The following is a 42,445-nucleotide window of genomic DNA, read 5'->3' as shown; positions in this document are numbered from 1 at the left end:
ATATAAACATAGTCGTCAGATACAATCATTGGATCTGATGTTTCGTTGAGACATACGTCCTTGACCACTAATACGTCATTAGGCTTTAAGAAGCCAAACTCTATAGCAGCGCTGTAAAAACCACCCCGAGTACCACCCCCAACGTAAAAAAACGAGTTAGCATACCCAGCGCCCATAAAGTAATCTTGTCCCTCTATGAGCTTTATCCCATTTTTATAAAATTCGTAGCAATTTCTGTCAGTGGACAACATTTGTCTCACTACGATACTTCGGTCCGTAAATTTCTTTAAATCCAAGACTGGTTTGTTTACTTGAGACAAACCAGTCTTTACTAATGTTAAACCAAACATTAATAGGAGTAGTAATTTTTTCATTGATATAATAGCAAGATATTATTAGGAAATTATTCGATTGTTAACACAAATCGTGTATTAATACTGTAGAGAATCGCACTCTCATTACTTAGTATTAGGTTTATATGATATATTCCCTTTGTTTTTGGTATTTCAAAACTCAAACGCTTATTTACAGCATTGTAAAGAGCATTTTGTACGATAGTTTCCGTTTCATTTTGAAGTTGAATTTGATAAAATCTTGACTGAACTTTTTCGAAGTTCAAGGCTGTAAATACCAAAGTATTACCTTGTTTGACCTTGGTTTCTGAATACTTTTCTGTATCAACTAAATAGGGCATATCGTTGCGATATACGACAAGAGAATATTTAGTTAAATTACTCTCTTTTATCAGTGTCATATTGGTAATTTTCACTCTATATTCTCCCTCCTTTACAGAATTCGGAATCCAACACTCAATAGTCTGACCATCAGAATTTGCAGGAAGAGAATATTCTTTTCCATCTTTTCCAACTAAGATTACTTTATAGGTATAATTTTTAGAAAAGTATTTTCCGTATATTCTAATACTTTCTTCCTGAATCACATTCCAATAATCAATTGAATCGATATGAGGTGTAGGATATTGTACTATTACTGGTTTATTGTATTCTGTAATTTTGTTCTTTACCTTAAGCGCTAATGTATAACTGCCGGGCAACAAATCGTCTTGAGAAAAAACTTGTATATGCAAAGAATCCAATAGTTCAGTTTTTAAATGAGTAGTATTACCTGCACTGCTAACTGAAGCTTGAACTTCGGTAGGATTAAGTCCAAAATTACGACCTAGTATTTGAAAACTCATTCCAGCCTCTAATGTATCACCAATCACCCTATTAATCAATGGCATGGGTTGCTCTTGAGCCTTCACTTGAATTTCATAAATAACTTTCTGACCAGATTCTGAGACTAAGGTGTAATATACCGGAGACGAAAAATTTTGTGCCACATTACTTGAAGGAATAATCGAAATGGCATTTTTGGTTACAATTGTTGGTACTATAGATATTACGTTCGTTTGATAAGGAACCCAAATAGTAACTCTTCTATCGATATCTGATATTTCTGTTTGGAGGATACTCATACCAGCTAGAGAAATAGAATTGATGGTTGGTATTTCCCAAACATTATTTTCTGCTGATTTACAAGAGTACAAAAATCCAATTATTATAAATAAGTATAGATTATTCTTCATAATAGCAAGCTAAACATAATAAATAAAGTATAAAACTCAATAAACAAAAATAAATATTTCTTTTTGTCACTTATACATTTTAGAGACTGAATTTTTGTGAATAAGTATCGAGAGCACCCAGAAATTGAGTAAACGGTCATAGTGACCTATCCTATCAGTAGATAATCGAGAAGATTTGATAACTAAGAAGTATTTTACAGGACTAGGCTTATTAAGTTTAGAATTGAAGCATGTTATGAAATTTCTCGATTCAAGATAAAGGGAGCACATACACGTTTCCTTTATACTTGGTGATAAATATTAGTTTAATTGTTATCAGCTATTGAGATTATTGCATCACTAGCCTACCAATATTTTAAGCAGATTGTCATGAAACGCTAACACTCTTGGTACATTCCTAAGAGTTTTCTATCCGCATACCCCCACCCCCTATTCAATATTTGAATAAATTATTGTTAACGCTGTTAACCAAGCGTTTACACGCGTTAACAGTGGCGTTAACGCCGTTAACGTTAAGCATTCTTTAGATTCAGAGGGTACGAACAACCATGCAATTGTGTCGTAAAATTTGAGAGAATACCTACAATTATATCATCGAACTGTGACAATAGATGTTTAGGAGGAGTGAGTTTCATGCAAGATGAATACCCTACTATTAAAGTTTTTAAATTTGGGATAAGGGATAAGATACTCTTCCATTTTCTTACTACAGGTTCTGACTTTTGAGGAAACTTTGGTTGTTAAAAGCGTAACATAACTATTAACGCCTGTAAACGACAGGTTAGCTGCATTTACACTATTTTCAACTATTTGAGTAAGGGGTATGATTCCAGTGGAGCCAGAAACTCTTGAAGGTAGGATTATTCACTCGTCTATTGCACAGATACAAAAGAAAATAAGAGCTATATAGCGTCCATGTAAGATTCAACAACTATTTTCATAAATTGTATTCGGACTTTCAAGCTTTATTTTCCACTAGGAGCTGGTATTGTAAATCTAGTTGTTACAGCAAGGTGTTCATCTTAGCTGGGATGAAATAGAATTTGTAAAATAATAATTACCAAAGCAAAGACACAAAGTAATATCAATAAAACAGTTTGCATTTGGAATTTAAAGATAAAGGACTGAACACATATCTTTAAATTGATTTTATGTTGTCAGAATGGTACTTCCACAAAGACAGCGATTAAAGTAGTTTAAATGTGTGCCAAGAGTTAGTTTTTCTCCTCTGAATGCTCAAGAGTATTAACCTGTAAAAAATAATCTTACTCTCTGACCCTTACAACAAAGAAAATTTGACCTTCACAACAAAATGTCATGCTGTTTTAATGGCAAACTTTGCATTGTTAATTTAAAACAATCAGCATGAACAATCAAACAGTATTAGTAACTGGAGGCACTGGTTTTGTGGATATCCACTGCATTTTACAATTATTGCAGAAAGGCTTTTCTGTCAATACCACCATTCGCTCATTAACCAAAAAAGAAAGTATTATTGCAGCCTTGAAAGACGGCGGAATCGATGATTTTAGCCGTTTGTCTTTTTATGAAGCAGACCTCACAAACGATACAGGATGGACAGAAGCAATGAAAGATGTAACCTACGTATTGCATGTAGCGTCGCCTTTTCCAGCCCAAAATCCTATCGATGAGAATGAACTTATTATACCAGCCCGAGACGGAGCTTTACGGGTGCTGAGGGCTGCCAAAAATGCTGGGGTAAAACGCGTGGTGCTTACGTCGTCTTTCGCTGCTGTTGGTTATAGTATCAATCCTAAAGACCATATTTTTACGGAAGATGATTGGACAGATGCCAACGTTCAGCTTCCTGCCTATATCAAATCTAAAACTCTATCAGAAAAAGCAGCTTGGGATTTTATAGAAAACGAAGGAAAAGGCTTAGAACTAACCGTTATTAATCCAGTAGGTATTTTTGGCCCTGTAATTGGCGATATTAGTTCTGCTACACTAGATATTGCTGTTACGGGCATATTGAATGGAACAACAACCGAAAGTCCTAATTTTACAATGGGAGTTGTTGATGTACGAGATGTAGCAACAATACACATTTTGGCAATGGAGCATCCGAAAGCAGCAGCGAACCGTTCTCTAATATGCTAGTAAATTCTTCAAACGTCTACTCAATATTAAATAAATAGTTATAATTACCTACAACTGGCGTTGGCATAGATAACACAAGTCATTGTTTATCAGTCAAGTAAAGTATATTGGTGGTTTTTCTCTTCTTTGTGCCTTGATAAGCAAATTCTTTACCACCTCGAATACATGACAAATGACTTCCATCTAAATTTACTAATGAAAGGCCGAAAGAAGACTTGTATTTTTTTAAAGCTCTATCCAACACTTTTTCCAAAAACCTTTCTTATACCAACGGTGATAATCTCCGAAAACAGTTTTGTAGTGAAGATCACGAGTGCCAAATAAGCTTTCGACAGGGAATAAATGCCATCGAATACCCCAATGCGGTTGCCAGTCTTTAATTTATAAATAATAATACAATTAACAATCTCATTAAAAGGAGCTTGTGGCTTAAAACATCGTTTTCTTTCAGGTAAGTAACCAATTATTTCTAATTCTATTATATCTTTGATCAGTACGTAGTATATAAAAAGGTTGCTTGGTATAGTTCGCAAAACAAGTATCAGCAACCTTTTTTATTTTTTCATAACTCCACATAAATCAAGATGACTTCAGTTATAACTTCCTACCTCTTCTAAATATAAGTGCTTGAATTTTGTGATAATTTGCTGCTAACAGGAACTCTGCACAATTCTTCGCCCTGCTGTGCTCAGAAACATGTTTTAACGCAATATGTGTATTTATTATCAAATTTATTGTTAATTTTATCCTTGTAAATCTAAAATACAATTTTGTAATTACAAGGATGATAAAGAGACGGAATCAATTGAATATTATAGAATTGTTAAAGGAGTTTCCTGCTGTGAGTATTCTTGGTCCTCGTCAAGTGGGTAAAACAACCCTAGCAGAAGAAATCGCAAGTACGCTTATGCCTGAAGCAATTTATATGGATTTAGAAAGTACGGCAGATTTGGCCAAACTTTCTGATCCAGAAGCGTATTTTGAATTACATCAAGGAAAACTAATCATCCTTGATGAAATACAACGAACGCCTGAATTATTTGCTGTGTTACGTGGGGTAATCGACCGTAGACGTAGAGCTGGATTTAGAACTTGTCAGTTTTTAATTCTAGGGTCTGCTTCTTTGGAGTTACTAAAACAATCTTCTGAATCTTTAGCTGGTAGAATCGCCTATCAGCAACTTTCAGGTTTGAATGTGCTCGAAATAGAAGACTCAAACTATTCGGATATAGAGGCACTTTGGCTTAGAGGTGGATTTCCTGATAGTTTTTTGGCTAAAAGCGATGCAGGTAGCTTTAGATGGAGACAAAATTTTATTCTTACTTATCTAGAACGAGATGTACCACAATTTGGAAGTCGAATACCTGCCATATCCTTGAGAAGATTATGGACTATGCTTGCTCATACACAAGGAAGTCAATTAAATACGGCCCAATTAGGTGCAAGTTTGGGAATTACAATTCCCACCGTAAAACGCTACATCGAGCTTTTAGAGGATTTATTTCTTGTAAGAACCATTTATCCTTGGTCTGGGAATGTGGGTAAGCGATTGGTGAAAACCCCTAAAGTGTATATTCGGGACAGTGGACTAACGCATGCGCTCCTTAATCTAAATTCTTTAGAAGACCTATTGAGTCATCCAGTGGTTGGGCCAAGTTGGGAAGGTTTTGTAATTGAAAATATCATTTCTTGTTTACCTCAAGGAACAACAACTTGGTTTTACAGAACTTCAGCAGGTGCAGAAATAGATTTAGTTGTTGAGCTGAGTAATCAAGAACGATATGCTATTGAAGTGAAACGATCGAGTGCTCCAAAGATTTCTAAAGGATTTTATTTAGGTTGTGAGGATATTAAAGCAACAAAACGATACGTCGTATATCCTGGCAAGGAACAGTTCCCTTTTGCTGATGGGGTTATGGCAACACCACTGAGTAATCTCATGAAGGAATTGACTAATAGCCAATAAACAAAAATGACACTAGCTTAGAGAAGTTAGTGTCATTCTTGTTATTCTATTTTTTTCGAGGCTCTTTTTTTTTGACTAAATCCAAACAGGCTAAAATATAAGCCGACTGATTCTTGACATTTGCATGCAATCCATTTTCAAACTCTATATGCAGTGAAATGAATTTATCAATGAGCACACTACTACTCAGTATTTTCTCTCGGTGATTTAGTTTGAAATTGTATTTGGTATCAATGATTTCTTCAACCTTTTCATATACCCCTTTAGGATTAACCTGAACGGCAGCCAGAAAATCTTGCTTATCAATTTTGCTTAATTCAAGCGCTGTAATGACCTTAAACTGAATATGTGTAACGTTACGCTGTTTGTTCCCAAAGTTTTCATATTCAAATTCAATAGGTACTCCGCTCGTTTCTTTTAATTCCTTTTTTGCTGGCTCGAGCACTTTTCGTTTAAAGTCGTTCAGGTTATTATATTTGCTTACATCAACTTGTAGTAATTTACGAAGTTCCTGAATGCTATACATGAAAGTTGTTCTGTTCTGTCCCAAATGTAATTTGATAAGTTTGTACATTAGGGTAGAATAAATAGACTTAAATTCTAGAATTGTTTGAAAATCGTAACGAGTATATTGGCTACCAAGGCTCGCGAGATAGGGAGATAACTGAGCATTTGATCTAAATTCTAGCATTCCTGAATTATTTTTGTTGTAGCTAATGCTCGAAAACAAAGGAATATGCTCATACTCAATATGATTGGCGTTTGATAAATCGAAAAACGTCATCACTTTTTGAGCCATCGATTTAGTTACAGCCAAGATTTGTTCAGGCTTAATGGTTTCTCTCACCGTGGTAATCGGTATCTTAACAGAAACACCATGGTTGATATTGATGGTATTGTAATTAATTTGATTGATGAAATATTCAAACAGTCTTTGCTCTACTCTTGTAAATTGAGTATTGCTGATTACCATTTGATTAGGAAGGTAATTGTCTTTTCGGTTTGGGGTGTAAGGATGTTCGAGATATTTTTCCTCGATAGATTCTATGTTTATTTCTATTTTTTTCATCAGCTCAAATTTTCCAAAAAAGTCGCCTTAGCTTCCAAAAAAGTCGCCTTACGAGGTTGTGAATTTCCAAAAAAGTCGCCTTATTCTCCAAAAAAGTCGCCTTACGGTTTGTAAATGACTGATTTTAAGCAAGTTATGAGTCCCTAAATCAATCAAATAAATATGATAAATATATAAATCAAGAAAAGATTACTAAAAATAATAGTTTTTATCTATTTTTTATCCAAATCGCACAACAATTCTGTTATACATATCTACAAATTTAGTATTAGGACTCATTTCCAAAAAAGTCGCATAATCATAGACTCTTTTGTTTTTAAATACTTTATGAATAAATTTTTACATTGCGGGGCTTCCAAAAAAGTCGCCTTACGGCATTTTTTAAGTAAAAATCAGCACAAATAACCTTAATGATTCACTTATTTTAGCAATTTCATACGTTAATAGACCTTTACAAAAAAAGTCGCATAACATTTTTACAAGCATTTATTGATTGAACATCAATCAGATATAGGTCATTTTTTGGAAAATGATTAAATAGCCATTTTCCAAAAAAGTCGCCTTAGCCTTTAATTATACATATTTATCATTATTTAAATATCTTATAATCAGGTATTTATATGTTTTTTAGGTCGAATATTTAGCTTTCTGAATATCTTCCAAAAAAGTCGCCTTACAACCAAATCAACTAGCATTATGCGACTTTTTTGGAAGATATCAATCACAATACATTTACGGAACTAATCATAAGGACTTGAAACGGCTTGAGCTTATCGAAAATTATTGAATAGATAGCTCAAAATCTAACCAATAAGATAAAAAAATATCCATTTATGTTTGATTAAGGATACTTTTTTATCTTATTTTGTTTAAAAGTTTTTCCTATGATATCTCCTGACAAAATCCTCAAATTTATAAGGCAAAAGCCAGCCTTGAATTTATCTCAACTAGAGAAAGATGCTTCATTACCAAAGAAGACGCTATATAAAGCTTTGCAAGGAGCATTGACTTTAAATGAAAAACACTGTAGCCTTTTAGAGCCTATTCTTAGAGAATATGGATATGCAGACGAGCTTTTTTCAAAAGCAAAAGTGATATCTATCGTTAATCATAAAGGCGGTGTTGGAAAAACAACGACAACAATTAATCTCGGGAAGGCTCTCGCAATTTCTGGATTTAAAGTGCTTCTTGTTGATTTTGATTCTCAAGGTAATACCTCACAATGTTTTGGCGAATACGCACCAGAGGTACAAGTCATTGATGCGATATTGGACAATATTGATATGCCTATTATTGAGATAGAAGAGAATTTCTATTTGTCCCCTTCTAATATTAAAATGGCTTATTGTGAGACTGATTTGGTCAACTCAATCGGAAATGAAAAAAGATTGCGTAACAAGCTTAACCAAATAAATGAGCAGTTTGATTATATTTTGATTGACTGTCCTCCTGCTCTCAACATCTTTACCACCAATGCACTGGTGGCTTCGGATATGTGTATAGTACCTCTTCAGCCCGAAGCATACGCTTTTTATGGGGTTGAAAATCTATTCAATAGAATCTATGAAATTAGACAACATGTAAATAATACTCTAGTTGTAAAAGGAATTCTCTTTACTATGGTTTCTAACACGTTGGTACACAAGCAAATGATGACTTTTGTGAAAGACCAGTATAAACATATTCCTGTTTTTAACGTGTCAATCGAAAGGGCCACTATCATACAACAATCTCAGGTAGCACAGAAAGATCTGTTTTCTTATGCACCTAAATCAGTTGTAGCAAATCAATATATGGATTTAGCAAAGGAGTTTATGGCAATTTAACAGTAGATTTTAATGGCAAAAAATAACTTTATGAGTGCTATGATGAAGGCTGATTTACCAAAGTCTATGTACTCTCAAGATGAAAGAATCAAAAAGGAATTGGTGGTGCTCGAAAAACTTAAAAAGTTTATTCCGCCTTTAGCCCCTGATGAAAGAGCACAATTAGAGCAAAATATCTTAGCATTTGGTTGCAAAGATCCCCTAATCGTATGGGAGACAAAGCGATCTGCTATTAACCCTGAGGCTTCGAACCCTGATGATGTTTGTTACGTGCTCATCGATGGGCATAACCGCCATGAGATTTGCCAGAAATTTGGATTAGATTTTCGAGTAAATCTAATCGAGATTCCTACGTTTGAGCAGGCTCAGGATTTTATGATTGACCACCAACTCGGTCGTCGTAACTTATCGGTAGAGCAAATGGCCTATTTGCGAGGTATGAAATATCTGGCGCTCAAACAAGAACGTGAGAATCAGGAATTGAATAGAGATAAAACAGGTAAGTTTAAATCACAAGAAACTGAAGCGAATTACCACGGCGGTAAAGTGAATCCCGAAGGCCGCAGTGGTCAAAGTGACCACCACGGGAAAAAGGAGAAATTGTCTGAGCAATTAGCGAAGGAATTTAATGTTGGAGAGAAAACAATCCGAAGAGATGCTGACTTTGCTAGAGGTTTGGAAATGTTGCCAACTGAAATAAAAAATGAGGTTTTACAAGGAAAATCTAGTTTAAATAAAACAGATATCATCGAAGTTGGAAAAACTAAAGATGCTAATCTTGCCCAAGAAAAGGTACAGCAACTTGTAAGCTCGAATAGCATAAAACCTGAGAAGAAAGAGAAGCAATCAAAGGACAAAGTACTTAGTGTACTGAAATCATACTTGACGACCGCTGAAGAATGTGATGCTCTTATTGCAGATATTCAAAACATCAAACAAACCATCAGCAAAATATAATTCAGAAGAGGAAAACCAATCAAGTATTGCTGTTGGAAAGGATGCGGGTATAAAATCTGTTTTAGTTTTATACTCGCATCCTTTGTTATTCTGTAACTAGTAGAACAGTACCTTTGAGCCTTACGCTTGAATCATCTTTATTAACACTAACGTTAACGAGTGTAAACGGCTGGTTAACAGTATTTAAACGAATAATAGAAATTTTGAAAGAGTGTGTGTCAATAGGTATGGTGCATTGATTTGGTTCAGCCGATAAGTTGTATTTAGTACTCTCATCTCCTATTTTATAACATTCCGTTAACTGAATACTAGTTAAGATTGAAGTTTGTAATTTAGAAGGAATTAATACGGTGTAAATCTATGGTTGATTAAAAAGTAGAAATAGTTGTTCAACCCTTAATCTTTAAATTCCAAATGCAAACTGTTTTCTTGATATTACTCTGTGTCTTTGCTTTGGTAATTATTATTCTACAAATTCTATTTCGTTCCTGCTAAAGTGAAGACCTTGCTTTACTAAAAAAGTAACAAATGGATTTACAATACCAGCTCCTAGTGGAAAAACAAATCTTGAAAGTCCGAATACAATTTATGAAAATAGTTGTTGAATCTTACATGGACGCTAGAAAGCTCTCATTTTCTTGTGTATTTGTACGATAGACGAGTGAATAATACTACCCAATATCTTCAATAGTTTCTTGCTCCACTGGAATCATACCCACTTACTCAAATAGTTGAAAATAGTGTAAATACTGTTAACCTGTCGTTTACAGGCGTTAATAGTTATGTTAGCACTTTGATAAACAAAGTTTCCTTAAAAGTCAGAACCTGTAGTAAGAAAATAGAAGAGTATATTATCTCTCATCTCAAATTTAAAAACTTTAATAGTAGGGTATTCATCTCGCAAGAAACACACTCTTCCTAAACATCAATTGTCGCAGTTTGATGATATAATTGTAGGTACTCATTCAAATTTTACGACACGATTGCATGGTTGTTCGTACACTCTAGAGTCTAAAAATGCTGAACGTTAACGGCGTTAACGTTCAGTTTTATCGCGTTAACGCGACTGTTAACGCGTGTAAACGCTTGGTTAACAGCGTTTACACTAATTTATTCAAATGTTGAATAGGGGGGAGGGTACATGTGGATAGAAAACTCTTAGGAATGTGCCAAGATTGTTAGCGCTTCATGACAATCTGCTTCAAATATTGGTAGGCTAGTGATGCAAAAATCTCAATAGCTGCTAGCAGTTAAACGAATATTTGTCACCAAGTATCAAGGAATTGTTTAGAGGCTCACTTATCTCGAATTCATTGTTATTAAGCTCTATGTAAAGTGTAGGTAAGGTTTAGTAAATCTTTATGAAAACTGTATTCAATCTACCGTTAAACCTTGTGGAATGTATAGGCAATGTTTAGTTAATTTTTATGCAAACTATATTCAATCTAACATCAATCTAGTGTCATAACTTACAGTTGCATTTATCACTGTCATTTAAACTAACTTTTAGCATAACCTTTTTTGGAGCAAGATGGGGTTTCTGGCAGTCAAAAACTACCTAGAACCAGTGTGCAAGCACAACTACTGAATAGGGAAGTGGAAGGTTTTTATGAGTGATGTTTTGGGGAATGGACATTCTTTACATCACTCTAATATAATATTATAGTTGAGAAGTCTTGTTCATATGTAAGGTTCTCCCAATTAGTACAGATTAAAAGTTTAAAAGGTGTTTTTTAAACTTTAGGTATGTATTATGAAAATCAGCAAATTTAGTCCGACCGAAATTGCTAAGATTCTTAAGGGATTCGAATCTGGCAAGTCTTTAGACTCCATTGTTCGCGAATATGGAGTCAGCAAGGTAACATTTTATAAATTGCGTAAGCGTTATGGCGACATGGAAGCTAGCGAACTTAAGAAGGTCAAAAAACTTGAAGAAGAGAACGTCAAACTCAAGCGCATGTACACCGAACTAGCCTTAGAGTTGGGTATGGCAAAATATTTCATAGAAAAAAGCTCTAATGCCTTGTGTCATGCGAGAGCTTGTAGGTGAGTTGAAAGAACTCTATCCAAGAGGCATTAGCAAGGCATGCCGTATCTTCAAAACGAGCCGAAGCAGTATAAGCTATCAATCTGTTAAGGACGATCAAGTATTAATGGATGAATTATCACAATTGAGTAAGGATCATCCTCGTGAAGGATTTGGTAAATTTTACAACCGTATGCGCAATAAGGTTCATAGTTTCAATCATAAGCGAGTGCATCGGGTGTATGTACAGAGATAGGACTTTCTATTCGTAGAAAGGCTAAAAAATGCCTTGCGTCAAGGGTAAAAGAGCCCTTAGAAGTTCCACAGAGCTTTACTCATACTAGGAACATAGACTTTATGAGTGGTGTATTTACAATGTTTGAAATCTCCGCTTCAGTGTATACAGGAGGACAAAAAGCAAAATCTTGTTGGTTGAGATTGGATAGGGTGGGGTGCATGGTATTTATGTTTTTGAAGTAAGACAATACCTTATCAAGCAATATAATTTGATATAAATGACCGTATAATAAGAAACTCTAAAATATGATTTTTATCGCTTTTTATTGTTTGAAATACATTTAATTTTGAAAGACAATAACTCGAACAAATAAAAATCTATATTACCTATTGCTATGCTTACTACCCTTATCAAACTAGGCTCACAACTCAGCCACAACCGTGGCGAATGGGATGATATTATTGATTATCCCAATATTCAGAAAGAAAAAGATAAAAATATTAAATTGTATGTTGCTGAATTGATTTTCGATTTAGACAAATCTGATGTTTATCTCAACCCATCTTTGAAAGAATACGACGAAGAGCAATCGTGTTTGGCATTCAAGAATATTAAAATTCAAGGTGGAAATAATAAGGCTATTTATGCTTGTGTTGAATCTGGAAAGTTAGAGCAAGTTAGAAAAACGTTTTTCGGTGTAATTGATTCAAAAGGAAATGTCCCTTCAACTGGGCAATTTCAAGAAGCAATTACTAAAGATTTTCCTCAGTTTAATGATACTTTGCTTGGAAAAATTCTACCTAAAATATTCTCTTTAAGTAATATTTTCATTGAAAAATTTACGATCGAGAAAGAATCTAAAGGGCAAACAGAACGATTAATTGATGAAAAGTTGCTCACTTCTTCTATACTGCAATCTCCATCCTCAAAAATTATTCTTTTTTATACAAGTGTTTTATCATCAGATGATAATATAAACACTTCTACTGCTATCTCTAAAATTGAGGGTTTTGAGGAATTTATGAAGGCTAAATTTCTTGAAAAAGGTAAGAAACAAACATCAATTGAAGTAAGTAAAAAGCTATGTTATGCAACAGGTACATTGAGTTCCTCTGTTACCGAAGTCAATTTTGCTGATAGATATAGCTTAAATAAAATGTTCGTAAAGGAAACGAAAAATTATGCTTCATTTTTCGATAAAAACAGTTTTGTCTTAAACTATCAAGTTTCAAATAACAATCAATTATTATTAAGTAGAGCCTCCAAATACCTTTTAGAAAACCAAAAAATCAGAATTGCAGGTATTGACCACTGTATTATCCCTCAATTTCTGAATAAAGAACAAGTTGATATTCAATACATAACCAAAGGTATTTTCCAGAAATCAGAGCTATTATTTGATAGTAATTCTTTTGATAATTTAGTAACAAGTGCTGAATATGAAACAGATGCTCCGTTTTGGATAACTTTTTTAGCGTTTGAGTCAGATGGAAATTTTTTCAAAACTATCAATGAAATAAAGGACGTAAGTAAGTTCCACTTCTACAAAATCATAGATGCTTTTAACGAAGTAAATGATTTGTTTAAAAATAATTTAAGTGATTCAGTTGATTGGCTTTCTGTGATGACAGACTACGGAAAACAACACCGTTTTAACTTGGCATCTATTTATTCAATAATTCCAATTAGGAAAGATAAAGAAAAGAAAAATGAAGTACTTTCTCTTTTCAAATTAATGTTTGAGAATAGAAAGATTGACCCTGACAAACTCTTTAAACATTTTTGCGACCTTATTCTATGCCATAGATACAAACGGTATGAAGCATTTAAAAATGTAAAAAAATACGAAGACAAACACTTTGATTTTGCTATTCGAGATTCAGTATTCAAATACTTTGCACTCATTCAAGCTCTTAAACAATTAAACCTTTTACAGAACATGGAAGAAATTGAAATCGTTGTACCCGAACTATCAGAAGATTCTACAAATGAATACCAACAAAAAATTAATACATTTTTCCAGCAAATGAGTTATAGAGCAGACCAAAAAGCGATGTTTTATTTAGGCAGAATGCTCAGTTCCGTTGCTTATATCCAAAAAGATAAAAGTAAAAATGTATTAGAAAAAGTAAATTTCAGTGGTATGGATAAAGCTCAAATTTTACGTTTGAGAAATAGCTTAATGGAAAAAGCAAAACAATATAAAGAGGTTTCAAAAGTAATATTCGCAGACTCAGAGTTTAACAGCTACTTTGACTTTAATAATTGGAATATGAAGCCAGAAGAAGCTGTGTTCTTCATTTTATCAGGTTATTCATTTGGAATAGTAAAATCATCAGATAACAAATAATTATATACACTTTGACAATGGAAAATAATACAATCATCCAAGAAAACTCTGACTTTCTTTTTATCTATGATGCTACACTTAGCAATCCTAATGGAGACCCCGACCAAGAAAATAAGCCTAGAATGGACTATGATACCAATACGAATTTAGTTACAGACACAAGAGTAAAGCGTAGTATCCGAGACTATCTTAAAGCTTCTGGCAACGAGATATTTGTAGATATGGAGGGAGATACGAAAGTAAGTCCTGATTCTAAGCTGAAAGCTGTAATCAATAGAATATTAGCAGACGAAACTTCAGTAGATAGCTTCTTTGGAGAAAGCCCCTACAAAGAAACCTTTGTAAAAATCATCAGTGAAAAAAAAGCTACTGACCCAATTTTTAAAGCTCTTCAAGATAAAAAAAATCTTGAACTCAACAGTTTTATATTAGAACAGTTGGTCAAGCAACAATTTATTGACATCCGAATGTTTGGAAGTGCCTTTGCTATTGGTGGTTTTTCTAAAGCTTATACTGGTCCAATCCAACTAAATTGGGGCTACTCTTTACATAAAGTGGATTTAGTTGAATCAAATACCATTGTAACTACGATGAATGATGATAGTAGTACATTTGGAAAAGATTACCGTGTACATTATTCAATGTTGGCGTTTAATGGTACTATCAATAAGCACGTGGCAAAGTCCACAGGATTAACAATTGCAGATAGAACGCTTTTCCGTCAAATGATTTGGGAAAGTATTTCGGCGATGCCTACTCGTTCTAAATTGAATCAGTATGCAAAATTATATGTAGAAATAGTTTATAATGAAGGATTCTCTAACGGTCATTTTGGAGATTTACGCAATTTAGTTTCTACAAAACCTGATGAAATCATTCGTAAAGTTGAAGACGTAAATGTTGATTTGAGCAAACTCTTAAAAATTATCCGAGAAAATCAGGGAGAAGGCAAAGCTATCAAAGAAGTAATCTTTAAAAATCAACTCACAGATGATAAAATTTAGGGTAAACTATGGAAATCATTCAACTTGATATTAGTGGTAAGTTTGCCCATTTTAGGAAGTATTATGCCAATAATACAGCGATGACATATAGTTTACCACCTCGAACAACCATTATCGGAATATTGGCAGCAATTTTAGGAAAGCCACGAGACAGCTACTACGAAGATTTTTCGTCAGATAAAATCAGAATTGGAATAGCTATCAAAACGCCAATTAAAAAGAGTTTTCATCGACTTAACTTCTTATCCGTAAAAAGCTTAGGAGATTTCAGAAAATCTTTTGACTCAGACTTTAGAGGAATGGCTGGAAATCCTATTCAAACCCCTTTTGAAGTAGTGACAGGTCAAAATCTGCAAGAAGATGATGTCACCTATCGTATTTTTGTAAGCTACTTTGATGAAGGAAAAGCTTTATTTCAAACATTAAAAGATGCTTTAATTTCACAACAGTTTACTTATAATATTTCAATGGGAACGGCAAATTTTAATGCCAGTTTAGGAAATGTAAAAGTTTTTGAAAATTCACAAATCATTGAAAATACATCTAGTTCTGATGATTTAGTGGATATTGATTCTGCTGTAAATTCTGATATAGTTGATGAAATTATTTTTGAAAAAAATAGTGAATTGATGAATTTCATAGAAGAAGAACTTTTACCAGCAGATTTTGTAGCAAATTATAACAGAGAATTATCTAAAATGAATAGAGTGCTTTACACAACGGCAGGGATTCCATTGAAGATAAGATTCTCGGGTAAATATTATGTACTTGAAGGCAAGCAAACCATTCAATTTTTAGATTAATATGTTCTATTCTCATAGTAAAACCTTGCCAGATGGCACTCGCAAAGGCATAAAATCTATTCAAAAACATAATCAAGGCGTTTCTCAAAACGCCTTGACTTCTTTTGAGTCAAGTGTTTCTTTCTCTGAACTTAATACTCAGCAATTAGCACTTTTGATAAATGATATTTGTCGCTACCATGACTTAGGCAAATATTCAAAGTATTTTCAAACATACCTATTAACCAACGAGCGTGTTGATAATTATTTAAAAGCTCACGCACGATTTGGAGCTTATACCATTTTCCAAAAGTATAAAGACCAAAACTCTACTCTTGCTTTACTCCTGTACTATATTGTAGTTAATCACCATCTTAATTTAGATAATTTAGCAACAAATGAATTTTCGCAAAAAACAGAGGCTAAAAACAATGAAGGCTATTTTAATAAACAAAAAGTAACGTTTAATGAATATTGGGATATAATCAAAACTGAAATTGGAGATGAGAAGCTTGAGCAATACGTTACGTCACCCGAAGGAAAAATTACTTATAGAGCAACCAAAGAGCTTACAGATACAAAAACCAACATCCAAAACTACTTCCTAATCAACTACTTATTTTCTCTTTTGATAGAAGCAGACAAATTGGATGCTTCCGATACTTCTTTATACTCTAAAAAATCTATTTCCAAACATTTGGTCGATAAGTATCGCCCTTTGAGTATTGAAAAACTAATTGAAAACCAAGACATTAGTTTATTTTCTCAGAATGAACTTCGTAGTTATGGGCGTTTGCGAGTAAATCAGTTTTTGGAAAGAGCTGATTGGCAAGAACATAAACTTTTTACACTTACTGCTCCGACAGGTTTAGGCAAAACGCTTATGGCTTTAGATTTTGCCATTCGACTAAGAGAAAAGATTAGAGAAACCGAACAAAGAGAATCTCAAATCATTTATGCTTTACCTTTTATCAATATCATTGAGCAGTCATTAAAGGTTTACAGTGAGGTTTTGGGTGAAAACATAAATCTATTAGCTCATTACCAATATGCCGATGCTTTAGAACAAACGTCTAAGGATGAATCAAGTAATTATAATCAAAAAATGATGATGCTTGACACCTGGCAATGCGATGTGGTGATTACAACCTTTGTTCAATTTCTTCAAACACTAATTGGTAATAGAAATAAGTTATTAAAGAAATTCAATCATTTTGCAGGCTCAATTATTATTCTGGACGAAGTGCAAACAATTCGTTTGGGACAATTACCGCTTATTGGTACAGTCTTGTTTTATCTGTCTAAATTTCTCAATACACGTATCGTACTAATGACGGCAACTAAACCGAAAATTTATGAATTAGCCAATCAGGAAATATTGAATAATGAAGGCGAAGACGCTAAAAGTATTGAACTTTTGCCTGATTATGAAAATGTATTTCGATGTTTTAAAAGAACTAAAATCGTATCGTTGATTGATGAAAAATTAGAAGATGAACAGCAGTTTATTGATACAATTTTCTTAGAAAAATGGTCTGAGGAAAAATCATGTATTATCGTTTGCAATACAGTAAAACGTTCATTAGATGTTTTCAAGCTTATTGTTCAGGAATGTAACGAAGAGCTAAACCCTGTATATTACCTTTCAACTAATATTATTCCAGCCAGACGACAAAGTATTATAGACGCAATAAAAGCGGATTTAGAAGCTAATTTAAAACCAATTTTAGTTTCTACTCAATGCGTTGAAGCTGGCGTAGATTTAGATTTTGACATGGGTTTCCGTGATTTGGGACCAATGGATTCTATTATTCAAGTTGCAGGTAGAATCAATCGAAACAATAATTTGGCTAAACAATATTCGCCCTTGTACATCATAGATTTTGGTGATTGTGAAAAGATTTATGATAAGGTTACTCAGCACCAAGCAAGGCTTTTATTGGAAAATAATCCACAAATTCTTGAAGATAATTATTTAGAAGTAATAGAATCTTATTTCTCAAATGTTGCTGGCAACGGAAACACATCTTTCTTTAAATCACGAGAAATTTATAAAGCTATGAAAGCATTAAAATATGATTCGGAAGACCCTAAAAAAGACATGGCTGTTTCATCATTTCAAGTAATTGAAGAGCAATATCCGCCAATATCTGTTTTTATAGAAATTGATGAAAAGGCAACAGAGTATAAGGATAAGTTCATCAAAATGATTCATAAGGAACTCACTCAAGAGGAGTTTTCATGTTATAAAAAAGGTTTTCATCAACATATTATTTCTGTTCCAAGTCATCTGCCAAAAGTGAAAGAAGAGTTGAAACAATCAGGTCGTTATTTACTTTGTGAAGGTATTTACATTATTCCAAACGATGAACTGGAAGACTTCTATAATTTAACAACTGGTTTTATCAGAACAAACGAGGAAAAGGAACATTCAAGATTTTTCTAACCCATTACCATGCAAACCATCCATCAAACCATCATTCGTTTTCCTGAGATACAATTAGCTACTCGTGATGCGCATAAATTACGGGGCTATTTTGGGAATATGTTTCAAGAGTATTCGCCTTTGTTGCATAATCATTTGGAGTCGGGCGAGTCGGCGTACCGTTATCCTTTGGTGCAGTATAAAGTAATTAATCGCATTCCTACGTTGGTAGGGCTAAACGAGGGAGCAGATTTGTTGATTAATCTTTTTTTGAAAATAAAAACTCTTCAAATTGAGGATAAAAATTATCCTATCCATCAAAAAAATATTGAATCAAAAACGCTTGAAATAGGTCTGTCGAACGAGTTACATTCCTATCGTTTCCAAACACTTTGGATGGCTCTGAATCAAGAAAATCACCAGAGATACCTTCATAATTCTGCCTCCGAACAGCAAAAGCAATTGAATACGTTACTCCAAAATAATATTCTAAGCTATTTCAAAGCGATGAACTATTGGGTAAATGGTCAAGTAATGGGAATGTTGCAAAATGTGTATGAAAAAGAAACCAAGTTTAAAGATAAATCCATGATAGCCTTCCAAGCTGATTTTATCAGCAATGCCGTTTTGCCTTCGTTTGTGGGAATTGGAAAATCTGTGGCAAGAGGGTTTGGAACGTTGGAGGCTATCTAAGTAAGTAATTTTATCAAAACAGAAATAACAACTATGATTTTCCAAGCGATTCAAACCGAAGAAGAATACGAGTTGATGCTGGCTTGGATTGATAAGCAGTTTGACCAACTCCCAACTCCAAATTGTCCAGAGGGTGAGCAGTTACAATTGGCTTTATCTATCGTAAAAGCTTATGAAGATATTCATTATCCAATACCATCTATTCAATCATAAACTATGCAAGTATATCTAAACACCTTTGGCACTTACTTACATATCAAAGACGATATGTTTGAGGTGAAAATTCCTGCAAAAGATGGAGAGTCAAAGAAAATACCTTTGGCTGCCCACAAAGTTAGTTCGTTTGTGCTGGCTACTTCGGCTTCTTTGAGTACCGAGGCGGTTCGATTGGCTTTGTTCAATAATATTGATATTATTTTTGCACGATCAGACGGTTATCCCTTGGGAAGAGTTTGGCATTCAAAACTGGGAAGTACGACCAAAATCCGTAAACAACAGCTGCAAGCCAGTATCAACGAAGAAGGTGTAAAGGCTACCAAAAATTGGATTTCGGAGAAAATGACGCACCAGTTAGAGTTTATAAAAGACTTGAAAAAACATCGTCCACAAATGACGGAATATCTGGACGATAAAATTGAGCGAATCCAAAACCTTGTTATTTCAGTCGGTAAATTGGAAGGTAACACCGTTCAAGATTTTGCCGAAACCATTCGGGGATTAGAAGGTACAGCAGGACGTTTGTATTTTGAAACCATCAATTATGTATTGCCATTATCCTATCAATTTAACGGAAGGAGTAGCAGACCTGCCAAAGATTCATTTAATGCTTTCTTGAATTATGCTTACGGTATTCTTTATACGAGAATTGAAAAAGCTTTAATTTTAGCAGGATTAGACCCTTACGTAGGCTATTTACACCGAGACGATTATAACCAAAAATCGATGGTTTTTGATTTTATAGAGCCATTCAGAATATTTGTAGAGGTACCCGTTTTTAGACTGTTTACAGCAAAAAAAGTAAATAAAGCTCATATCGACGAAATCACCAATGGTGTTACTTTGAATAAAGAAGGCAAAGAATTGTTGATTAAGGCATTGAACGAATATTTGGAAGAAGATAGCATTCGCTACAAAAACCGCAATCAAACAAGGGCAAATATCATGCAGCAAGAGGCACATACTTATGCCAATCAATTGATTGAGAAAACCAAAGACACCAGCGAAACGCTGTATCTATAGCAAAATGATCGACACGTAAAGTCAATAGCCAATGATTGCATGGGTATTATACGATATTAAAAATGATAAGGCACGTACCAAAGTAGCCAAAATTTGTAAGCAATCAGGCTTATACAGAGTACAGTTTTCTGTATTTTTGGGTACTATAGACCGTAATATGAAAGACAGTTTACAACTGCAAATTGAGGAGTTGATAAATGAAGATACCGATTCGGTTTATATTTTCCCGATGTCAAAAAACGAATTACAAGAAACTGTTTTATTGGGACAAGCCTTTGACAAAAAATTAGTTTCAGATGAAGTATTGGCACTTTTTCTTTGAGTGATTAATTTTCAATTTATCTTTTATTTGCAAAAAGTAAAACGTCGCTTAAATGATGGTATTCATTACTTAGGGTGTCAGAGAGAAGGTTAATTAAATGCTTTTATAGCTTGTGTTAGCTAATTTCCGAAATCCAAAATCCACAGTAGTACTTAATCTTAGTAAACTAATTCACAATTCATCATTCAAAACTCATCATTCATACAATGACTCTTACACCATCGCATATCATAGAATTTTTGTATTGCCCAAGATTTACGTATTTTGAGTATGTTATCGCCATTCCACAATATGAAGACAGACATTTCAAAGTACAGAAAGGTAGAGAAATCCACAACCAGAAATTAGAGCAAAACAAAGAATACCTACGCAGACGTATAGGGGCAGTCGAACGATATAACGACCAATACTTAACCAACGAGTTTTTAAGAGGGCGTATTGACGAAGTATTGAAATTAGAAGATGGCACGATGACACCCTTAGACTATAAATTTGCGGCTTATGATGACAAAGTTTTTGAGACTTATAAAACCCAATTATATTGTTATGCTTGGTTGATAGAAGAGAATTTTCATTGCAACGTAAACAAAGGCTATTTGGTATATACACGGAGCAATAATAAATTGGTAGAAGTAGAAATAAAAGACAGTGACAAACATTTAGTAAAAGAGGCAAGCCGAGAAATTTATCAGATTATAGAGAACAATTATTATCCAAAAGCTACCAAATCTAAAATGAGATGTGTAACTTGCACTTATCGAAATATTTGCACGAAGTAATCAATTTCCGAGTAGTAATTTATTTTCAAAAGCAAAAAATAAAGAACTAAATAATTGAATAACAGATAGTTATGTTTACGGAAAATTTCAAAAAACAAACTAAAAAACGTCCATTGACCTACTGTTTAGAACATAAAAGAGAAATAAAAAATAACATACAAGTATTTATGTTACAAGTAATTAGCCAAACAGACGGCTTCCAGAGTAACTTCCATTAGAATAAGGATTGAAACACGCCGAATTTTCATGTTATTCGGTTAGGGGTGAGCCTCTTCCAGAGTAACTTCCATTAGAATAAGGATTGAAACTCGATGCTGTTCATCATGATGGTGGAGAAAGATACTCTTCCAGAGTAACTTCCATTAGAATAAGGATTGAAACCTCATTGACAGGACAAAAGTTTTTGACTTTACTACGGCTTCCAGAGTAACTTCCATTAGAATAAGGATTGAAACTTCAAGTTTGAGATAGAAAAACTACAAAAAAGAAATTCTTCCAGAGTAACTTCCATTAGAATAAGGATTGAAACAGTTTGTAGACAATCAGCCCCGTGTCGGAGGATTCCTTCTTCCAGAGTAACTTCCATTAGAATAAGGATTGAAACTCAGATTCTGAAGCATTATTAACAGATGAGGCATTGCTTCCAGAGTAACTTCCATTAGAATAAGGATTGAAACCTCATCGAAATCATAAAAGTCTTAGCTTTCACAACACTTCCAGAGTAACTTCCATTAGAATAAGGATTGAAACATAATGTTCAAATAAAAATCCTTGCGAGTAGGGTCACTTCCAGAGTAACTTCCATTAGAATAAGGATTGAAACGAGAAAATCAATGAACCAGTGATTAGAATTGATTATCTTCCAGAGTAACTTCCATTAGAATAAGGATTGAAACCCGAATACCCTAAATACTGCTGGATAATTCGAAGTTCTTCCAGAGTAACTTCCATTAGAATAAGGATTGAAACCCAGCCATGTGTAATGCAGTTGGTTTTGATGAATAAGTCTTCCAGAGTAACTTCCATTAGAATAAGGATTGAAACAAGACCCTCCATTATTACAATTAAGCGTTCCAGTTTTCTTCCAGAGTAACTTCCATTAGAATAAGGATTGAAACCCGAATTTTTGTCTAAAAAGTTGACCTTTGGTAAACTCTTCCAGAGTAACTTCCATTAGAATAAGGATTGAAACGGCCACTTGGTACTATCCGTTATAGAAAACGGCATACTTCCAGAGTAACTTCCATTAGAATAAGGATTGAAACTTATTATGGAAATCACAAAAGAAACTGTAAGCGCTATCTTCCAGAGTAACTTCCATTAGAATAAGGATTGAAACAAGCTATACAACAAAGCTAGTGCGCCAACAGTCGGACTTCCAGAGTAACTTCCATTAGAATAAGGATTGAAACAGAAAATTGACTCAGTTGCTAGTATTAGGGCTGATTCTTCCAGAGTAACTTCCATTAGAATAAGGATTGAAACCTTATGTTGTTGTAATTTGTATAAATAAAATCTATACTTCCAGAGTAACTTCCATTAGAATAAGGATTGAAACGCAAAGTTTTTCATTGTTTGTGGAAAAACGTAAATTCTTCCAGAGTAACTTCCATTAGAATAAGGATTGAAACTTCTGCCTGATTATAAATAAGCCTCTTAATAAAGTCCTTCCAGAGTAACTTCCATTAGAATAAGGATTGAAACAGCAGTCGAAAAGCATTGAAAAGCGCTTAGGTAATCCTTCCAGAGTAACTTCCATTAGAATAAGGATTGAAACGAATTTTGGGCAAACTTAATTGTAAATAATATCCATCCTTCCAGAGTAACTTCCATTAGAATAAGGATTGAAACGCAATGTCAAAAAAGGAGTACGAACAAAAAAAAGCTCTTCCAGAGTAACTTCCATTAGAATAAGGATTGAAACCAACAAGTTCAGGCTTCTTTGCGCCGTAGCGCTGAACTTCCAGAGTAACTTCCATTAGAATAAGGATTGAAACCAGGGGTGTTTGTCGCACTGAATCAATACGGGATAAGCTTCCAGAGTAACTTCCATTAGAATAAGGATTGAAACATTATGACATTGAGCAGAAAAACAAGGAAATTGAAGCTTCCAGAGTAACTTCCATTAGAATAAGGATTGAAACTTTTTCAAAAATAGTGTAAATGTTGGTCAGCGAGCCCTTCCAGAGTAACTTCCATTAGAATAAGGATTGAAACCCGTTCAAGCTTCAAGAATGCCCAACGGGTTGCACGCTTCCAGAGTAACTTCCATTAGAATAAGGATTGAAACTTGTTTCTAATTTTTATGAAAAAAATAGATTTTTTTCTTCCAGAGTAACTTCCATTAGAATAAGGATTGAAACATCATTAACGTACCCCCTGGAACTTCAAAGACAACATCTTCCAGAGTAACTTCCATTAGAATAAGGATTGAAACCCGTGAGCTCCTTCATGGTTTTCTTGTACACAAATCTCTTCCAGAGTAACTTCCATTAGAATAAGGATTGAAACTTCACTCTTTTCTCAATAAAAACAGAAGGCTGATTACTTCCAGAGTAACTTCCATTAGAATAAGGATTGAAACTTGTAAAGCGTGATTTGTCGGTTGTTCGTGTCGTGGCTTCCAGAGTAACTTCCATTAGAATAAGGATTGAAACAGTTTGAACAATCTCAAAGGCATTGGAAATATTAGTCTTCCAGAGTAACTTCCATTAGAATAAGGATTGAAACTTGAGGATACGGACGAAAAGCAATTGACATTTTCAAACTTCCAGAGTAACTTCCATTAGAATAAGGATTGAAACATGCAGTTAATTTTGACTTTGAAAAGGTCGCTGGGTCTTCCAGAGTAACTTCCATTAGAATAAGGATTGAAACCTGTTGGCGTAACAATAAGATAATCACAATACCCACCCTTCCAGAGTAACTTCCATTAGAATAAGGATTGAAACGGAGAGTAAGAAACAAAGACGGGAAATTAGTCTTGTCTTCCAGAGTAACTTCCATTAGAATAAGGATTGAAACACAGTATCAGCAGTAGCAAGCTTCAAAGACAACATGGCCTTCCAGAGTAACTTCCATTAGAATAAGGATTGAAACCAAAAATTCAAGCTTTCATGGTGGATGACCTTTCGACCTCTTCCAGAGTAACTTCCATTAGAATAAGGATTGAAACGAAATACATACGATACAGCTACCCGAAGAACTCCTAACTTCCAGAGTAACTTCCATTAGAATAAGGATTGAAACACACGCCTAGGCTATCCGAACAAAGCCTAAGCAATTCTTCCAGAGTAACTTCCATTAGAATAAGGATTGAAACTTCGGGACAGCTAAATAAACGGGTATGGCTTTAAGACCTTCCAGAGTAACTTCCATTAGAATAAGGATTGAAACTAACTATTAAAGTGAGCTTTTTTTAAATAATCCTATCTTCCAGAGTAACTTCCATTAGAATAAGGATTGAAACCTTTGGAGACCATGACCCTAGTGGTAAAGATATGATTCTTCCAGAGTAACTTCCATTAGAATAAGGATTGAAACAAACACTTTTAATTTTTAAATAAATGACGCAAGAAACTTCCAGAGTAACTTCCATTAGAATAAGGATTGAAACCAGAGGCTAAGAATGAGTAATAGAAAAAGAAAGAAAACTTCCAGAGTAACTTCCATTAGAATAAGGATTGAAACGAGGAGCGAAAAACTAAACTAGATACTGAAGTTACCTTCTTCCAGAGTAACTTCCATTAGAATAAGGATTGAAACGCGAATAATTATTAGCTGAAGCATCTGCACCAACCCCTTCCAGAGTAACTTCCATTAGAATAAGGATTGAAACCGAAATCTGAATACTTTTGAATGAGATACTGAAGCTTTCTTCCAGAGTAACTTCCATTAGAATAAGGATTGAAACCGAAATCTGAATACTTTTGAATGAGATACTGAAGCTTTCTTCCAGAGTAACTTCCATTAGAATAAGGATTGAAACATCACTGGTTAGCTACAGGGATTTGGGTTGAAGAAGCTTCCAGAGTAACTTCCATTAGAATAAGGATTGAAACGCAGGCTTTTGACCTGTTGCACTGGGAGTGCGCTCGCTTCCAGAGTAACTTCCATTAGAATAAGGATTGAAACTTGACTACAAAAATGGCAAAGTATTGAACGTTTTGGGCTTCCAGAGTAACTTCCATTAGAATAAGGATTGAAACGAAAATACTCTTTCAAAAATAAGCTGTGAAACTATACTTCCAGAGTAACTTCCATTAGAATAAGGATTGAAACTCATGCCGATTATTTCGGAGGAGTTTTACGACGAGCCTTCCAGAGTAACTTCCATTAGAATAAGGATTGAAACAGGGGTCTTCTCTGACGGAGGGTCTTTGGTCACCCTCTTCCAGAGTAACTTCCATTAGAATAAGGATTGAAACCTTACAGCCTGAAAACTTGCTATTACCTCAAAGACACTTCCAGAGTAACTTCCATTAGAATAAGGATTGAAACGAGTTTGCAGATCAAGTTGCTACAAAAGGCGAGTTATCTTCCAGAGTAACTTCCATTAGAATAAGGATTGAAACAAAAACAGAATCTTAAAATTACAGAAGCTCGGAGCTCTTCCAGAGTAACTTCCATTAGAATAAGGATTGAAACAGAGAATCATTCCTAATAGAAGAAAGGGAATCAATTTTCTTCCAGAGTAACTTCCATTAGAATAAGGATTGAAACTGTAGAAAAAGACAAATAAAAATTGGCCATTATAGGCTTCCAGAGTAACTTCCATTAGAATAAGGATTGAAACGAAAAATCACCTGATATAATAAACTTTTTATGATACTCTTCCAGAGTAACTTCCATTAGAATAAGGATTGAAACATTCAACTTTGTGAGAATGCCGTCTTGGATATAATACTTCCAGAGTAACTTCCATTAGAATAAGGATTGAAACAGTGTTGAAGTTTTGAGTGCGTTGTCTAATACCCTACTTCCAGAGTAACTTCCATTAGAATAAGGATTGAAACCAAGATAAAAAAGCCGTTCAAGGTTCATAATGTTAACTTCCAGAGTAACTTCCATTAGAATAAGGATTGAAACACTAAAAATTATAATTGGCTCTCTTGTATCTCCAAAACTTCCAGAGTAACTTCCATTAGAATAAGGATTGAAACAATAGCATTTGTAGCCCGCCCATTGTGTTGGCTACTCTTCCAGAGTAACTTCCATTAGAATAAGGATTGAAACCTTCCAATGCAAAAGCCCCTTCGGCTTCGTCGGGGCCTTCCAGAGTAACTTCCATTAGAATAAGGATTGAAACGTGCCTAATTCTTTGGCTACCTGCTCGACGGTTTCGGCTTCCAGAGTAACTTCCATTAGAATAAGGATTGAAACGGGTGGTTACGCTTTCTTCTGCCGTACCACGCAAATACTTCCAGAGTAACTTCCATTAGAATAAGGATTGAAACATGTTGTTGGCGGTGTGGCTGTTAGCGTCGGGGTGTCTTCCAGAGTAACTTCCATTAGAATAAGGATTGAAACAATGAAGTTTAAAGTCTGGATAAAAGTCTTTGTCTGGCTTCCAGAGTAACTTCCATTAGAATAAGGATTGAAACTATGGATCTGGTACCGCATCAAATTCTTTCTCGGTGCAACTTCCAGAGTAACTTCCATTAGAATAAGGATTGAAACAATCAAATCGAGGTACTCGGTGAGGTACAGGGAAGTCTTCCAGAGTAACTTCCATTAGAATAAGGATTGAAACCACAGCACAGGCAATAATACGATTAGATAGGTAGGCCTTCCAGAGTAACTTCCATTAGAATAAGGATTGAAACACCCTTGCAAATGGTACTACTTTGGATATTGTTTATACTTCCAGAGTAACTTCCATTAGAATAAGGATTGAAACACTCTTAATTATTAACTAAAAGCCCCTCAAATATGCTCTTCCAGAGTAACTTCCATTAGAATAAGGATTGAAACATTTCTCAAAGAAAGATTTTCCTTTCTCAGAAAATGCTTCCAGAGTAACTTCCATTAGAATAAGGATTGAAACGCATCCACCAAGCCCCAACAGTTTACCGCCTACAGCCTTCCAGAGTAACTTCCATTAGAATAAGGATTGAAACTACATTACTGCATAGTGTTCGGCTAACTGTTTTGCTCTTCCAGAGTAACTTCCATTAGAATAAGGATTGAAACTTGATAGCCTCTACCGTTTTTGCACCTAGCTTTCCATCTTCCAGAGTAACTTCCATTAGAATAAGGATTGAAACAGGGCGAATTAAACAGCTTTGAAAAACAAAAGCTGTCTTCCAGAGTAACTTCCATTAGAATAAGGATTGAAACTGTGATACTGAATGTAACGATGATTTTGAAAGTCTAACTTCCAGAGTAACTTCCATTAGAATAAGGATTGAAACCCAAGCTTAATCCATTCATGGTCAGAAAAAAATCTGTCTTCCAGAGTAACTTCCATTAGAATAAGGATTGAAACCTTCCATTCAATATAACCCAATGATAATCTATCTAAACTTCCAGAGTAACTTCCATTAGAATAAGGATTGAAACTCGTAATAGAAGTTTCATCTTCTGTTGCCAGTTCGACTTCCAGAGTAACTTCCATTAGAATAAGGATTGAAACATTCTATCTAGACAAAGTACACCTTCTAAATCTACAAGACTTCCAGAGTAACTTCCATTAGAATAAGGATTGAAACGAAACGTACCGTACAGCAAGCCAAACCCGCTACAAGCTTCCAGAGTAACTTCCATTAGAATAAGGATTGAAACCCGAAAAAATTAGACATAAGCCGTTTAATTTCTTCGCTTCCAGAGTAACTTCCATTAGAATAAGGATTGAAACCTTCCCATCAATACAGGAGGCAATAAGATTGAGAAAACTTCCAGAGTAACTTCCATTAGAATAAGGATTGAAACCAGGCTCAACTACTTTTTCAATCTCCTGTTCTGTCTCTTCCAGAGTAACTTCCATTAGAATAAGGATTGAAACGCAAATAATTCAGAGCTTGAAATCACATTATATCCTTCTTCCAGAGTAACTTCCATTAGAATAAGGATTGAAACCCAAGGTCTATTGTTACACCGCTATTTTCTTTGCTTCTTCCAGAGTAACTTCCATTAGAATAAGGATTGAAACAATCAAAGCCTTGTATGTGCCCCCCCCATTCCTGAAATCTTCCAGAGTAACTTCCATTAGAATAAGGATTGAAACGTAGTAACAGGATACCCAAAAACATCAATTAAAGCAGCTTCCAGAGTAACTTCCATTAGAATAAGGATTGAAACGGGATTAGAGGCAATCTAAATGAAGCTAGTAAAATTCAGCTTCCAGAGTAACTTCCATTAGAATAAGGATTGAAACGGAATGGTTCTGCTATCAAATTGTTTTCATTCAACTCTTCCAGAGTAACTTCCATTAGAATAAGGATTGAAACACAGGTAATGGATTTGCTACAAAATCCCACGTTGCTCTTCCAGAGTAACTTCCATTAGAATAAGGATTGAAACTAATAATGTGAAAAGTTACTATTTGTCAATCTCGGCTCTTCCAGAGTAACTTCCATTAGAATAAGGATTGAAACCTACAACAGAAGCCACACAAGACGAAAATGGAGATTCTTCCAGAGTAACTTCCATTAGAATAAGGATTGAAACTATTTTTGAGTGAAAGCCTAACTAGCCAACCTCAACTCTTCCAGAGTAACTTCCATTAGAATAAGGATTGAAACAGGGGTCTTCTCTGACGGAGGGTCTTTGGTCACCCCACTTCCAGAGTAACTTCCATTAGAATAAGGATTGAAACCCAGTAGTATAAATAATTTTCCAGCTAAAAAATGGGCTTCCAGAGTAACTTCCATTAGAATAAGGATTGAAACGGCGATAAGGCTCTCGAAGGCATTGCTTCAATGCTAGCTTCCAGAGTAACTTCCATTAGAATAAGGATTGAAACTAGTAGGGTCGGGATGGCAAGAACTATATTTCGAACTCTTCCAGAGTAACTTCCATTAGAATAAGGATTGAAACCTTTTTTCCTGTATGCTTCAGCCTCAATAGTATTTTTCTTCCAGAGTAACTTCCATTAGAATAAGGATTGAAACATAACATCTAAATGAAAAGAAAACTAATCAATGTTTTCTTCCAGAGTAACTTCCATTAGAATAAGGATTGAAACTCGAACTTAATTCCTGTAACTCTACGTCGGAAAGGGCTTCCAGAGTAACTTCCATTAGAATAAGGATTGAAACATCCTCTTTGTTTTCCTCCACTATTGCCTCCGTTGCTCTTCCAGAGTAACTTCCATTAGAATAAGGATTGAAACCCTGTTTCAGTACTAATACAATTAGGCTCAGACTCACTTCCAGAGTAACTTCCATTAGAATAAGGATTGAAACTAGGTTATACCTTCATCAAGAACTTTTACAAGTAAACCTTCCAGAGTAACTTCCATTAGAATAAGGATTGAAACTTGGAATAGGTTATGATTGGATGACAAAGGATACTACTTCCAGAGTAACTTCCATTAGAATAAGGATTGAAACCTAATTGCTGTAAGCTTTGTCCAGCTTTGAACTTTACTTCCAGAGTAACTTCCATTAGAATAAGGATTGAAACTTCATCACAAAAAAAGGGCGGGCATCTCTGCCAGCCCTCTTCCAGAGTAACTTCCATTAGAATAAGGATTGAAACATTGCCATTTTGAATTTGCTCTATAAATTTTTCGATGCTTCCAGAGTAACTTCCATTAGAATAAGGATTGAAACGTTTGGGTATTTTCTTGAATTTTCTTAGATACCTCGTCTTCCAGAGTAACTTCCATTAGAATAAGGATTGAAACTTTGTAGGCGTATTTAGTCCCCCGTATCCGCCTAAACTTCCAGAGTAACTTCCATTAGAATAAGGATTGAAACTTGATACTTGAAAAATTTGCCCATTCTGTCCATGTTCTTCCAGAGTAACTTCCATTAGAATAAGGATTGAAACTGGCACCCATTACACCATTGTAGCCATCCATGTAGCTCTTCCAGAGTAACTTCCATTAGAATAAGGATTGAAACGAAGAAGAAAAGAATGTAGAAACAGATAATTTTTGGCCTTCCAGAGTAACTTCCATTAGAATAAGGATTGAAACTACAGTGCCTGTGATTCCAACATTGATGCGCTACGGGCTTCCAGAGTAACTTCCATTAGAATAAGGATTGAAACCTCTTCCTCATTTGCAGGTTGTTTTGGATACAATGTCTTCCAGAGTAACTTCCATTAGAATAAGGATTGAAACCCGATACCCTTAACAGGTACAAGCTCGACCCCGTTATCTTCCAGAGTAACTTCCATTAGAATAAGGATTGAAACATTCGTCCGCCCTGCGCTAGCTTAGTGAGTTGGTTTCTTCCAGAGTAACTTCCATTAGAATAAGGATTGAAACATGCTCAATCACTCGATGCCCAGAGAAAAGCGGACGCTTCCAGAGTAACTTCCATTAGAATAAGGATTGAAACAGAGACTCGCAAACATCGCACTCAAATCGTCTATTTCTTCCAGAGTAACTTCCATTAGAATAAGGATTGAAACAAGAACTACTTGACAATGAGAAGTTTGTCGCAATGCCTTCCAGAGTAACTTCCATTAGAATAAGGATTGAAACTCCTTGCAATCAAACTTTTTTGATTAGCTCTAGGAAACTTCCAGAGTAACTTCCATTAGAATAAGGATTGAAACGTGGAGGTGGATAATTCTTGTGAATACACCCCAGCCCCTTCCAGAGTAACTTCCATTAGAATAAGGATTGAAACTGACTGAGCCTCAACCAATCAAGAGGACTATATTTTTCTTCCAGAGTAACTTCCATTAGAATAAGGATTGAAACAGCCTAGGATAGTCGTCAAAGAAAAACGGCTTTTCACTTCCAGAGTAACTTCCATTAGAATAAGGATTGAAACCTTTCCTAGCTAATGTAAGCGCCAACTCTTTCTCTTCTTCCAGAGTAACTTCCATTAGAATAAGGATTGAAACAAGAACTACTTGACAATGAGAAGTTTGTCGCAATGCCTTCCAGAGTAACTTCCATTAGAATAAGGATTGAAACTCCTTGCAATCAAACTTTTTTGATTAGCTCTAGGAAACTTCCAGAGTAACTTCCATTAGAATAAGGATTGAAACGTGGAGGTGGATAATTCTTGTGAATACACCCCAGCCCCTTCCAGAGTAACTTCCATTAGAATAAGGATTGAAACATATCCTCTAGCTTAGCATCTTTTGAACGTAGATTGGCTTCCAGAGTAACTTCCATTAGAATAAGGATTGAAACCCTTTTTCAAGGTTGGCAAGTTCCTGTTCCGTCTTTTCTTCCAGAGTAACTTCCATTAGAATAAGGATTGAAACCGTAGAACAATGGGAAAACCGAGTAGAGCGTAATATCCTTCCAGAGTAACTTCCATTAGAATAAGGATTGAAACAATTTTCAATAAGCTCTAACGTTATACGGGTAGCCTCTTCCAGAGTAACTTCCATTAGAATAAGGATTGAAACCCATTTTCAAACTGCCATCCCCAAATTTTACACTTACTTCCAGAGTAACTTCCATTAGAATAAGGATTGAAACCTTAAGAAGAGTTTTCAGATTACTTCTTCAAAGTACTCTTCCAGAGTAACTTCCATTAGAATAAGGATTGAAACACACCTAACCACTAAAAAAACATGGGTTTATTAACACTTCCAGAGTAACTTCCATTAGAATAAGGATTGAAACTCAAAAATGAGTGTCTAGATCCATTTTTGGAGTGGACTTCCAGAGTAACTTCCATTAGAATAAGGATTGAAACAGTTTGTAGACAATCAGCCACGTATCGGAGGATTCCTCTTCCAGAGTAACTTCCATTAGAATAAGGATTGAAACGATCAGCATACACATCTGGAATAGCTCCACGATGTTTCTTCCAGAGTAACTTCCATTAGAATAAGGATTGAAACTAATTCCTTTGAGCTGTTTGTAAAGGAAAATATCTGACTTCCAGAGTAACTTCCATTAGAATAAGGATTGAAACGTGCCCGCAAACATATCTTCGGTATTAGTCAACGCCGCTTCCAGAGTAACTTCCATTAGAATAAGGATTGAAACCCAGCTTGCGCGCACTCACGGGGATTTGCAAGCCTTCCTTCCAGAGTAACTTCCATTAGAATAAGGATTGAAACCGTCGCCGAAATTGCGGTTACGGCGGGGCTAAATTATCTTCTTCCAGAGTAACTTCCATTAGAATAAGGATTGAAACACACTTGCGATTGTGCCGAAAAAGCCGTCTACGAGAACTTCCAGAGTAACTTCCATTAGAATAAGGATTGAAACGTTGCATATCGCTAGAATTATAAATGTTAGAATTACTTCCAGAGTAACTTCCATTAGAATAAGGATTGAAACTCCACTAGTTCGCCCGTATAAATACCAAAATAGATAAACGCTTCCAGAGTAACTTCCATTAGAATAAGGATTGAAACCCAGCTTGCGCGCACTCACGGGGATTTGCAAGCCTTCTTCCAGAGTAACTTCCATTAGAATAAGGATTGAAACCCCTCCGCGTCGCGCCCTTCGTTAAACTCGTCGCCGTCTTCCAGAGTAACTTCCATTAGAATAAGGATTGAAACTTCACCAACTCCGCGCCGTCTAGCGCGGTAAGGTTGTCTTCCAGAGTAACTTCCATTAGAATAAGGATTGAAACGATACGTTTCACTTTTGCGAGTTTGCGCAAATAGACTCTTCCAGAGTAACTTCCATTAGAATAAGGATTGAAACCACAATTAGAGCAGGCGTTACGGTAACACTTACCTTCACTTCCAGAGTAACTTCCATTAGAATAAGGATTGAAACTTAATATCAGTTCTAAAAAACTGAAAAGATTGGTTAACCTTCCAGAGTAACTTCCATTAGAATAAGGATTGAAACAGGATGCCACCAAGGATTGTTTTTACTTGTTCCTTAGCCTTCCAGAGTAACTTCCATTAGAATAAGGATTGAAACCGATTGGCACAAGAAAGGTAACAGCTGTTATCGAATCTTCCAGAGTAACTTCCATTAGAATAAGGATTGAAACGAAATAATCAAAGGGTAAAACAATCTGAATATTCCATAACTTCCAGAGTAACTTCCATTAGAATAAGGATTGAAACTTTCAGTAAAGCAGCTTAGAATTCTTAAACAATCTACTTCCAGAGTAACTTCCATTAGAATAAGGATTGAAACAATCACCTTTCAAAAGGTACTCAGACCCTTCGAAAATCTTCCAGAGTAACTTCCATTAGAATAAGGATTGAAACTTCCTGTTTCATCGAGACTATATGATGCGTTTGCGACTTCCAGAGTAACTTCCATTAGAATAAGGATTGAAACCAAACTGGCACAGAATTCTGCTGGCATGTTCTAATAACTTCCAGAGTAACTTCCATTAGAATAAGGATTGAAACCCGACACAAACAAAGAATACGCCAATGCCAAACCAACTTCCAGAGTAACTTCCATTAGAATAAGGATTGAAACGCGCCATGAAGCCGATGGGGTCTAATCTTACAATTGCTTCCAGAGTAACTTCCATTAGAATAAGGATTGAAACCAAACTGGCACAGAATTCTGCTGGCATGTTCTAATAACTTCCAGAGTAACTTCCATTAGAATAAGGATTGAAACCCGACACAAACAAAGAATACGCCAATGCCAAACCAACTTCCAGAGTAACTTCCATTAGAATAAGGATTGAAACGCGCCATGAAGCCGATGGGGTCTAATCTTACAATTGCTTCCAGAGTAACTTCCATTAGAATAAGGATTGAAACATTGATAAACGGGCATGAAACAGGATAATTCTATCAACTTCCAGAGTAACTTCCAGAGTAACTTCCATTAGAATAAGGATTGAAACTGATTTTGTTCTCAAGAATCATTTTGGCATCGCTGTCACTTCCAGAGTAACTTCCATTAGAATAAGGATTGAAACTAACCTCACTTTCGATAACGTGCTGGTCGGAGGTATCTTCCAGAGTAACTTCCATTAGAATAAGGATTGAAACAGAAGTACGAACTTAAGGCGGGCGCAAACTTGGAGATCTTCCAGAGTAACTTCCATTAGAATAAGGATTGAAACCTGTACGAGCCACTTCGAAGAATGCTTGAAGCTGTTAGCTTCCAGAGTAACTTCCATTAGAATAAGGATTGAAACTAGCAAAAAAACCTCTAACATTACTATTATGTTTTGCTTCCAGAGTAACTTCCATTAGAATAAGGATTGAAACTGGAAGATGCCCATTTGATAATTCAGAAGCTACGAACTTCCAGAGTAACTTCCATTAGAATAAGGATTGAAACGAGACCAACGTGATGTTGCACCACCTGCTGGCGTGACTTCCAGAGTAACTTCCATTAGAATAAGGATTGAAACGGCGTAAATATGCCTAAATCTGACTCAACCACCACACTTCCAGAGTAACTTCCATTAGAATAAGGATTGAAACTATGTCAAGTACTATAATGATACTGCAATTGCATTAACTTCCAGAGTAACTTCCATTAGAATAAGGATTGAAACCAGAAACTAAAGAAAATACTAAAATGGAAATAGCGTCTTCCAGAGTAACTTCCATTAGAATAAGGATTGAAACATTCCTCCAATTCTTATCGTTGTCTATGCTTCCTAGTCTTCCAGAGTAACTTCCATTAGAATAAGGATTGAAACAGAACGGTTTTCCTAATGCTGTACTCCAAAACGCAATCTTCCAGAGTAACTTCCATTAGAATAAGGATTGAAACATAGGGAATGCTAGCTGTTCTTTGAATATTACACTAGAACTTCCAGAGTAACTTCCATTAGAATAAGGATTGAAACGATAATATCCCAAAATTATACCCCTACGTAGACTACCTTCCAGAGTAACTTCCATTAGAATAAGGATTGAAACGATTTTCAATAAGCTCTAACGTTATACGGGTAGCCTCTTCCAGAGTAACTTCCATTAGAATAAGGATTGAAACGGCGGGTCTTTTTATCTTTCGGCTAAAAACATGAGGCTTCCAGAGTAACTTCCATTAGAATAAGGATTGAAACTGAAAATTAACGACGCGGACTATTATGAGGAGCAGATCTTCCAGAGTAACTTCCATTAGAATAAGGATTGAAACGAAACAAGTCCATTTCCGCGGATGGCATTCCGACTTCTTCCAGAGTAACTTCCATTAGAATAAGGATTGAAACTCGTCGTGCGGTTTCGGGAACTGCCCTAGCTCCATATCTTCCAGAGTAACTTCCATTAGAATAAGGATTGAAACTCGCAATGTCAAAACAATCGGAGCGCTACGACGTGCCTTCCAGAGTAACTTCCATTAGAATAAGGATTGAAACTAAGCGTGAACCTTTGCGGTTTTTTCGCTTAACTTGACTTCCAGAGTAACTTCCATTAGAATAAGGATTGAAACTACTTTCCATTACATTGAATTTTCGGCCTGTCTTATCTTCCAGAGTAACTTCCATTAGAATAAGGATTGAAACTCAGTCCCTATAGCCTTATTATTTCTTAATTGACTAGCTTCCAGAGTAACTTCCATTAGAATAAGGATTGAAACTCTATTTCCTTAATCTTTGTTTTTATTTCGATTAAGGCTTCCAGAGTAACTTCCATTAGAATAAGGATTGAAACCGTCCATGTCAAAAGGTGTAATTTCAGCATCTCCAAGTCTTCCAGAGTAACTTCCATTAGAATAAGGATTGAAACCTTCCGCTTGGATGATTATGTGCTATAATAATAGAATCTTCCAGAGTAACTTCCATTAGAATAAGGATTGAAACTACGTAAAAAATTTGAACACTTTGGACAGCTTGTGGCTTCCAGAGTAACTTCCATTAGAATAAGGATTGAAACACAGTAGAAATGCCAGTGCAAAAAAATGATTGGGAATCTTCCAGAGTAACTTCCATTAGAATAAGGATTGAAACCAGAAAAACACATCTCGCTGAAATCGCAAGCAGAATATCTTCCAGAGTAACTTCCATTAGAATAAGGATTGAAACATAATTATAGCCTTAACAAATTGTAGTAATTGTAGTCTTCCAGAGTAACTTCCATTAGAATAAGGATTGAAACAAAATTCACGAATTTCATTTTTTTTTCCCATCCTACTTCCAGAGTAACTTCCATTAGAATAAGGATTGAAACTACCTAGAAATCTTGCAAAATCTGCATCAGATTCTACTTCCAGAGTAACTTCCATTAGAATAAGGATTGAAACTTTTTCGATGTGATTGCACCCAAATAACGAGTCTGGCTTCCAGAGTAACTTCCATTAGAATAAGGATTGAAACCAATTTCGCCACCTTCATTATGAACTCTTGCATAAGCTTCCAGAGTAACTTCCATTAGAATAAGGATTGAAACACAATACATCAAACTGGATTAGCCGTAACCAAATACCTTCCAGAGTAACTTCCATTAGAATAAGGATTGAAACCCTCCAATTTCAGCATATCTAAAGTTTTGTAGGTATCTTCCAGAGTAACTTCCATTAGAATAAGGATTGAAACCGAGCCATTCCAGTTGCGAAAGTTCCCTAGGCAGATTCTTCCAGAGTAACTTCCATTAGAATAAGGATTGAAACTTAAACTATGTCGAGCTAAGAAGAGCAGATTAATAGACTTCCAGAGTAACTTCCATTAGAATAAGGATTGAAACTCTCTATCTCCTCAAATCTTGTCATAACACAAATAGACTTCCAGAGTAACTTCCATTAGAATAAGGATTGAAACTTAGGAATGAGGGTTTCTAGTATGATTAAACTTAAGCTTCCAGAGTAACTTCCATTAGAATAAGGATTGAAACTCAGATTCATCGCTGGAATCAGTCAACGATATTGAGACTTCCAGAGTAACTTCCATTAGAATAAGGATTGAAACTGTAAATTCCATTTTCAAACAAAACGTAGTTAAAATGCTTCCAGAGTAACTTCCATTAGAATAAGGATTGAAACTCACCCATGACCCTGACTCATAAGGCTTACCGTAACAACTTCCAGAGTAACTTCCATTAGAATAAGGATTGAAACCTTCAGTTCCTCCTTGTAAACCGTTACATTGTCGATAACTTCCAGAGTAACTTCCATTAGAATAAGGATTGAAACTTGTGTAGGTTCCGCCAATACAGCGCCCCGATACCGCTTCCAGAGTAACTTCCATTAGAATAAGGATTGAAACAACCATAACGCATAATCTCAAAGCCTGCGATTTTTGCTTCCAGAGTAACTTCCATTAGAATAAGGATTGAAACTTTTGTACTCTTATACAGTTATCGACGAGTATCGCCGTCTTCCAGAGTAACTTCCATTAGAATAAGGATTGAAACTCGCAAACGCGGTATCCTTGCTCAATTAGGTCTAACCTTCCAGAGTAACTTCCATTAGAATAAGGATTGAAACAAGAATACCTCCAGTATTCAAAACGTTGGTTGAATTTCTTCCAGAGTAACTTCCATTAGAATAAGGATTGAAACGAAATTTCTTCATTCATATCAGTAAGCATCCTTTTCCTTCCAGAGTAACTTCCATTAGAATAAGGATTGAAACGAAGTCTTAGAGCACTAGCCAATATGGAAAAGTTTCCTTCCAGAGTAACTTCCATTAGAATAAGGATTGAAACGGTGCAGTTTCGGGAACAGTAGAGCCCCAAAAGTGGGCTTCCAGAGTAACTTCCATTAGAATAAGGATTGAAACGACCATTAACAGCATTTAGGGGAAGGAGTAAAATATCCTTCCAGAGTAACTTCCATTAGAATAAGGATTGAAACAACCTTATAGGTGTCCCGCATGAATTTTTCTAGCTCCCCTTCCAGAGTAACTTCCATTAGAATAAGGATTGAAACAGGATTATACTCAGCAAAATGGTATCAAATACCGTCTTCCAGAGTAACTTCCATTAGAATAAGGATTGAAACAAAATTCACGAATTTCATTTCTTTTTTCCCATCCTAGCTTCCAGAGTAACTTCCATTAGAATAAGGATTGAAACAAATGAAAAGTAATGCTATTGTTAATGCGATGTTTTCTTCCAGAGTAACTTCCATTAGAATAAGGATTGAAACAGGGTGAATAGATAAACCGCCGTTTTGGAACCATACGGGCTTCCAGAGTAACTTCCATTAGAATAAGGATTGAAACACCGAATATCAGGAGGCGCAGGAAGCCATCAAAAAAACTTCCAGAGTAACTTCCATTAGAATAAGGATTGAAACCCACTCTGAAAATGCCAGCGGAGAAGGACTAAAAAAACTTCCAGAGTAACTTCCATTAGAATAAGGATTGAAACACCACAGATTTTTCGAATGGAGAGAAAGAAGATACCTCTTCCAGAGTAACTTCCATTAGAATAAGGATTGAAACTGCCCATTTTGGTTGAGATGAACTTGGTCGACATAATCTTCCAGAGTAACTTCCATTAGAATAAGGATTGAAACAAATCCTGGGGAACGTTCTTTTCATCTAAGAAGAACTCTTCCAGAGTAACTTCCATTAGAATAAGGATTGAAACTTGCTTGCTGAGGCATCCCGAAGTTCCTATACTCGTCATCTTCCAGAGTAACTTCCATTAGAATAAGGATTGAAACCCAACTCCTTTGCAGGACCTTCGGCAATAGCAGACACTTCCAGAGTAACTTCCATTAGAATAAGGATTGAAACGTCTATCCTGCGTACCGTACGGCACTGCACTTGTATACTTCCAGAGTAACTTCCATTAGAATAAGGATTGAAACAAAGAAATACAAGGGCTTGAATCACTTATATATCCATCTTCCAGAGTAACTTCCATTAGAATAAGGATTGAAACTCTTTCAATACCTCAATCTCATTACATCGACATCTCCCTTCCAGAGTAACTTCCATTAGAATAAGGATTGAAACAAAAGCGTTGGACTTGGTGCAGGTTACAGTTGGTGCCTTCCAGAGTAACTTCCATTAGAATAAGGATTGAAACTTCATTGATTTTGCGGTATTCTTGTGAGCATTTGCAACTTCCAGAGTAACTTCCATTAGAATAAGGATTGAAACTCCAGATAGCATGATCCCGTCTATTATACATGAGCTCTTCCAGAGTAACTTCCATTAGAATAAGGATTGAAACATAAGCCATATATAACTCAAAGCAATGCAAACTGAAACTTCCAGAGTAACTTCCATTAGAATAAGGATTGAAACCTTGAAAAGATACTCATATCGAAAAATCGCAAAGGCCTTCCAGAGTAACTTCCATTAGAATAAGGATTGAAACAAAGTTTTGACCGCACACGTACCAATAATTCCCAGTCTTCCAGAGTAACTTCCATTAGAATAAGGATTGAAACCAGCAAAATGGATGCTCGTAAATTTCTGGCATAAAATCTTCCAGAGTAACTTCCATTAGAATAAGGATTGAAACCAATGCTTGATACTGAGACACCAGCTCCAACCTCTACTTCCAGAGTAACTTCCATTAGAATAAGGATTGAAACTTCTTTGGGCTTGTTGCCACGTTTGTGTTGTCGGTCTTCCAGAGTAACTTCCATTAGAATAAGGATTGAAACTTACGGTGAATGCTCTGGTCGTGTACTTGACTTAATCTTCCAGAGTAACTTCCATTAGAATAAGGATTGAAACCCAACTGCTCCTTCAACTGCATCGGGTGCGTCGAGAACTTCCAGAGTAACTTCCATTAGAATAAGGATTGAAACCCCATGCTTCGAATTTACCACGTTCTTACATGCCTTACTTCCAGAGTAACTTCCATTAGAATAAGGATTGAAACTCAATAGATATTTTCTCACAAAGTGTACAGTCAACCCCTTCCAGAGTAACTTCCATTAGAATAAGGATTGAAACGCTCTTCAGCTTTTCTTTCGGCATCTAATTGCTCTGCTTCCAGAGTAACTTCCATTAGAATAAGGATTGAAACCCACCTCAATCTCAGTCATACCATATTCCTTGAAAGCTTCCAGAGTAACTTCCATTAGAATAAGGATTGAAACTATAGAAGCCCAAAATACTATTGAAGAAATAGATACTCTTCCAGAGTAACTTCCATTAGAATAAGGATTGAAACATTCTTCTCGAAGCATTTGCATTCAAATACTCTCCTCTTCCAGAGTAACTTCCATTAGAATAAGGATTGAAACGGTCATTGAATTTCATTCCATCCAATGCCTCATTTAGACTTCCAGAGTAACTTCCATTAGAATAAGGATTGAAACTCCCAAGCCTCCGACAATTCAACAGACCAGAATTCTACTTCCAGAGTAACTTCCATTAGAATAAGGATTGAAACTATACAAAAAACACTAATGCAGCTATTGTTGCTCAAGACTTCCAGAGTAACTTCCATTAGAATAAGGATTGAAACTCTTAAGCATATTACTTACGCTCATTGGTCTAATCATCTTCCAGAGTAACTTCCATTAGAATAAGGATTGAAACTTCTGAACAACGATCAGCAGGTAGTATTCAGAATCGACTTCCAGAGTAACTTCCATTAGAATAAGGATTGAAACACCCAGAATTATCACCATGTGGCGAATATACAGTGAACTTCCAGAGTAACTTCCATTAGAATAAGGATTGAAACCATATTTCAAAAGCTCTGCACTGTTTAAGCCTGTATCTTCCAGAGTAACTTCCATTAGAATAAGGATTGAAACCCCAACCAACGAGCTTGAGATTATTGAGCTTAAAAACTTCCAGAGTAACTTCCATTAGAATAAGGATTGAAACCAATTTCCTCAACTTTTTCGCCTGTTACTTCTTCAGCTTCCAGAGTAACTTCCATTAGAATAAGGATTGAAACCTTCAGCCGCCTTGTACACTTCAGGAAAATACTTGCCTTCCAGAGTAACTTCCATTAGAATAAGGATTGAAACCCACGTTCTTACATGCCTTAACCCTAGCGCCCGTCAGCTTCCAGAGTAACTTCCATTAGAATAAGGATTGAAACTTTGCTATTGGCATAATGTGAAATTATGCTATATTTGTCTTCCAGAGTAACTTCCATTAGAATAAGGATTGAAACAAATCAGATTTCGCCCATAAAAAAAGCCCCCAATTACTTCCAGAGTAACTTCCATTAGAATAAGGATTGAAACAATCTAAGGGTGGTAAATATCCAGCGCCACGTAAACTCTTCCAGAGTAACTTCCATTAGAATAAGGATTGAAACGTTCTTCGGGGTTTAGCTCCAAGTCGTTAAACTTTGCTTCCAGAGTAACTTCCATTAGAATAAGGATTGAAACGGAAATAATCCTTCCTGTTAGGTTCTTCTACAGGATCTTCCAGAGTAACTTCCATTAGAATAAGGATTGAAACCCAGCCATGTGTAATGCAGTTGGTTTTGATGAATAAGCTTCCAGAGTAACTTCCATTAGAATAAGGATTGAAACTTAGAGCATCCGAAAGGAGTTCCATTGTCAAAGAGTCAATCTTCCAGAGTAACTTCCATTAGAATAAGGATTGAAACGATGTAGATATGTCTGGGTATAAATTACAACCCATTACACTTCCAGAGTAACTTCCATTAGAATAAGGATTGAAACTAGCCTTAATCGCTTCGCCGTCCTGCGCTAGGCGGTCCTTCCAGAGTAACTTCCATTAGAATAAGGATTGAAACTCTTCCATTGGCGTGACTAATGTATCATACATCTTGCGCTTCCAGAGTAACTTCCATTAGAATAAGGATTGAAACGCTCCTTTTCTGGTACAAGTAAATCAGATTTGATGAATGTATTTTAATGAAGTAAAATAGTAAAATATACTTGTACCGCTTATTAAAGTATTAAAAACACTATATTGTTGATTTAATGGTATTTAATCTTTTTTAAAGCTGAGAGTAAGCGTAAGAACCATCTCCTATTTAGCATAAGTGAGGCGCGTTGTGGAAGTTTGTCGGCTTCCCATTTTTAGTACAGTTTAAAAATATACATAATCTGTCTACTTTGATTATGTTTTTAACCCTTCTTGGGCTGAGTGTAGCGTAGCGGAACGAAGCCCAAGAAGGGTGTTCTGTTTTT

At 35.5% G+C, this 42,445-nt stretch carries 18 protein-coding genes and 1 CRISPR repeat array; of the genes, 15 read left to right on the top strand and 3 right to left on the bottom strand.

Annotated elements, in window-relative coordinates; translation table 11 throughout:
* Together GVN22_RS23110 and GVN22_RS23105 are read right to left on the bottom strand one after the other, a co-directional pair.
* Nucleotides 1-374, bottom strand: a 374-nt coding sequence (locus GVN22_RS23110; protein WP_166553382.1) for a hypothetical protein, incomplete at its 3' end; no start/stop codon positions are given.
* 29 nt (nucleotides 375-403) lie between these two features.
* Nucleotides 404-1,588, bottom strand: a complete 1,185-nt coding sequence (locus GVN22_RS23105; RefSeq protein ID WP_166553381.1) for a hypothetical protein — start codon at nucleotides 1,586-1,588, stop codon at nucleotides 404-406.
* Between the two features lie 1,365 nt (nucleotides 1,589-2,953).
* On the opposite strand from GVN22_RS23105, the gene GVN22_RS23100 reads away from it, so the two are divergent.
* Nucleotides 2,954-3,709 (top strand): aldehyde reductase, encoded by a 756-nt coding sequence (locus tag GVN22_RS23100; RefSeq protein ID WP_166553380.1) that lies wholly within the window; start codon nucleotides 2,954-2,956, stop codon nucleotides 3,707-3,709.
* 784 nt (nucleotides 3,710-4,493) lie between these two features.
* Entirely contained in the window at nucleotides 4,494-5,675 is a 1,182-nt protein-coding gene (locus tag GVN22_RS23095; protein ID WP_166553379.1) for an ATP-binding protein, read from the top strand.
* 46 nt (nucleotides 5,676-5,721) lie between these two features.
* On the opposite strand, the gene GVN22_RS23090 is transcribed toward GVN22_RS23095, so the two are convergent.
* Nucleotides 5,722-6,744 (bottom strand): replication initiation protein, encoded by a 1,023-nt coding sequence (locus GVN22_RS23090; RefSeq protein ID WP_166553378.1) that lies wholly within the window; start codon nucleotides 6,742-6,744, stop codon nucleotides 5,722-5,724.
* Between the two features lie 932 nt (nucleotides 6,745-7,676).
* On the opposite strand from GVN22_RS23090, the gene GVN22_RS23085 reads away from it, so the two are divergent.
* From GVN22_RS23085 to cas4, 13 genes are all read left to right on the top strand, one after another.
* Entirely contained in the window at nucleotides 7,677-8,570 is an 894-nt protein-coding gene (locus GVN22_RS23085; RefSeq protein ID WP_205691013.1) for a ParA family protein, read from the top strand.
* A gap of 12 nt (nucleotides 8,571-8,582) precedes the next feature.
* Nucleotides 8,583-9,527 carry a hypothetical protein gene (locus tag GVN22_RS23080; RefSeq protein WP_166553376.1) on the top strand — a complete coding sequence of 315 codons (945 nt, stop codon included), beginning with the start codon at nucleotides 8,583-8,585 and terminating at the stop codon, nucleotides 9,525-9,527.
* 1,753 nt (nucleotides 9,528-11,280) lie between these two features.
* Complete coding sequence (locus GVN22_RS23075) at nucleotides 11,281-11,577, top strand: transposase (RefSeq protein ID WP_166553375.1); 297 nt, start codon at nucleotides 11,281-11,283, stop codon at nucleotides 11,575-11,577.
* Nucleotides 11,558-11,809, top strand: a complete 252-nt coding sequence (locus GVN22_RS23070) for a hypothetical protein (protein WP_166553374.1) — start codon at nucleotides 11,558-11,560, stop codon at nucleotides 11,807-11,809. Before GVN22_RS23075 ends, GVN22_RS23070 begins: the two co-directional genes overlap by 20 nt.
* A gap of 376 nt (nucleotides 11,810-12,185) precedes the next feature.
* Nucleotides 12,186-14,141: a TM1802 family CRISPR-associated protein gene (locus GVN22_RS23065; RefSeq protein WP_166553373.1), complete on the top strand. Its 1,956-nt coding sequence runs from the start codon at nucleotides 12,186-12,188 to the stop codon at nucleotides 14,139-14,141.
* A gap of 17 nt (nucleotides 14,142-14,158) precedes the next feature.
* Nucleotides 14,159-15,145, top strand: coding sequence for a type I-B CRISPR-associated protein Cas7/Csh2 (gene cas7b, locus GVN22_RS23060; RefSeq protein ID WP_166553372.1), 987 nt, complete (start codon nucleotides 14,159-14,161; stop codon nucleotides 15,143-15,145).
* A gap of 8 nt (nucleotides 15,146-15,153) precedes the next feature.
* Nucleotides 15,154-15,948: a type I-B CRISPR-associated protein Cas5b gene (gene cas5b, locus GVN22_RS23055; protein WP_166553371.1), complete on the top strand. Its 795-nt coding sequence runs from the start codon at nucleotides 15,154-15,156 to the stop codon at nucleotides 15,946-15,948.
* A gap of 1 nt (nucleotide 15,949) precedes the next feature.
* Nucleotides 15,950-18,373, top strand: coding sequence for a CRISPR-associated helicase Cas3' (gene cas3 / locus GVN22_RS23050; protein ID WP_166553370.1), 2,424 nt, complete (start codon nucleotides 15,950-15,952; stop codon nucleotides 18,371-18,373).
* Nucleotides 18,374-18,382: 9 nt separating this feature from the next.
* Entirely contained in the window at nucleotides 18,383-19,045 is a 663-nt protein-coding gene (locus GVN22_RS23045; protein WP_166553369.1) for a CRISPR-associated endonuclease Cas6, read from the top strand.
* A 33-nt stretch (nucleotides 19,046-19,078) separates the two neighbouring features.
* Nucleotides 19,079-19,258, top strand: coding sequence for a transcriptional regulator (locus GVN22_RS23040; protein ID WP_166553368.1), 180 nt, complete (start codon nucleotides 19,079-19,081; stop codon nucleotides 19,256-19,258).
* 3 nt (nucleotides 19,259-19,261) lie between these two features.
* Nucleotides 19,262-20,284, top strand: a complete 1,023-nt coding sequence (gene cas1 / locus GVN22_RS23035) for a CRISPR-associated endonuclease Cas1 (RefSeq protein WP_166553367.1) — start codon at nucleotides 19,262-19,264, stop codon at nucleotides 20,282-20,284.
* A 31-nt stretch (nucleotides 20,285-20,315) separates the two neighbouring features.
* Nucleotides 20,316-20,606: a CRISPR-associated endonuclease Cas2 gene (cas2, locus tag GVN22_RS23030; protein ID WP_166553366.1), complete on the top strand. Its 291-nt coding sequence runs from the start codon at nucleotides 20,316-20,318 to the stop codon at nucleotides 20,604-20,606.
* Nucleotides 20,607-20,812: 206 nt separating this feature from the next.
* Nucleotides 20,813-21,385 carry a CRISPR-associated protein Cas4 gene (gene cas4 / locus GVN22_RS23025; RefSeq protein WP_166553365.1) on the top strand — a complete coding sequence of 191 codons (573 nt, stop codon included), beginning with the start codon at nucleotides 20,813-20,815 and terminating at the stop codon, nucleotides 21,383-21,385.
* Between the two features lie 196 nt (nucleotides 21,386-21,581).
* Nucleotides 21,582-42,120: a CRISPR direct-repeat array (repeat unit 37 nt; unit sequence CTTCCAGAGTAACTTCCATTAGAATAAGGATTGAAAC).
* Between the last annotated feature and the right edge of the window lie 325 nt (nucleotides 42,121-42,445).

It is taken from the genome of Cellulophaga sp. BC115SP, assembly GCF_009905545.1.
Classification (GTDB): domain Bacteria; phylum Bacteroidota; class Bacteroidia; order Cytophagales; family Spirosomataceae; genus Flectobacillus; species Flectobacillus rivi.
Note: the sequence above shows the minus strand (reverse complement) of the source record. Positions and strands in the feature narration are given on the sequence as shown.

Bases quoted from the DNA above. Each gene is read 5' to 3' on its own strand.
- GVN22_RS23105 (WP_166553381.1), bottom strand. From the start codon at position 1,588: ATGAAGAATAATCTATACTTATTTATAATAATTGGATTTTTGTACTCT.
- GVN22_RS23100 (WP_166553380.1), top strand. From the start codon at position 2,954: ATGAACAATCAAACAGTATTAGTAACTGGAGGCACTGGTTTTGTGGAT.
- GVN22_RS23095 (WP_166553379.1), top strand. From the start codon at position 4,494: ATGATAAAGAGACGGAATCAATTGAATATTATAGAATTGTTAAAGGAG.
- GVN22_RS23090 (WP_166553378.1), bottom strand. From the start codon at position 6,744: ATGAAAAAAATAGAAATAAACATAGAATCTATCGAGGAAAAATATCTC.
- GVN22_RS23080 (WP_166553376.1), top strand. From the start codon at position 8,583: ATGGCAAAAAATAACTTTATGAGTGCTATGATGAAGGCTGATTTACCA.
- GVN22_RS23075 (WP_166553375.1), top strand. From the start codon at position 11,281: ATGAAAATCAGCAAATTTAGTCCGACCGAAATTGCTAAGATTCTTAAG.
- GVN22_RS23070 (WP_166553374.1), top strand. From the start codon at position 11,558: ATGCGAGAGCTTGTAGGTGAGTTGAAAGAACTCTATCCAAGAGGCATT.
- GVN22_RS23065 (WP_166553373.1), top strand. From the start codon at position 12,186: ATGCTTACTACCCTTATCAAACTAGGCTCACAACTCAGCCACAACCGT.
- cas7b (WP_166553372.1), top strand. From the start codon at position 14,159: ATGGAAAATAATACAATCATCCAAGAAAACTCTGACTTTCTTTTTATC.
- cas5b (WP_166553371.1), top strand. From the start codon at position 15,154: ATGGAAATCATTCAACTTGATATTAGTGGTAAGTTTGCCCATTTTAGG.
- cas3 (WP_166553370.1), top strand. From the start codon at position 15,950: ATGTTCTATTCTCATAGTAAAACCTTGCCAGATGGCACTCGCAAAGGC.
- GVN22_RS23045 (WP_166553369.1), top strand. From the start codon at position 18,383: ATGCAAACCATCCATCAAACCATCATTCGTTTTCCTGAGATACAATTA.
- GVN22_RS23040 (WP_166553368.1), top strand. From the start codon at position 19,079: ATGATTTTCCAAGCGATTCAAACCGAAGAAGAATACGAGTTGATGCTG.
- cas1 (WP_166553367.1), top strand. From the start codon at position 19,262: ATGCAAGTATATCTAAACACCTTTGGCACTTACTTACATATCAAAGAC.
- cas2 (WP_166553366.1), top strand. From the start codon at position 20,316: ATGATTGCATGGGTATTATACGATATTAAAAATGATAAGGCACGTACC.
- cas4 (WP_166553365.1), top strand. From the start codon at position 20,813: ATGACTCTTACACCATCGCATATCATAGAATTTTTGTATTGCCCAAGA.